Consider the following 57,671-nt stretch of genomic DNA (forward strand, 5'->3'; position numbering starts at 1 on the left):
GTGATCAATCAGGTGATAGAGCTTGATGATCTACGTAAATCCACCCAGCAAAAACATGATCAGGTACTTTCTGAGTCTAATGCACTTTCCAAAGAAATAGGCGCTTTAATGAAGGCGGGTAAGAAAGATGAGGCTGAGCAGGTAAAGCAAAAAACGGCCGATCTTAAAGTTGAGGGTAAAACTCTGGCTGAAAACCTGGCTCAATACGAAAAGGATTTAAAGGCTGTATTATATACTGTGCCTAACGTGCCTAATGAGCATGTGCCAGAAGGAAATGGTGAGAATGATAATATCACTATAGAAGAGCATGGTACTATACCTACACTGGCAGAAGGATCATTGCCGCATTGGGAGCTTATTAAACAATATGATATTATTGACTTTGAGCTTGGAAACAAAATTACTGGTGCAGGTTTTCCAGTATATAAAGGTAAAGGAGCAAGATTACAACGTGCTTTAGTGAACTACTTCCTGGATCAGGCGGTAAAGGCTGGTTATCAGGAAATTCAACCGCCAATTTTGATCAACGAAGACAGTGGTTACGGTACAGGTCAGCTGCCGGATAAGGATGGTCAGATGTATTTTGTAAGAGAGGAAAACTTTTACATGATACCTACCGCTGAGGTGCCTATTACTAATATGTACAGAGACGTAATAGTTTCTGCCGATGAATTGCCTATAAAAAATGTAGGGTTTACGCCATGCTTCAGAAGAGAGGCAGGGTCATGGGGGGCTCATGTAAGAGGGCTTAACAGATTACATCAGTTCGATAAGGTGGAAATAGTAGAGATTCACCATCCGGATAATTCTTATGCGGCTTTGGAGAGAATGTGTGGTCACGTAAAAAGTCTGTTAGAAAGTCTTAATCTACCTTATAGAGTGCTTAACCTTTGTGGAGGAGATCTTGGATTTACTTCTGCTCAAACTTTTGATATGGAAGTGTATTCTGCAGCACAAGAGAAATGGTTAGAGGTGAGTTCTGTAAGTAACTTTGAAACTTACCAGGCTAACCGCTTGAGATTAAGATCTAAAGGCGAGGATAATAAGACATTCCTATTACATACTTTAAATGGAAGTGCATTGGCATTGCCTAGAATTTTGGCTGCCATATTAGAAAATAATCAAACACCTGAAGGCATTAAAATTCCTGAAGTTTTAATCCCTTACACAGGTTTCGATATTATAAATTAAGCGAAAGCTTTCTTAGGGCGGTAAACTCTTTTACCATCTATCAATTTTTACTGGTAGGTTTTTCATTCTTGTTCTACATTTAGATTTTTAATAATCATAATGAACATGAAAAATCTACCAGTTTTTTTATTTCTGTCAATTATAATTTTATCCTGTTCCATGGAAAAGGAAGTGAAAGATAAGAGCCTTGCTTATCCCGAAACGGCTACTGTAGATACGGTAGATAATTATTTCGGTGTGGAGGTGAAAGATCCTTATAGGTGGCTAGAAGATGATCAATCTGAGGCTACCAAGCAATGGGTGAAGAAAGAAAATGAAGTAACATTCGGATACTTAAATAAGATTCCTTTTAGAGATAATATCAAAAGTAGATTAGAAGAACTGTTTGATTATGAGAGAGTTTCATCTCCTGCCAAGCATGGGGATTACTATTATTTCTACAAAAATGATGGTCTTCAAAATCAAAGTGTGCTTTATAGGAAAAAGGGAGAAGATGGTGAGCCGGAAGTTTTTTTAGATCCTAATAAGTTTACCGAAGATGGTACCATTTCTTTAGCAGGAACATCATTTACTAAAGATGGATCTCTGCTGGGCTACCTTATTTCTGAAGGTGGGTCTGATTGGAGAAAGGCTATTATCATTAACACTGAGACGAAAGAGCAGGTAGCAGATACCTTGGTAGATATCAAGTTTAGTGGTATTTCCTGGAAAGGCACTGAGGGGTTTTATTATAGCAGCTATGACAAGCCTAAAGAAGGTTCAGCCCTATCAGGAAAAACGCAGCATCATAAACTTTTTTATCATAAGCTGGGCACGCCTCAGGCAGAGGATAAGTTGATATTTGGAGGAGAAGAAACTCCTCACAGATATATAGGTGCATATCTTACCGAAGATGAGCGGTTTCTCGTGATAAGTGCAGCGGAAAGAACCAGTGGTAATGAATTATATATTAAAGATCTTAGTAAAGAAGGTAGCGATATAGTTGCTATAAAAGAAGGATATGAAAGTGAACAAGGTGTACTTTATAATGTAGGCGATAGGCTAATCATAAGCACCAATTTGAATGCTCCAAATGGCAAGCTCGTTGAAGTAAGTGCGGCCAATCCCGATGTAGATAATTGGAAGGATTTAATCCCTGAAACTGAAAATGTACTTTCGGCTGGTACTGCTGGTGGTAAAATATTTGCTAACTATATGGTAGATGCCAAGACAGAGATTAAGCAATATGATCTTGATGGCAATCTGGAGAGTGAAATAAAGCTTCCAGGCATTGGCAGCGCTTATGGCTTTAATGGAGAAGCTGAGGATAAAGAGATTTATTACACATTTACCTCTTTCACGTATCCTTCTACCATCTTTAAATATGATATAGCTTCAGGTAATTCAACCCTTTATGATCAGCCAAAGGTAGATTTCAATCCTGAAGATTATGAGACTAAGCAGGTCTTTGTTACCAGTAAAGATGGTACAAAGGTGCCTATGTTTATCGTTTATAAAAAAGGGTTGGAGCTCAACGGAAAAAATCCTACCTATTTATATGCTTACGGAGGTTTCAATGTGAGTCTTACACCATCTTTTAGCACTAGTAGAATTTTATGGTTAGAAAATGGTGGCGTTTATGCCCAGCCTAATCTACGTGGTGGGGGAGAATATGGCCAGGATTGGCATATTGCAGGTACGAAAATGAAGAAGCAAAATGTATTTGACGATTTTATCGCTGCAGGCGAATATCTGATAGAGAACAAATACACATCTCATGATTACCTGGCCATAGCTGGCGGTTCAAATGGAGGGTTGTTGGTAGGTGCTACCATGACTCAGAGACCTGATTTGGCCAAAGTAGCTTTTCCGGCTGTTGGGGTGATGGATATGTTGAGATACCATAAATTTACTGCAGGTGCTGGCTGGGCTTTTGATTATGGTACTTCTGAAGATAGCAAGGAGATGTTTGAGTATATCTATGGTTACAGTCCGGTGCATAATGTGAAAGATAGCGTACAATATCCTGCTACCATGGTCACTACAGCAGATCATGATGATAGAGTGGTGCCGGCGCATTCGTTCAAATTTGCCGCTGAATTGCAGAAACATCAATCTGGGGATAACCCCGTTTTAATACGCATTGAAACAGATGCTGGTCACGGTGCTGGAAAACCCACTTCAAAAATTATAGAAGAGGAGGCTGATAAATATGCCTTCGCCTGGTATAGTATGGGGTTTGTGCCTGATTTTGAGAAAAAAGACCTATAAACAAATGATTAGAGAAGGTAAAAAAGAAGACTTGCCCAGAGTGCTGGAGTTGATTAAAGAGCTGGCGGTATATGAAAAAGCTGGTGATGAAGTTTCAAATACTGTAGAGCTTATGGAAAAGGATGGTTTTGGTGATCATCCTGCCTATGGCTTATTCGTGGCGGAAGAGGAAGAAGGTATAGTGGGTATAGCTATTTATTATTATAGATATTCTACCTGGAAAGGAAGAAGGATTTACCTCGAAGACATAGTAGTAACTGACAGCCATAGAGGAAAGGGCATAGGCAAGCAGCTTTTTGATAGTGTAATTCAAAAAGGTAAAGCTGAGAAATGTAGTGGAATGGTATGGCAGGTTCTAGATTGGAACGAACCTGCTATAAATTTTTACAAAAAATACTACGGAGCCTCTCTGGATGCAGAGTGGATCAATTGCAGTATTAGTTTTGATTAAAATTTTATGAAAAAACTACATGCTCAAAAGGAATGTCCACCATATCGGCCATCTCTCTACCAAGATCTTCCATATCTTCATCGTCCGGATCATATTTCCATCGGATGGTGATCTTGTTGCCGAAGATATAGAACTTATTAAGCTCAAATAATATATCTAAAAGCATTTTGGTAGAGGAAGTATTCAGATATTCTAATTCCAATTCCATCACCGTAAGCGGCTGAGGGCTTTGGAAATAGGTTCTGAGCCAGCCCACGATCGCTTGATGAAATGGAGTGGTGTCTTCCATGAATGATCGGCCTTCTATAGATAACTTTCCTGACGAGTAGTCCAAATAAACCTTCGGACTGTCCTCTGAGGGTTCAAGGTATAAAGCATTCATAATGTAAATGTATAATTGATACGTTACAATTCCATCTAAATGTAAGTAATTAAATCATTTAAGTTGAATTATCTTACATTATGTTGGGAATAATTGGTAAAATTGCTACCCTGAAAACGAGGAAAGATGTAAGATATTATTACACTTCTTCCAATAATGTTCTGAAAGCCACGTGTTTATCTTTGTACTTATTATGTAATTGTTGAACTAGAGCTGGGGCATGGTTATCCAAATATTGTACAACTTTGTCCACACTTTTGGCGAAGTACTGAAAAGAGTAAGAAACACTTTGTCCTTCATCCTGGCCTAAAACCTTGTAAATTTTATAATCATCAAATAAACCAGTATTCATTACAGATGGTATATAGGACTGTTTCATCCAGTTTAGCCACTCCTTTTCCACATCAAGATCTATTCCTATAGTTACGTTGTAAAGAACCATGTTTGAATTATATAAAGTATTTTAATAGTTAAATTCTAGCGAATGAAATTGTGGTATTTCTTTTGCAGGAATAAAATTATGATTATTTTCATAGATTATGGCTTTATCAAATTATAAAAAAGGCCTTACATGTTGCTTTTTTCTAGGATTCGCATTTTTATTTTTAATCCTGTCAGGTTGTCATAAAACCAGTAATGAAAGCAATGAGCCTAAAGAAGAAGAGCCTCCTATTATTAAACCGGTTGATTTTGACCTCAAAAAAATCAAAGAAAGAGGATCTATTATTGCTATTGTAGATAACAGCTCCACCGGCTATTTTTTATATAGGGGAAGACCTATGGGGTATGAGTACGATCTCTTATCTCTGTTTGCCAAGGAAATTGGCGTTTCATTAGAAATTAAAGTTACCTCTAGTATAGACGAAGCTTTTGATATGCTCAATAAGGGGCAGGGTGATATTATTGCCTATTCTTTAGCTATTACTAAGACTAGAAAAGAGGTAGTGTCGTTTACAAAAAGTCACTATACCACCAAGCAGGTGCTGGTTCAGCGTAAGCCTAGAAACTGGCGTAGAATGAGCAGAGACGAGCTGGATAAAAAATTAATTAGGAACCAGGTTTCTCTAATTGGGAAGGAAATTCATGTTCGTAAGAGTTCTTCGTTTGTAGATAGATTACATAATCTTTCAGACGAGGTGGGTGGAGATATTCTGATTGTTGAGGATCAGGATAGTGCCGAAACAGAAGAACTGATTAGGAAAGTAGCCTATTCTGATATTGATTACACCATAGCGGACGAAACTACCGCGTTGGTAAATGCCTCTTATTATCCAATACTTGATGTTAGGACTTCGATAAGTTTCCCTCAGCAGATAGCCTGGGCGGTAAGAAAAAACTCAGAGGAACTTTTGCCTACTTTGAATACCTGGATTACCGGCGTTAAGAAGAAGCCCACTTTCAATATCATCTATAATAAATATTTTAGAAGCCCGAGAGCTTCATTAAGAAGAGCTAAGAGTGATTTTTCATCTATGGGAGGTGAAAAAATCAGTGTATATGATGACATTATTAAAGATGCCGCTGATACCATTGGCTGGGACTGGCAATTATTGGCAGCACAGATTTATCAGGAATCTCATTTCGATCCGAATGCAAAATCATGGGCCGGAGCTGTGGGCTTAATGCAAATAGTGCCGGAAACAGGAGAGAGATATGGTGTGGCTGATCTTTACAATCCTTCTCAAAACATCTACGCTGGGGTGGAATACCTTAAGTTTTTAGATGAGCTGTGGTCAAAAACTATTAAGGATCCTGAAGAAAGGGTCAAGTTCGTTTTGGCGAGTTATAATGTAGGATTAGGTCATGTGGTGGATGCCAGAGAACTGGCCAGAAAGTATAAAAAAGATCCGTTGAAATGGGAAGGCAATGTAGAGCACTTCTTATTAATGAAATCAAAACCTGAATATTTTAGAGATCCGGTGGTGAAATCTGGTTATTGCCGTGGGGAAGAACCGGTCAATTATGTGCGGGAAATCTTAAATAGGTACCAGCAATACAGGCAGTTGATTACTGCCTAATGTGGCAGCTGGTTTACAATGCTTTCAAAATCTAATTGCTCCCAATTTTCTTGAAGATTGGGAGTTTTCATTACCTCATCCATAATATTAGCTTGAATCCTTCCTGTCTTTTGAGCTTGAGAATAAGGTATTTGCTCATTAAATGTGACCATAGAATATAAAGGAATCCATTGATCAGGATATAGCTTATTAAGTCTGGCTTCTATCTTTTTTCTTAGAAGGAAATTGTCATCGGCTACCAGATCTCTCATTTCTATAAAATTATGAAGCGCCAGATCTGAAATCGCATCCGCATCATTCTTTCTTACTACACTAAACGAGGTAATAGTCCGCTCCCAGTCGTTATCAAACTCTTCTAATAGCTTATTCAGTATCCTGCAATCTTCAAATCCGCAGTTCATGCCCTGGCCATAAAAAGGAACTATGGCATGAGCAGCATCACCTATTAGAAGTGATTGATTTTTATGCCAGGGAAAGCATTTTACAGTAACCAGAGAAGAGGTCGGGTGCTCCTGAAAGTCTGATAATAATGATGGAATCAGGTCATGCGCATCTGGAAATGTAGTTTGGAAGAATTCTGTTATTTCTTTATCACTGGTTAAAGTGGCAAATGACTTCTCACCTTCATAAGGAAGGAACAGTGTTACAGTAAAGCTTCCGTCCAGATTTGGCAGGGCGATAAGCATGAAAGTGCCTCTCGGCCAAATATGTAACGCATTTTTTTCAATTTTGAAATCATTGGCATCTGTGGCTGGAATGGTTAGTTCTTTGTAGCCATGCTCAATATAATGCTGAGAATAATTGAATCTTGAAGTCTTTTGGATAACACCCCGTACTATAGAGTAGGCGCCATCAGCACCAATGATAGCGTCAGATTTTACTTCTTCGCCATCAGAAAAGGTTAATGTGTTTTCTTCCAGATCGATATGAGTACATCTTTTATTGAAGAATATTTTCACGCCATTTTCCTCAGCGGTATTAAGTAGGAGCTCATTCAAACCACCTCTGGATACTGAAAATATAGATTGGCCATCTTTGCCGTAGGGTTGAAAGGTAAGGTCGCCGGATTCATCGTGCATCATTCGCCCATTCATAGGGATGGCCAATTTCTTGGCTTCTTCTTCCAGACCTAACTCTCGCAGAGGAGCCCAGCCACGGTTGCTGAGAGCTAAATTAATGGAGCGGCCAGAATCAATGTTATTTTTTCTAAGGTCTAACCTGCTTTCAAATAGGGAAACTTTAAAGCCTCTTTTGGCTAAATAGATACCCATAAGGCTGCCTACCAATCCTGCGCCTACTATTGAAATGTTCTCCACTTTGCTCATTACCCTATTGCTTCTTTCAGAATTTCGTAAAATCTGTAAACGTCCTGATATGTATTATAAAGTGGTACTGGAGCTACTCTGATGGCATTTGGCTCACGCCAATCGGCTATTACACCAGCTTCTGTGAGCTTTTTAAATGCTTCTTTACCATTTCTTTTGGCCTCTAATGATAGCTGGCACCCGCGCTCCTCCGGTTTTGATGGGGTAATAATATCAATACCCTCAACGTCCTGAAGTAAATACTCCATAAAGCCGGTGAGTTTTAAGCTCTTGGTTCTTAAAGCATCCATGCCTACCTCTTCATATATTTCTAAAGAGGCAAGATGCACTGCGCTACTTAATATATTCACATTACTAAGCTGCCATCCATCTGCCCCTGGCATCGGCTTAAAGCCTTTTTCCATAAGGAATCTTTCGCCTTCATCATGACCCCACCAGCCCGACATACGCGGTGTGTCAGGGTTAAGGCCGTGTTTATCATTTACGAATATTCCACTAACACCTCCAGGGCCTGAGTTAAGATATTTATAGCTACACCATGCCGCGAAGTCTACGCCATCATCATGTAATGACAACGGCACATTGCCTACTGCATGTGCCAGGTCCAGCCCCATCATAGCACCAGCCTTGTGGGCTGCTGCGGTTATTTCTTTAATAGGGAAAAATTGGCCTGTGTAATATTGAATTCCACCTATTAAAACCAGGGCCAATGAATCACCATGCTGTTCTATGGCTGAAGTGAAGTCGTCAAGATCTAAAGTGGACTGTCCTTCTTTAGGGAATACTTCCACTAATGCTTCCTCATAATCAAAACCATGCAACTTAATCTGACTCTCCACCGCATATTGATCTGATGGAAAAGCGCCGCCCTCTATTAATATTTTGAATCGCTCTTTAGTAGGTCTGTAAAAAGAGGCCATGAGCAGGTGCAGATTGGTAGTAAGGCTGTTCATGGAAACCACCTCCGACGGATTTGCTCCCACAATCTTCGCTAATGCCTCTTTACTATATTTGTGATATTCAAACCATGGCCTTTTGTTAGAGTGAAAGTGGCCCTCCACTCCCAAAGTTGCCCATCCGTTCAGTTCTTCATTAACATATTTATTTACATTCTTAGGCTGTAAGCCCAAGCTATTTCCTGTAAAGTAAATGCTGTCTTTTCCGTTTACCTGTGGAATGTAGAATTTGTCTCTGTAATCTTTTAAAGGATCTTCCTGATCCATCTTTACTGCAAATTCTATTGATTTTTCATATACCATCGCCCCTATTTTAGTTCAAAATTACCCAAAAATTTCCATCTGCTCCCCTCGGAGAACACCTTCGTGTTTTAAAAGCCATTTCTTATTTTCTATTCCTCCGGCAAAGCCGACCATTTTACCATCTTTACCGATCACTCTATGACAAGGTATAATAATTGGGAGCTGGTTTTTGCCATTGGCAGTGCCTGCAGCTCTTATACATTTAATATCTCCAAGCCTTATAGCTAACTCAGAATATGAAATGGTTTCTCCAAAAGGAATTTTTGCCAGTTCTTTCCATACTCTCACCTGAAAATTAGTTCCATTTAATTCATAAGGTGTATGGAAGGTGGCAAGCTTGCCTTCAAAATAATCATTTAGCTCTTCTGTAAATTTTTTGATTACTTCAGAATTAGTGGTATAAACACCATTTTCAAGGTTGGGTTTAAAGGTGACTTTAGTAATGTGCGTTTCACTGGCAGAAATGCCCAAAGGCCCAATGGGAAAATGATGAATATATTCCAATCTAAACGAATTTTTTGTCAGCTTCCATTACGTGACCGCAATTATCACAAGTGCGTAATTCTTCTGAACCATAAAACTCTTTAAAGCGCGGTAAGAAGTCTTTTTCAATATTATTTAGCGGGAAATAGGTTTCATGAAGCTTGTGATTGCACTTCTCACAGTACCAAATAAGACCATCCGTGTACTCTCCTTTTCTTTTTCTCTCAATAACCAAACCTACTGAGCCCTCTGATCTTATAGGAGAATGGGGCACTTTTGCAGGGTGTAAGTAAATATCTCCTGCTTTGATGGGGATATCAACCGCGTGTCCATCTTCCTGTATTTTTACCGTAATATCTCCTTCCAGCTGGTAGAAAAGCTCTTCCGTTTCATTGTAGTGATAATCTTTACGCGCGTTGGGGCCGCCCACCACCATCACGATATAATCACCCGCATCGGCATAGATGTTTTTATTACCTACAGGTGGTTTTAAAAGATCTCGATTGTCTTCTATCCACTGTTTTAAGTTAAAGGGTCTTTTTATAGCCATTTTGTATCTATTTAATATATGATTAGCTCCTCTGTATAACTTCGTGCAGTTCTGGCGAGGGGGTTCAAAAGTATGCTGTTTTATGTTAAATTTAATGAAAATAAAAGCTAATAGAATAAGATGGATATAAATTTAAAAGGTAAGAGAGCGCTGGTTTGCGGCAGCACACAAGGTATAGGTAAAGCTACTGCTCTGGAGCTTGCTGAACTTGGCGCACACATTACTCTGATAGCGAGGGATGAAAATAAGTTGAAGGAAGTTTTAGATGAGCTGCCGCTAAAGGATGGGCAGAAACATCATTATATATGCGCTGATTTTGACCAACCAGATTATCTAAAGAGTACTATTAACGCCTATATGATAAAGGAGGGTGACGTGCACATATTAATTAATAATACTGGCGGACCTGCCGGAGGTAAAGCAATGGATGCACAGCTAACTGAATTTACTTCAGCGTTTAACCGTCATCTTATCTGTAACCAAATTCTGACGCAAGCCGTGGTATCTTCGATGAAAAGAATGGGATATGGAAGGATAGTAAATGTGATCTCCACCTCAGTAAAAGCTCCTATTCAGGGGCTAGGTGTCTCCAACACTATTAGAGGGGCGGTGGCTAACTGGTCGAAAACCCTGTCTATAGAGTTGGGAAGTTTTGGAATAACGGTAAATAATGTGCTTCCTGGAGCTACAGATACAGTTCGTTTGAGGTCTATCATCAGTAGCAAAGCTCAAAAAACCGGACAAAGTGAAGAGGACGTAGAAAAAGCGATGAAGTCTGAGATACCAGCCAACAGGTTCGCAGAAGCTTCTGAAACAGCCGCAGCCATAGCCTTCTTATGCAGCCCTGCCGCTGGGTATATCAATGGAATAAACCTTCCAGTCGATGGTGGTAGGTTAGGGTGTTTGTAAAAGGTAGTATGCCAGTTTATTCTCAAAAGAATGACTTTGTAAGTAAAATGATAAGTTAGCCTCTTAGGAATGAAGGAGGTTTTATACATTGGGTTGTAGACATCCATCCGATGGCTCCGAGCCATCGGATGAATAAACTTCATACCATGCATTTTACTGCCGGCAACATTTTTCATGTATTTAACCGTGGAAACGATAGACAAAACATCTTCTTTCAGGAGGAGAATTACTTGTTTTTTCTGCGTAAGATGAGAAAATACATTGAGCCATCAGTAGATATACTTGCTTACTGTCTGATGCCGAACCATTTTCACCTTTTAATCTATATTGAGGAATCCAAGTTTATTAGTTCTGCCGCTTTGAGTAAGGCGTTTGTAATTGTGCTACGTTCCTACACTCAGGCAATTAACAAAAGGTTTGAAAGGTCAGGGTCCTTGTTTCAACAAAAAACAAAGGCTAAGAATTTGTCATATAATGGCAATGAGGCCTCATTCATTTGCTTTCAGTACATACATCAAAATCCTTTGAAAGCGAGACTGGTTGAAAAAATGGAGGAATGGGAGTTTTCATCTTTTCGTGATTATGCCCAATTAAGAAAAGGAACTCTATGTAATAAAAGTAAAGCTGTATCATTGTTGGATATAAGTGCCGACCCCGATTTGTTTTACTCTAATTCATATAGCTTTCATCTATTGGATTAGTTCGGGGGCATTTACTTTCTTAGTGAAGAAATAATCATTAATCGTGATGTTTAAAATAAAAAACTATATCAATGGCCAGCTTGTAGAGCCGGAGTCTGGAGAATATTTGGATAACTATAATCCTGCGGAAGGAAAAGTTTATAGTTTGATACCCGATTCTGATGATAGAGATGTGCAGAAGGCTGTAGTGGCAGCTAATGCAGCTTTTGACGGGTGGTCATCAATGCCCGTGTTGAAGCGTTCTGCTATCTTACTGAAGATCGCGGACTTTATTGATCGGGATCATGAAAAGCTGGCAAGGGCTGAATCTGATGATAATGGCAAACCTCTTTCCCTGGCATCTAGAGTAGATATTCCTAGGGCGAGTAGTAATATGCGTTTCTACGCTACGGCTATCCAGCATTTTGCTTCGGAATCACATATGTCTGATGATCAGGCGCTCAACTATACTACACGCACGCCGGTAGGGGTTGCAGGTTGTATCTCTCCCTGGAATCTGCCGCTTTATTTATTTACCTGGAAGGTGGCTCCGGCCCTGGCAGCTGGAAATACTGTGGTGGCTAAGCCCTCGGAGATTACACCCATGACCGCGTATTTATTTTCCGAACTTTGTATAGAGGCCGGTTTGCCTGAAGGAGTACTGAATATAGTGCATGGCTTAGGGGCCAAAGCTGGTCAGGCCATTGTGGAGCATCCTGATATTCCATTGATTTCTTTCACAGGAGGCACAACTACTGGTAAGCACATTGCCGCGACAGCTGCACCGATGTTCAAGAAAATGTCATTGGAGCTAGGAGGTAAAAACCCCAATATCATTTTTGATGACTGCGATTTTGATCAGGCCTTGAAGGTGTCCATTCATTCTTCATTTGCTAACCAGGGACAGATATGCTTATGTGGTTCCAGGATATTTGTGCAGGAAGGCATATATGATAGGTTTGTTAGCCAATTTGTGGAAAGGGTGAAGACGCTAAAAGTGGGTGATCCTCATGATGAGACAAGCAAGGTTGGAGCTGTTGTTTCAAAGCAGCATAAGGATAAAATATTATCATATATCAAATTAGCTCAGGATGAAGGTGGAGAAATCCTTTGTGGAGGACATCAGGTGAAAGTAGAAGGCAGATGTGAAGAAGGATATTTTATTGCCCCAACGGTGATCGTAGGCTTAGATGCTACTTGCCGTACTAACCAGGAGGAGATATTCGGCCCTGTGGTTACTATTATACCTTTTAAGGCGGAAGATGAAGTCATAGCTCTGGCCAACAGTACGGCCTACGGACTTTCTGCAACTATTTGGACAGATAATCTCAAACGAGCGCACAGAGTCTCTCATCAGATAAAAAGTGGAATAGTATGGGTAAATACCTGGCTTTTTAGAGATTTAAGAACTCCATTTGGAGGAATGAAGCAATCTGGTGTTGGCAGAGAGGGTGGAGAAGAGGCTTTGAGGTTTTTCACTGAGTCTAAGAATATTTGTATTGCCTTGAAATGAAAAAAGGTTATATCAGAGCAGCATTTTTGAACAGCCGCTTATGATATAACCTCTTAATAATTTTCGCAGTTGCTAGATTAGAATTTTTCTACACCAGCAAAGAAGAAGCTTCCTTCTATTTCAGCGTTTTCGTCAGAGTCAGAACCATGGATAGCGTTAGCCTCGATAGATTCAGCGAAAATTGCTCTGATAGTTCCTTCAGCAGCTTCTTTAGGGTTAGTAGCACCGATAAGGGTTCTGAAATCTTCTACTGCGTTATCTTTTTCTAATATCATAGGTACAATAGCGCCTGATGACATATAAGTAGTTAGGTCATTGTAGAAAGGTCTTTCTTTATGTACTTCATAAAACTGACCAGCTCTTTCTTTTGTAAGTAAAGCCTTTTTCATAGCTATAATTTTGAAGCCAGCTTCCTCGATCATTTTAATGATTGCTCCTGTGTTTCCAGCCGCTACAGCGTCAGGCTTTATCATTGTAAAGGTTCTTTTCCCTGCCATAATATGTTTGATTTTATTGATTTTCCGCAAAGCTAAAAACAATCTGCTAATATATGCCCTCATGATTGTTAAAATCATGTTTTATGATAATCGAACTAGCTGCTTTTGCTTATGAAGTATTTTATTATCAATTTTGCCGTTTATTAAAAATTAAACTGGCCATAATAGGCGGGGATAAAAGGAATGCAGAATCTGGAAGCTTTTAAGACGCTAATCAGTACTCCTAAACGGGTGGTCATTACCATGCACCATAAACCCGATGCTGATGCGCTTGGCTCCTCTTTGGGGTTAGCAGAGTATTTGAAGATGAAGGGGCATGAGGTAACTGTGGTTTCGCCTACTGATTATGCTAACTTTTTAAGTTGGATGCACGGGAATGACGAGGTGCTGGTTTATAATGAAGGGAATGAGGATAAAACTCATGCCATAATAGATGAGGCTGATATGATCTTCTGCCTTGATTTTTCTAACCTAAGCAGAATAAACGAGCTGGGAGAGAAAGTAAGAGAGGCTACTTGTACTAAGGTGCTCATAGATCATCATTTGGAGCCTGAAGATTTTGCCGACTTCCAGCTTTGGACTACAGAGGCTGCTGCTACAGCAGAGTTGGTTTATGATCTAATCTGCATGCTAGGTGATAAGGAAATGATCAATAGAGACATTGCTGAAGCTCTGTATGCCGGAATCATGACCGATACAGGCAACTTCAAGCACTCAAACACCACCAAACATGTTTTTGTAGTGTGCGGAGAGCTGGCTGCCATAGGAGCAGACATTTCCAAGGTTGCCAAACTTGTTTATGATACCAATAGCCTTGATAAAGTTAAGTTTTTAGGTTTTGCCTTAAATGAAAGACTCAAGGTGGTGCAAGAATATCACACCGCATATTTTGCGATTTCCGCAGAAGACCTCAAGCAATTTAATTCTAAAACAGGAGATACCGAAGGCCTGGTAAACTATGCTCTTTCCATTGAAGGGATTAAGTTTGCAGCGCTGCTTATCGATAGAACTGAGGCCGTAAAGATGTCATTCAGATCTGTTGGTGATTTTTCTGTGAATGAATTTGCTCGTAAGAATTTTGAAGGAGGAGGGCATAAAAATGCCGCTGGGGGTAAATCTGACCTTACGCTGGAGGAAACGGTAGATAAATTTGAAAAACTATTAGACGAATATAAAAACCAATTAAGTAACCCAATAAAAACATACGCTTAGTAATGATTAATAGAATAAACATATTGTTGTTGTTGACTTTTGTAGTGCTAGTTCAAGCTTGTGGACAAAAGGAAAAGCAAACGTCATCTGGCTTAAAGTATACTCTTTTAAGAGAAGGTGACGGTGAGGCAATTAAAGATAGCTCATTCATGGTGCTTAATATGACCTACAAGGATAATAATGACTCTGTATGGATGACTACTGCCGAAAAAGGCATTCCTGCTGTTGTTCCTAAAAATGACTCTGTTTGGGCTGCAAGTGATGGCAGTATCGAGCAGATTTTCAATGACCTTCGTATTGGTGATAGTGTAACATTCGAAATTGCGACGGCTGATTTCTTTGCTAATAGCGTGAAATCTCCAGTTCCTCCAATGGTAGATAAAGAAGGTACATTAACTTTCAACATCGGTGTGGCTGATGCAATGAATCAGGAAGAGTTCATGGCTTGGAGAGAAGACATGATGAAAAAGCAGCAGCAAAAAATGGAAGCTGAGGCTGAAGAGCAGTTAGAGGCTGACAAGAAAACGATCGAAGAGTACCTTGCTGAAAATAATATTGAAGCTCAAAGTACTGAGTCTGGTCTTTACTATGTAATTACAGAAGAAGGAACAGGAGAGTCTCCACAAGACGGTGATATGGTAGAAGTAGCTTATGCTGGTCATGTACTGGATGGAGCTTACTTTGATACTAGCATTGAGTCTGTAGCTAAAGAGCAGGATATGTATAATGAAAATAGACCTGGTGGTTATGTTCCTTATGCTTTCCCATTAGGAAGAGGTAGAGTAATCAGAGGATGGGATGAAGGTGTGGCACTACTTAAAAAAGGAAGTAAAGCTACATTATACGTTCCTTCTGGTATGGCTTATGGCCCAAGAAAAAGAAGTGATGTAATCACTGAAAATTCTATCCTTGTTTTTGATGTAGAGCTTGTAGACTTTACTCCTGCAGGAGAGAAAAAATAAAACTTAAATTATTGAGCTATTGAGTAAGATGAAAATCTGCTTTGCTACAAATAATAAAAATAAACTTGAGGAGGTTCAACAAATGTTGCCTCCTCATTTTGAATTAGTATCTCTGGAGGAAATAGGCTGCACAGAAGAGCTTAGAGAAGACCAGAATACACTGGAAGGAAACTCCAGACAGAAAGCAGAATATGTATATAAAACCTTTGGTGTACCATGTTTTGCTGATGATACAGGGCTTGAAGTAGAAGCCATCAATGGTGAACCAGGCGTACTTTCTGCAAGATATGCTGGTAATGAAAGGAATAATGAGGCTAACATGGCACTGCTCCTTTCAAAACTTGATGGGCAGAGCAATAGAAAAGCTCAATTTAGAACCGTAATCACATTCATTACCCCTTCAGAAGATATTCAGTTTGAAGGTGTTGTGAAAGGTGAGATCATCAAAGAAAAAGCGGGAGATAGAGGTTTTGGATATGATCCTTTATTTATCCCTGAAGGCTATTCGGAAACATTTGCTCAAATGAGTATGAATGTGAAAAACGAAATCAGCCATAGAGCGAGAGCTTTTAATCAACTAGTAAAATATTTATCATCAAAAAAATCTTAGTGAAGTGAATCCTTTTATTATAGGCATTACAGGTGGAAGTGGGTCTGGTAAAACACTATTTTTAAATAGCTTATTGCACCAGTTTGATAGTAAAGATATATGCCTCATATCTCAGGATAATTATTACTTACCAAGAGAACAGCAGCCATTAGATGAGAATGGTGTGAAAAATTTTGACACCCCTGCTTCTATAGATGCGCATGCTTTTGCTGCTGATATTAGAAAGATTAAATCTGGAGAGTCTTTCGAAAGAGAAGAATATACCTTTAATAACCCGGCGGTTACTCCTAAGAAACTGAAGTTTAACGCTTCTCCTATTGTAGTGATTGAAGGCTTATTTGTGATGTATTACAAAGAGGTAAGGGACCTTTTAGACCTTAAGCTTTTTATATCTGCAAAGGACCACATCAAATTAAAAAGACGAATTATTCGTGATAAAATTGAAAGAGGATACGATCTTGACGATGTTTTATACAGATTCGAGAAACACGTGATGCCTACTTTTGAAAAGTACCTTGAGCCATTAAAAGATGATGCGGATTTGATAATTCCTAATAACAAGAATTTTGACAACGCTCTCGAAGTGCTCTCTGGTTTCTTCAAGACCAAACTTAATGACGCTCATACTTGATTTAATGGTGAATATCACTACATTTGTAGGCCTTTAAGATGCGTAATCATATAACTATACGGAAATTCAAGCACACCATTGGTCTTTGCATTGGTGTTTTAGCGGCTCTGGTAATCCTTACGTCAGAGACTTGCTACTATAGTTATATGGCCAGCTACAGCCTGGCTACATCAGGCAAGGATACCACTATAGATATTAAGCATGATAATAAAGATGATAGTAATGATCATGCTATACTCTCTATAAGTAAAGATGCGGTATCCTCAGTGGCCCACATGAACATTACTCAGGCCCTCCATTTTATTACTGAGATCTACTCTGGTAGCTCAGAAGATGTGGTAGAGATTCCTGAGAATATACCTGATTTTAATACTTACTTTAAGACTTTATTTCGGCTCATTATATCGCCGAATGCTCCCTAACGGATTACTCTAGTCCTATTATTTCAATATTTTCATATTGAACCATATCCCCTTTGCACAAAGGGAACATATAACTTTTTAATTAAGCTTACTTAACAACAAACAATTAATACAATGCGAAACAAAGGTGCGGTTATTGTTTTAACCATAGTAGTAACGTTGCTTTGTATCTATTACCTGTCGTTTACTTTCGTTTCTAGAAATATTCAGCAGGATGCGGTACAGTTTGCAACCGAGGAGTCAGGGGTGGTTGACCTGGGTAAAAAACAAGCCTATTTAGATTCAGTTTATAATATTCCTGTATACAATCTATTTGGAATAGAATATACTTACAAAGAAGTAAAAGATACAGAGCTTAGCTTAGGTCTTGACCTTCAAGGTGGTATGCACGTTACTCTTGAAGTATCTCCTATTGACATTATAAAAGGTCTTAGCGGAAATAGTAAAGATCCTGCTTTCCTTTCTGCTATTGAGAAAGCTCAACAAAAGCAAAAAGAGAGTACAGAGCAATTTGCTGACCTTTTCATAGAGTCTTATCATGAAACTACTGAGAAGCCTTTAGCAAACATATTTGCTACTGCTGCTAACAGAAGCAGAATTAGCCGTAGTGATAGCGATGACGCTGTTATGAAAGTTATTAAAGATGAGATTGATGATGCTATTGACAGATCATTTATCATCTTAAGAACTCGTTTAGATGAGTTTGGTACTTCTCAGCCTAACATCCAGAAATTAGAAGATCAAGGTAGAATCCAAATCGAAATACCTGGTGCTGATAACCCTGAGAGAGTTAGAAAATTATTACAAGGTGTTGCTAAGTTAGAGTTCTGGGAAGTAGCTCAGCCAACTGATATCAACAATGCCTTATTTGCCATTAACGACATGCTTGTTAACGAGCAAAAGGCAAAAGCTTCTTTAAAAGAAGATGGAACAGCTGCTACTGAAGAAGTTGCAGAGCAAGAAGAAGATTTAAGCTCAGCTTTATCTACTGAGGGAGATTCTACAGATGAGGCTTCAAGTCTAGATTCAGCGCTTTCAGGTGCTAACGATTCTACAGCTACAGAGGCAGATTCTCTTTCAAACAGAATGTCGCCATTATTTGAGTTAGCTACTGGTCCATTAACATATGATGTGAGAGATACTACAGTAATTGGTTCTATTCTTAGAAGGGCAGATGTTCAGGGATTACTTCCAAGATCAGTGAAGCCACTTTGGGCTGTAAAACCTTTTGTTGATGAGCAAACTGACCAAGAAATGCTTCAGTTGTATTTCGTTCAAGCCGGACGTGGTGGTGCTGCAAGACTTACAGGTGAAGTGATTACAGATGCACGTCAAGAACTTGACCAATACAGCAGGCCAGCTATAAGCATGCAGATGAATGCTTTAGGTACTAGAGTTTGGGCTAAAATGACGGCAGAAGCTTCTAGCAAAACACCTCAAGGTAGAATTGCTATCGTACTTGATAATTTAGTGTATTCTGCACCTTTCGTAAACGGTGAGATTCCTAATGGTAACTCTCAGATCACTGGTAGCTTCACTATGGATGAGGCTAAAGATTTGGCGAATATATTAAAAGCTGGTTCTCTTCCTGCTCCTACAAGAATTGTAGAGGAGGCTATCGTAGGACCAACTCTTGGAGAGGTGGCGCGTAATCAGGGTATCCTTTCTATGTTAGCTGGTCTTGCAGTGGTAGTGATCTTCATGATCGGATACTATGCTAAGGGTGGTTTAGTAGCTAACATTGCGCTGGTATTCAATATCTTCTTTATCCTAGGTATCTTGGCTCAGCTTCAGTCTGCGCTTACCTTACCAGGTATTGCAGGTATCGTACTTACCATTGGTATGTCGATAGATGCTAACGTACTTATCTTCGAAAGAATAAGAGAAGAAATGAGAAATGGCGTGAAGCTTAAAGCTGCTATTTCTGCGGGTTATAGTAAGGCATTTAGCTCTATTGTGGATGCTAACGTAACCACCGCTTTAACGGCGATCATTCTTTATGCTTTAGGACAAGGACCAATTAAAGGTTTCGCTATTACCTTAATGATAGGTATTGCTTGTTCATTCTTTACTGCGGTATTCATTACCAGAGTAATTGTAGAATGGTGGACTAAGAAGGGTGATGAGAGCAATATTTCTTTCCAAACTCCTTTCTCTAAAAACTTGCTTTCTAACTTCAATATCGATTTCATGGGTAAGAGAAGAATGGCTTACATGATCTCTTCTGTGATTATCGTTATAGGTATGGCTTTGGTTTTCATCAACGGATTAAACCTTGGTGTTGATTTCGAAGGAGGTAGATCTTATATCGTAGAGTTTAAAGATCCTATTGTAGCTACAGACATGAAAGTTTCGTTAAGCAATAGCTTAGGCGAAGGTGGTACAGAGGTGAAAAACTTTGGTAGCAATAACATAGTGAAAGTAACTACTTCTTATTTGGTAAATGATGAGTCTGATGAGGCTGATGCACAAGTGCAACAGGCTGTGATTTCAGGTATAGAGTCATTTACAGGTAAGTCATATGTAGCTGAAGGTTCTAGAGTAGATAGTGAGCATTTCACAATTTCAGGATCTTCTAAAGTGGGTGCTACCATTGCTGATGATATTAAAGACTCTTCTTTTGAGGCTGGTATTTTCGCCATCATCGCTATCTTTATCTATATCTTAATCAGATTTAGAAAGTGGCAGTTCAGTACAGGTGCTATCATCGCATTGGTTCATGATAGTTTATTTGTATTCTCTGCTTTCGGTATAGCTGGTGTGTTAGGTGTTAAATTTGAAATAGATCAGGTCTTCGTGGCAGCCCTACTTACTATTATAGGTTATTCCATAAACGATACCGTGGTAGTATTTGATAGAATTAGAGAGTACTTAAACTTGGGTACTGGCAGAGAAAGATTGAAGGTATTTAACTCGGCTATCAATAGTACTATGAACAGAACGATTATGACCTCATTCACTACTTTGATAGTGGTTCTTATCCTATTCATTTTCGGTGGAGAGGTATTAAGAGGATTCTCTTTCGCTCTATTAGTGGGTATCGTAGTAGGTACTTATTCTTCAATATTTATAGCTTCTCCGGTAGTTGTAGATCTTGATAAGAAAATGATAGAATAGAAATCAAAAAACTGGTTATAGTTTAATAACCAAAAAGTTAAGCAGTAATTATTCCTATAATTACTGCTTTTTTTATTATTTTCAGTTTATTAGGGTTTATAGGATTTTGTAATATATCACAAATTGATCTATGTAAGGTTTTTTAATAAAATTAACTTTTTTGACCTAAATTCTGATGTTTGCACTTTGTTTATAGGAAATATAAAAGCAATTATTGGTCATAAGTGGCTGGTTTTCAGTATTTAAAGAATTAAAATAAATCCAATGATATGGGTGAGTTAAATTTTATACCTGCATTAGATACACCCCATGATTTAATTTTTTTAGTACTTATTTTTTAGGAGGTTACGCCATATTAATAAAACTATATTATGGCTGAAAAACTTATTTTAAAAGAGAGTTATTGTGAGATCACATTAGATGAAGCTAATGTGATAAAAGCGAGGTGGATTGGATTTTTAAAGTTGGATCAAGTAAAGAAGGGGTGTGATATTATCTCTGGTTACATTAAAGACAACAAGCTGAAAGGTCACATTAGTGATCACAGAAGTTTAAAAATACTTTCTAAAGAGGTGCAGGAATACCTTGGAGCTGTATGGTTTCCTGAAGTTGAGCGTCTGGGACTGACCAAAATTGCGGTATTAGTTTCTGATGATGTATTTGCTAAAGCAACTGTTGACAAAGTGAACGAGACGGCCGTAGGTAATTTGGCGATTCATACTTTCAACGCAGAGCAGGATTGTAACGATTGGCTCAAAAGTTAATAAGTTATGCAGCGAACGCTTAACAAGTCCTTTTTCTGGGAAAAGAAGTTATTCGTGCAAAGAAGTCAAGATCTGGCAATAGCAGATCTTGACCCTTTGAACATGGATGAATTTTTCAAACTTCTTCCAGAATATAACCAACAAGGAGATGTGGATAAGCTTGTCTCAGGACTTTACAAGTATATTCCGTATCCAGATAAGCTGGCAAAGTTTAGCTATGAAGAGTCTATCGCTGCCATGCGAGATATAGGCATCCTATTAGGGTCTATTAAGAAGCATGGATTGGAGCCTGTAGAACAGGTGCCCGAGTTAGATTACATACTAGATGTTTTAAGTGAAAAAACCGACCTACCACCCAGGGACACTTTATTGCATTACTCCGTTTGGAATCCGGCCGGAGATAGAATGCGAACCTACACTCATTATACCGATGAGCGAGGGTTAATTGATAGTGTAAAAATGTCAATGGAGCCTGTTGTTAAAGGCATCCATTATTTGATAGAGTTACATCATACAGATATTGACTCTAAGGAATTTGCTTTAATCTGTCATATGGCAGATGCTTGTTTCAAGAAAATGGTTGAGGCCATTGTTCATGCCAGGCGAAATGTGGATACTACAGTGTTTTCAAAAGTACTGAGGTTTTATTATGATCCTATTCAGTTATACGGAAGGGATTACTTAGGGCCGGGCGCAGTGGAAATGCCGGTATTCATCTACGATCACCTATTGTGGGGTTCTGACTGTGGAGATGAGGAATATGATATTTTCCAGAATACATACCTTCCTTATATTTTGCCTCAGCTAAGAGATGTTTACTATAACTATAAGGGGCAGGAATCTCTGGCTTCTAAAGTGATGAGTAAGTTGATCAGCAAAGAAGTGTCAGTTAATGTGAAAGAGTCTGCTGAGGCACTAAGAAACATGTTTATGACTTTGTCTAGCTTTAGAATGCCTCATAAGCATATGGCTGAAGAGGCGTATCAAAAGCAAGATGACAGAAGTACTGGAAGTGGCGGATATAGCACCGGAATTTTAGGAGCTATCATTCAGCTGATGAGCAGAAAGAGACAAGAGTTAGAAGCTACTATGAGATTATCAGGCTTCTTAAACAATAAAAACTCTGCTAAGAGAAAAATGACAGGTTCTTAACTTTGTCATTACTAGATGGACGTAAAAGCCAGCTCATAATTATGAGCTGGCTTTTTTATTGGCACATGCTATCTCATAACATAACATTAATATCAAAAGCTGATTTTGCTTAGCTAAAAGGGGGATACTTGTAAAGTAATTAGCTATTAATGATTTACATGAGAAAAACCGTACTTACCCTCTTCTTTTTGAGCCTAATGTTCATGCTTAAAGCACAGAAATATCCTACCTCCAGCATTTTTGCTCATAATGATTATCACCGATCGGTTCCACTTTATATCGCTTACCAACAGCGAGTGGGCTTTATTGAGGCAGATGTTTTCTTAAGGGATGATCAGCTATTGGTGGCGCATAGTACTGATGAGATTCAGGCCAACCGCACCTTGGAAAGCCTTTATTTAAAACCTTTGAATGACATTATCTCCAGAAACAAAGGCTTGGCTTATCACGATTCGCAGCAAAAACTCATGCTATTTATAGACTTGAAAAATGATGGTTACAATGCATTGAAAGCAATAGTGGCAGAGGTGGAAAAATATCCAATCCTTATTAATTGCCCTACTTTTGGTATAGCGGTCAGTGGTGATATGCCTTCAACTGAGGTTTGGGATGAATTTCCAAAATTTATTGAATTCGATGGTCGTACACACCTGCAATATACCCCGGAGCAGCTGGAAAGAGTACCTATGATCAGCATGGGATTAGGTAATCTTACCCAATGGAACGGTAAAGGAGTGCTTACTAAAGAAGATGAAAGTAAGGTGAAGGCGATCATTGATCAGGTTCATAAGCTCGGTAAGCCCATTAGGTTTTGGGGTACACCTGATTTCACTAATGCCTGGATAGAATTTAGAAAGCTAGGAGTAGATATTCTCAATACAGATAAAGTACAGGAGGCGGCCGAGTTTCTTAACGGTGCTGAGAAGAATTACTACCAAAATACGGAGCGACATAGTGTTTATGAGCCTCAGCATGCTTTCAAGAGAAAGAACCCTAAAAATGTGATTCTTTTGATTGGCGATGGCACTGGCCTTTCCCAATGGTATGCTGGTTATACAGCAAATGGTGGTGCGCTTAATGTGTTTCAGATTAAAAGTTTGGGCTATGCCGTAACCAATGCCAGTGATAGCTACATCACTGATAGTGCTGCCGGGGCCACTGCCATGGCTACCGGTAAGAAAACCAATAACCGATATATTGGCATGGATGCTGATGGACACAGGTTGACATCTATTACGGAGATATTGAAGGATGAAGGTTTTAATACCGCCATAATATCCAGTGGCGATATTACCGATGCCACACCGGCGTCGTTCTACGCCCATCAAAAGGAGAGAAGTTTAAGTGAGGCTATTGCTTTAGACTTTTTAAAAAGTAAAAATGATATTTTAATAGGTGGTGGCTATGATCACTTTATTAAAAGAAGCGACGAGAAGAATTTAAAAAAGGAACTGGAAAAGGCTGGTTATTTTGTTTCTGATAATTTTCAGGCTATGGATGGTAGCCATCAAAAAATGGTGATTTTGGATGAAGCTGCTAAAGCCTCTATGCAAAATGGACGTGGTGATTTTTTAACTCAGGCCCTAACGAAATCTATCCAAGCACTACAGAAGACTAGTCAACCTTTCTTTATTATGGAAGAATCAGCTCAGGTAGATTGGGGAGGGCATAGTAATGATCTGCCTTATGTAGTGCAAGAAGTCCTCGACCTGGATAAGACCATCGGTGAGGCCATGAAGTTTGTAGATCAAAATCAGGAAACTCTGCTAATTATCACGGCAGACCACGAAACCGGAGGCCTTTCTTTAGTTGGTGGAGACCTGCAACAAGGTGCTGTCAGATCACACTTTTCCACAAACGATCATACAGGAGTAATGGTGCCAGTTTTCGCTTACGGACCGGGAGCGGAAAACTTTCAGGGTGTTTATGCTAATACGGAAATTTTCACAAAGATTTTAGGGGTGTTGAAATTGTCTTCCCAGTAGGCTTAACACCCATTTCGTTAAGGAGGATCTTGCATTGTTTTATATTTGAAATTTATTCAAAATCTTTTAGTTTGTAGAACTAATATGCCCGTCATAAACAGGCGTTCAATACTGCAGATATTTGTCATATATAATGAAAATTTTCAAGAACCTATTCGCTAAGAAATTGCCTTCATCTTTCTCTTATGAGGAATTCTGGGAATGGTTTAAAACAGAGGACAAGAACTTCTTCAGAGTTGTGAAGTCTGGTAAAAACATTGAAAGTGGTTTTTTTCAAAAGCTGGATCCAATGCTGGATAAAGTGCATGCAGGGTTCTTTTATTTGACCGGAATGATTGATGAAAACATGGCAGAGTTGATCATTACCGCTGATGGTGATCTGAAGAATATGGCTTTTGTTGAAGACTTAATTACTGCTGCTCCTCCTATTGAAGGTTGGCGATTTACGGCTCACAAACCTGAGCTGGACATCAAAGATGTTAATATCCAAATGGATGGGGTAAAGTTTAATTCAGATACCCTGGCCTTTAAACCACATGTTGAAGAGAGCTATCCCGATGCTATTAAACTAGCTATTTATCATAAGGACTCTGTTAAAGCTGATAAGCAAGTCATTATCAATGGATCTTATATTTATCTGGATAATTGTTTGGGTGAAATAAGGTCAATTACGGCTATCGATTATGTGGAAGTTGAGGGCTGGCCTGACAATGAAGAGGGGCTGGTTCCAATAAATAAAATTAAGGATTATATCATCTGGCGTGAGAAGGAGTTTGTGGAAAAGTATGAGGGTGTAAAATATAATACAGAACATGATTCTTACGCTTCGTATGAAGCACAATTTGAGGATGGAACCCCACTGATCGCAACCATTAATACTGATCTTTTAGCTTGGGATGCCAAGGCTTCACATCCTTGGATTTGTATTTTCACCATAGTTTATGATGGTAAGGAAAATAATGGATTTCCTACTCAGGATGATTTTGAAGCTATGGATAAGATAGAACTTGAAATCACAGATGTCTTAAAAGATTATTTAGGTTATCTTAATGTAGGTAGGCAAACAGGGGGCGATAGAAGAGATATTTATTTTTCATGTAAAGACTTTCGTGAGCCTTCCAGGGTGATGGAGCGAATAGAGAAAAAATTTGGTGATCAGTTTAAGTTTGAGCTTGATATATTTAAAGACAAATACTGGTCCATTCATGAAAGATTTACCAATCCTATTTAATTCATATTTCGGGTGAGTTGGCAGAATGGAAAGGTCATCTTCTAGAGCAAGTGGCGGGGATGAAAGAAGCCTTGAAGAAGTTAGAGGATGAGAGGGTTGTTTCCTATAACCAGTCTTAACTATTTCTCGTAATAAGGTAAATACCTCAGAGATGGCTAGTGGCGATGGATTACTATTAACTTAAACCAACTACTACTATGTCTTCTAAAATTCAAATTCTTTCCTTTATTCTCACTTTATTATTATTCACAGCCTGCCAATCTGATAATGCTAAGGCTCCACATGCGCTAAAGCAGGGTATGAACAAGGTAACGATCCTTTATCCTAATGGAGAAGGAAAAACCTTCGATTTTGATTATTACAAAGCCAGTCATATGCCCATGGTTGCAGGTTTTTTAGGTGATAATTTGAAGTTTTATGAAATAGATAAAGGATTGGCCGGTAGGACACCTGGCGATGCTGTTCCATACCTGGCTGTAGGATATTTTTATATAAGCGATATCTCGGAATACAATAAAGCTATTGCCGCCAATAGAGATGCAATAGTTAATGATTTTAAGAATTACACTAATATTCAGCCAGTTATACAGATCGGGGAGATTCAGGAGTTGGTGGAGTAATGATGACAGAATTAAGGAATCTTCTGGAGAGAAGTATAATAGAAGATACTTCATTGGTGATTACATTTGATAGTCAAATTCAAGGGTTAACTCTCAGAATTATTGATTCCAGAGCAATGGTTTTTTACGGAATAGACTCGAAAGGTAAAGCTGGCTTTACTATTTACATGTCTATTCGTAATGGCTCGAAAAAAAGGAGAAGATAATTAATAGATTGAATTCAAATCATTTGCTTCATGATTTTAAGTTATATAAAGGCAGAAGAATAAATGAATATCTAAAAGATTTTAGTGATAATATCCAGCTCCTTGTGGAAGGCATTGAGGGTTTGTTTGGTATTTTTAATGAAACGTCTGAGCCTTACCAATGGACTGTATTCGGGATGGGTGGCGCCTTTAAAATTGAAGAAAGTTTATAATCGAAGTCGAGCAATGAAAATAATATTTTCTATAATATTATTCTTAACTATTTATCATTCGATCAAAGCACAAAACACGACCTATGAAACTATTCCCCTTCCAGAGGCTGAATATGCGGTATATTTATATGACTCGAATTTATTAACCGATAGGCTCACATATCAATATGCAAATAAATGGGATATTGATAATGATGGCACAATGGATTCAATCTCCTTCATAGGAAATGGAGGAGCACATGTTTATTTTCATCTTGAGGTTAAAACAAGTTCAGATAATATATGGACAAGATTTCCAACCTTCTATATTGATATGCCATATTTATTTAAAGAAATGACGGATATAACTCAATTTCTTGTGATGGATTTTGATAATGATGGTGTTGATGAAATTTATTTAGATATTGACAATCCGTTTGGTTCTATTCCTGAAATTTTGCAAAAAGAAGGAATAACTTCAAATCAGCTACTGATTGAATTTGAAGATGGCAAAATTAGGGTTAAGAATTTCTAAAAGGAATTATTTAATTACCCACAACCCAACTCAGCCATGCATTAAGAACACTCAACTTTTACCAACTTTCCGCTTCACCATGCCATAAAGTGCAATGCCACCCCAGGCTACGTTGATAAAAGTGGCTGCCCAGGCATAGTAATAAATAGTGTTGATCACCAATAATATGCAGCCTACAAAATTGAAAGTGTGGTAAATCATGTCATCACCCTGCCACTTACCTCTTACCAGATTGAAATACGCATAAAGAAAGAAAAATGCGCTCAGCCAGCCCAGTGCCTCGAAAAATATCTCTTCCATGAGCGCAAATTAAATTATTTTAGCACAATCCAGCGGTTTAATGTGTTGGACGGGGTTTCTAAAATTACCTTGGCAAATTTCGATGATTCAATTTTTTGCTTTTGCTCCGCGCTAAGCGATATTTTTGCCTTTCCAGTAGAGATTTCTACTTCGCCAATGGGTTGGTATTCATCTTTGCCGCCGGTTTTGTGATCATTTGAAAAAGCGATTTTTAATTGCCCATTTCCATCAGAATTTATCACGTGCCAGCTGAGGTTGAGTTGGCCATTGTCATATTCAGCTTTTAGTTGGTCAGCGCTAACGGCCCGGATAAATGAAGTGCCGTCTATTTCTTTTTTCGTTTCCGCAGGTAGTTCAATATTAAGAAAAGTCAATATAGACGGCGTAATGTCAATGATGGCCATATTGCCTTCTTGAAACCTGGTATTAACCTCTTTTTGGTTAGTCGCAAGCCAGGTGTGTCGCTCTCTATCAGACTGACCTCCATGGTGTTTGCCTGTCTCAGGGTCTCGGCCGTGGTCGGTTGTTACCACTATCATCCAGTCTTCGTTATAGTCCTTTTCCCTCTTTTTGATGGCCTCGTAAATGGCACCAACCTTTTTGTCTGCTTTAATGATCTCATTGTCAAATAATTCGCTATCACCCAAAGCATGCCCAATGTCGTCAGTATGTTCCAGATAAACCCAGGATAGATCGGGGGCTTCGCTGGCTATGTAACTTGCCGTTTCTGCACTCACCAGGCTGTCTATTTTGCCGATATAATTGTAGCGTGGATCATGGGGGAAACGAACAGTATCTTTTTCAAATCCATCAAAAGCATAATCAATTTTAAAATTGCCCGCGTCTTGCTGGCCTTCGCCCACTAAAATGGTTCTGTTATCTAGCCAGGAAGAAAAAATTGCCGTCTTGAGTTCTGGTTTTACTGTTTCAGCAATTCTGAAGATATTCCAGTAGTTATAGTTTGGCTCCTGGTTGTAGTTATTCCAAACATTATGCTTGTTAGCCCAGGTGCCGGTAAGTAAGTCTATGTAGCCTGGTGCTGAGATGGTTGGGGTTTCATTGTAAGTGCCTTTTTCACCACCTACGTGAATATCTGCGAAGCCACCATCTTTAGCTATGGCATCCAGATGGGGTGTGTTGACACGCTTGAGAACATCGGTGGGGATTCCATCTAAAATAATAAAAACAGCCTTTTTTGTTTTACTGTTAGTGGTCTCTTCTTGTTGTTGTGGCTTCTCTTTCGGCTGACAACCGAGGGCCAACAGTGATAAAGCGAATAGGTAAATTTTTCTCATGGTTTTTAAATAAAAAAAGCTGTCTCGTTACTCCATAGTGAGACGAGACAGCCAAGTTGAAAAAATATATTATTTATCCCACCAAACTGGTGAATTAATATTGTCACCACCCATTCTTTGAGAGGCCTCTGTATAATTGGAGCCGTTTACAGATTGCTCAAGTGACGGGTACATGATTCTAACAGGTACTTTGTCATTATTAATATTGCCAGAGCCAGCTTGTATAAATGAAGGCATTCCTGTTCTTCTCCAGTCAGACCAGGCCTCACCCAGAGTATGGTAAAGCGCCAGCCATTTTTGAGTGTAGAATTGCTCCTGATCGTTGGCGTCATAAGACACTGTGTTTGTTAAGAAATCAGCTGGCATGGCTAGGCCCCATTGTGTGAAAGAGGCTTCAACGGCTTTATTGTAATAGTCTTCCGCTGAGCCTGAAATCAAGTTTTTCTCAGCAGCTTCGGCCAGTATAAAGTTTACTTCACTGTAGGTAAGGAATATGGCCTTTATTTTTGCAGGGTTATTCAGATAAGAAGAATCGCGAGATGAAAAATCCGCTGGTCTTCCTATATCTCCCAAAGTCTGACCTGGATCCACACCTTTATACTCAAATGATCCGTTGTCATTCATTTTCAGGTCCACCCATTCTACTAGTCTTGGATCGTTATTTTCCTTCAATGCATCTACCAGGTGAGATGTAGGCATAGCAATGAAGTAGCCATATGGTCTGCTTCGGCCAATAGAGTATGGAGATAAGTCAGGCATGGAGCCGGAATAGCTGTAAATGGCATCGTCACCAGTGCTTTCAAAAACAGGGTAGGTAGCGGCATTCGTTACTATTTCGTTCATTTCAGATGAAACATCCTGCACATTTGATAAACGTAATAACAGTCTCAGCCTTAATGAGTTGGCTAGCTTTTTCCATTTATTCATGTTTCCACCATAAAGAATATCTCCATTGATGCTCTCACCAGTAACAATCAAGGCATTTGCTTTTTCGAGCTTATCTAAAATGCCATTATAAATGGTTTTTTGAGTATCGTATTTCGGAGTAATGTTTCCTGTTTCAGCCATATTAGCTTCTGTGTATGGCACATCACCGTAAGCGTCTGTGATCAAACTAAAAGAATAAGCCTCTAAGATTAAAGCTGCAGCTTGGTAGTTAGGCATGTCATTTTCAATGGCATAATCCTCTATCTCTTTCAGATCCTGCAAGTAATCATAAATACCCCAGAAGCTACCGTTACTGTTCCATCTGTAAATGTCCAGATCATTGTACTCATAGTTTGCGGCATATTGAGATATGATGTCTCCAAAACCATAGCTGTTGTTTACTGAAAAGTCAGCCAGATTAAATATTACTGTGGGTAACAGATAGTCTGGAGTAGCTTCTATTGGTTCATTGTTATTCGTGTTTATCTCTTCAAAGTCATTAGTGCAACTAAAAGCGGCACAGGCAATGACAGCGGCTATTATTATCTTTTTCATGATTATAAATTTTATTCTTAGGTTCAATTAGGCTGTGTTAAACCTTAGAAATTGATGTTGACTTTAAAACCGTATGATCTGGTAGAAGGTAGTTGTGTTACTTCCATTCCTGGAATCAGGGTGCCTCCGTTAAGAGCCTGTGCTTCAGGGTCTATGTTAGGTACATCTGTCCATAAGGCAAGGTTGCTTCCTATTAATGAGATGGTAGCTCCCTGCAAGCCTACTTTGTTCACCAAGGATTGAGGTAAAGTGTAGCCCAGGCTTAGTTCTCTTAACTTAATATAAGAGGCATCAAAGCTATTTGCTTCCGCATTATTCCTTGGGTAAATACTGCCATAGTAATAGGTTTCAGCGGTAACTCTGGTGGTATTCGGGCTAAAGCTACCATCTTCATTTTGTACTACACCTTCACCAATAATTCCGTCTTCACGGCCAGGAAGAGATGATTTTAAAATACCGCTTTCTGTGCCAATGGCATGCGTGTAAGAGTAAATAATACCTCCCTGACGGATGTCAAGTAAAGCGTTTAGGCTCAGTTGCTTAAATCTTATTCCAGAAGAAAGTCCCAGCATAAAGTCAGGATTATAGTTACCTACTTTCTTTCTTGGTCCGCTAAGAGGCAGGCCATTATTATCATATACAATTTGGCCATCAGGTGCATGCACATAGGTGTTACCATAAATGTCACCCATTCTTTCTCCTGGTCTGGCTTCTACTGTAACGCCATCAGGTCCTTGAGCGATGATATAAGACTCCAGGTTGTTGTATAATGAAACTACTTCGCCGCGGTTTCTGGTATAATTGGCCTGAATGCTCCACTCGAAGTTGTCAGTCTTTATGGGTAAAGCGCCAAGCACAACTTCTACACCATGATTTTTGATTTCACCGGCATTAGCAAACAATTGGTTGTAGCCAGAAGCCCCTGAAACGGCAAAGGAGATGATCTGGTCGGTACTTACAGTCTTGTAAAGACTCACTTCTGTAGTGATCCTTTTGTTAAAGAAATATGCCTCCAAACCTACTTCGTATGAATCTGTAGTCTCCGGTTTCAAGTTCATGTTAGGCAGTGCGTTAGGAGTAGTTAGTGTATTAGGCAAGGTGCCAAAAGGGTAGGTCTTGATCAGCTGATAAGGATCTGTGTCTTTACCCACTCGGGCCACATTCATTCTTAACTTTAGATAATCTAAAGGATCCCAAATGTCATACATTTCTGTAGGCACTATGCTCAGAGCTGCTGCCGGATAGAAGTAAGAGTTGTTATCTTCAGGCAATGTGCTGCTCCAGTCATTTCTGGCGGTTACGTCCAGGTAAATGAAATCTTTATAGCCAATGTTGGCAAATGCATACAAGCTATTTACTCTCTTCTCACCTTCATAGCGATATAAGTCAGGCATCACATTAATGTTACCCAGGGTGTAAATACCGGCTACGCTTAATCCATTTCCCTGGATAGTGCTTTCCTTTGTACTCTGTCTAAGCTGGTTTCCTCCTACTGATACTTTGGTGGTAAATTCACCAAAACGGGTGTCATAAGTCAATAAGAAATCTGCGTTACTCTCTTGAAAATCAATAGTTTGCTCACGGTACATGCCTTCCGTAAAATAAACCGTTCCCTTAGGTCTTCTAGACCATCTGAAGTCAGACGAATTATCTAGGCCGTAACGAACCATTAATGATAATTCTGGTGTGATGTTAAATGCTGAGCTTACATTACCAAATAATCTGTCTTTGTCAAAGGCATTGATGTTTTCATGTGCAATGAGGAATGGGTTATCGGCCCATGTAAAGATATTGCGTTGTACTTTATCTTCTTCCAGCCAGTAGTTTCTCAGCCAGTCAAGATCTACGTTAGTGTAGTTCCATAACAAAGCATACATCAGCCCCTGGCCACCATAGCCAGATACAGGTAAGTTGTCGCTTTTGCTTTTAACATAAGTACCATTCATGTTAATAGTCCAGCTTTTGGCAGGTTTGTATGATGTACTGATGTTGATATTATCTCTTTTGAGATCGGAGTTTGGAACAATACCTGTGTTAGAAGATTTACCATATGACATTCTGATGTTACCCTTGTCGTTACTACCTGCAATGGATATGTTGGTATTACTAGCCACACCTGTTTCAAAAAAGTCATTCAGATCATATCTATGGATAAATGGTTCTGCTTCTCCACTGTCGAAACCCGGGCTTCCGTCTTGAAGAATCAGTAGCTCATCATCTAATTTTGGTCCGAAGTTGGTGCCATAGTCAGGTGCATAGCTTAAGCCCCAGCCACCGCCATATTGCTTCTGTATGTCTGGTAGAACCAATGGATTACTGAAGGTTAAAGAAGTAGATACGTTTACCCCTAAGCCTTTCTTTCCTTTTCCTGATTTAGTGGTTATTACAATAACACCATTGGCAGCTCTTGAACCATAGAGCGCAGTAGCTGCTGCTCCTTTTAAAACACTCATGGACTCTATGTCTTCAGGGTTAATTTCCGCTGCGCCGTTACCGTAGTCTGTTGGCATGTTTGCCTGGTCTGTGGTGCCACCACCTACTCCATAAATGTTGTTATTTATAGGTGTGCCATCCACAATAAATAAAGGTGAATTTTTATTGATGTTGAGAGAGTTTTCTCCTCTTATGATTACTCTGGCAGAGCTAGCAAGACCATTGTTGGATCCTGTAACTTGTACACCTGCCAGCTTACCAGAAAGGGCATTTACCATATTTCCAGTTCTCACCTGGCTGAGTTCCTCGCCAGATACCTGCTGTACAGAATAGCCCAATGCCTTTTTATCTCTTTCAATACCCAGTGCAGTAACTACCACCTCAGAAAGTTGAGCTACATCTTCTTGTAAAGTAATAGAGAAGCTGGCTTTACTTCCCACAGGTATCATCTGAGTCTTATATCCTATAAATGATATGCTTAATGAGTCTGATTCATTGGCTCTTAATCTGAATTTCCCCTCTAAATCAGTGATAGATCCGGTGGTGGAATTCACAACCATAACAGAAGCTCCGATTATAGGCTCTCCTGTGGTACTTTGCACTACTCCCTCAATCTGAGATTGGGCTAAAGAAGGCGTAATAAATAGCGCATTGACCATTAAGATCAATGCTGCATTTAGCAGCCATCTTTGGAATTTAGGTAGATTTCTTTTCATGGAATATACGTTTGTGATTGAGCCTCAAATGTATATTTCACAGTTTACCTGAATCGTGGCCATGCATTAAGTATTAATTAATTTAACCAGTGTTTAATTAATTAATTGTTAATTCAAAAAATTGAATGATTGTACAATAAAAATTTTACTAACTTTCCGCCATGGCGAAACAGTCAATTGCAGAGATTAGAAAGAAGGAGATTCTAAGCACATTTTATGAGGTGGCCAAGGTGGAAGGACTAGAGAATACTTCCTTTGCCAAGATTGCCCAAAAGCTGGAAATACAACCCAGCCTAATTGTGCATTACTTTAAAAATAGAGATGAATTAATTCTTGCTCTCATCCAGTATAACCTGGATCAATACAAGCAGATATTCTCTATTGCTCATGCAGATGACCTTTCGCATCAGGAGCATTTAAATAAAGTGCTGGATAAGCTCTTTTCTTTAGATTGGAATGAGCTATATGACGATGGCGTTTATTATAGCTGTTATACATTGATATTTCGTCATCCTGAAATAAAAGGCAAGTTTAAAGACCTTCATCTCGAGCTTAGGTCCGGTTTGAAGACCATATTAGAGCAGTGTACAAAAGCAGGCTTTCTGGCCATTGAAGATCCGGCCACAGTGGCGCATCAAGTATATAATTTATTAGATGGCACGTATTATTTTGTAAGCATGCTGGATGTAAAAGCCGACCAGGAGAAATATCTTCAACAAAGTAAAACACTGGCTAAAAAACTGATCGGTCTGCATTAAAATATAATTCCTTTGGTTTGAAAAAGAGGCTGTTTCACTCATGTGAGCAGCCTCATTCATTTGTATTTATTCTTATTTCACTATAAAAGTGGGTTTTAAGCAGTCTTTAACATTATTTAACCCTAATAAAGAGGCTTATTCTTTACCATACACTACATTTCAACGTTTAATAGTTAAGCTCAAGGTGTTTTTAAAATGACAATGCTTATGGGCTTAATATGTGGAATTTAAATGCAATAGATTATGAATATCCAGGCAATATCTCCAGCGGAAGCTACTGATGAGTTAAGGGAAGTGTATAATACGCTGGAAAGAAACAGGGGTAAAGTAGCTAACCTGTATGAGGCACAAAGCCTTAACCCTGAAACTATGATGAGGAACATTGATTTTAACATCGAATTAATGTTTGGTGGGTCTCCTTTGAAAAGGTACCAGAAAGAAATGCTGGCCGTAATAGTTTCAGTTTATACGGATTGTGATTATTCTTTGGCGCATCATTCAGAAGCGTTAGCGCATTACTGGAAGGAAGAGGGGCGAATCCAATCTTTGGTAAATGATTATAAAACCGCTGAAATAGGCAGAGCTAACAGGGCTTTATGTAGTTATGCAGAAGCACTCACCTTGAATGCCAATAAATCTGTAATAGATCAGATCGTTAACCGAATGAAAGAACTGAAAATTGAAGACCGTGAAATTCTGGATGCGGCAATGATTATCAGTTATATAAACTTTCAGGTGAGGTTGGTGAAAGGCCTGAGCGTAGAGCTGGAAGCTGACGGAGGCGTAGGGTATTGGTACGACTAAAAATATAAAACTATCCGATGGCCAGGCCACCGGATAGTTAATACTATTATAACATAGTCTTTTTGGTAATCAGCTTGCCAGAGGCATCAAAAGTAAGTTGAATTGCATGAGCAGTCATATCTTCTTCTTGCTCTTCTACATCATCACTTTCTTCAGATTCATCTTCTGTGTATAGATAATCTGGCTGAAGCGTTACTATATAAAGGCTTTCTTTTTTAGCTGTAGTTCTTTTCTCAGCAGCTACTATGCTGGTTTCAATAAAATCATCAGAAATTTTCTCAGAGATTGCTTCTGGAAGATCGCTTTCTTCAATGAGCTGAGAGGTGTATAACCATGCACCTTTAGCATCATAAGCTACCATGTGCTCAGCTTCTTCCATATAAAAGGAAGCTACAAATTCTTTGTTTTCGGTTTCTTCCCAGCTTACTTGCTCAGCATTTTTAAATTTAGTCTTAAAATCTTTCTGAGCGTTAGCAGGAACTTTAGGTGATTGAGCGCTTGCCCAAATTGTGCCTAGCACAAATATGAGGGTAAGTAGATGTTTCATGTTCTTCTTTTTCTTTTTGTGGTTTACTTCAGAGTCTTTCTTTTCCTCGCATATTACTGCGTGGTCGTTTGTCTGTATTTCATCATTGCCATTTTCTATAGACGAATACATTTGTTTTACTCTTTTCATGAGCCTGAATTTCACGTATGACGCAGGGGCCATATTGAAGTCACCTAACATTTAAAAAATTATTTTTAGTGACTATTCTTCATAATGGCGTCTAATCGAAATAATATAATTTATTCCTATGTCAGATTTTGAAGAGTATAAGCTGAAAGCCTATCATATCAAGAATAATATCAACATTAATGATTGCAGGCAGAGGCTGGTAGATATGGAAATCAGCGGTAGTAAGAGTGAGGTTTTCTATCAATACGATGAAAAGAAATACGTCTATATGTTTAATTATGGCGTAATGGTTTTTTATAATTTTCGTGCCGAAGAAATTAATCAGGAACTGGAACGTCTTTTCCCGGAAGTGGACAAAAATGATTTGTTAAAAGATGATTTTGCCCTCCTTTTAAATCCGGATAATGACATGACCATCCGTTTTAACCATCTTTCGCTATCCTCTATCAATGAAGGGGCTATAAAAATAGTGATGCTTAACCTGGCTCAAAGTCTGGCGCTCTTATATTATGATCAGGTATCTCAAGATCTTTTAAGTCAGATTAAAGTTTTTGCTAATACTATGGAAGAAGAGGGAAAGCTGGAAATTAGAACTAAGAATATTCAAAAGTTTATAGGTAAAGCGCTTAACACGCAAAACAAGATTGCTGAGAACCTTTACATTCTGGATTCTCCTCCCGTAACGTGGGAGAATGAGTATCTGGATGGTGTGAACAAGGTTCTGTCCCGTCACTTTGATAGTGGTCCCAGATACAGAGCGATTGAAAATACCTTTAAAATAGTGGAGGCTAACCTGCAGGCTTTTATGGATCTATCCCATCATAAAGAAAGTAGCAAGCTAGAGTGGATCATTATCATCCTTATCCTGGTGGAGATATTAGATACGTTCATCACTAAAATGATCTAATCGTCCTGCTTTTGGCGCTGCTTTAAGTATAGTTTGTTAATCTTTTCTTTGGCTCTTTTTAGGCGCATTTTTACGGCACTTTCTGAAAGACCCAAAGTAAGCTGAATATCCTTAATATGATGTTTCTCCTTGTATTTCATAAGTAGTAGGAGCTTTTCCTCGGGGGAGATTTCTTCTAAAAGTTCATTAAGAATTTTTACAGAAATCTCTTCCGGCACCTCATCTACACCATCTACAAGGTCAGATATTTCATCGGCCATTTTTTCAGTAATTACTTGGGCCACACTCTTCTTATTTTTTCGGAGCTGGTCTATGCAGGTATTATGAATGATAGAGAAGAGCCAGGTAGAGAATTTGGCCTGACCTTTAAAATCATGCACTTTAAGGAATAGCTTAATTAGTATTTCCTGACAAAGATCTTCGGCCTGGTCGTCGTCCTGCACATAACTTTTACATTTTTTTAAAATATAGTTTTCGTGCCTTTCCACTAAAAGTGTAAAGTATTGCCCGCCAGCGCCCTGCTGCAGATATAGTATTATCTCTTCGTCAGAAAGTTTTTTATTAATCATATTATTCCTTGTGACTTTTTATTACCGCTGCGTCATATGATGAACATATAAATACCCATCTGTAATCACTGTCATTAGTGCGCTAAATATAGAGTTTTCAGAAGAGTTTATCTGTAGATATTATTAATGATTTTGTGTAGAAAATGTTGTTGAAACTAAAAGAGAAAATATTAGATCTGGACATTAAAGCGCAGCCTGATGATGTTACGTGTGGACCTACTTGTCTTCATGGAGTGTATCAGTTTTACAATGATGAAATACCCTTAAAGCAGGTAATTCAGGAGGTGAAGCAGCTGTCATCAGGTGGCACTTTAGCGGTAGTGTTGGCTAACCATGCCTTGCGCAGAGGTTATAAAGCCACTATTTATACTTATAACCTGAGCACCTTTGATATCTCTTGGTTTAAGGACCAGGTAGATCTAAAAGAAAAACTAAGGGCACAGCTGAAAGTGAAGTCTGGTGATTTGCGATTGCAGGTAGCTACGGAGGAGTACCTTCAGTTTTTAGAAAGTGGTGGGCAGATTAGGTTTGAAGAACTTACACCTACACTCATTAAATCATTTTTAACTAAAGGAATGCCTATTCTCACAGGTCTAAGTGCTACTTATCTGTATGAAAGCCCTAGAGAAACTGGTGATATTGTAATCAGGTATGATGATGTGCTCGGTGAACCCACGGGCCATTTTGTGATCATAAACGGTTTTAATCAAGAGGATAGAGTGGCCTTTATAGCTGATCCTCTGGAAGCTAACCCTATAAGTGGGAAGCAATATTATAAAGTAAGTCTACAAAAATTAATTAACTCAATACTGCTTGGCGTAATGACATATGATGCCAACCTTTTAATTATTTATCCTAAGTAAACCATGTCTAAACTAATTATAACAGAAGCACCTGAAAAATGGAACCTTAAGTTCAATGGAGTAGATCTAATATCTCCTTCTGAGTACTTCAGCCAGCCAAAATATCAGGAGTCTAAAAAATTTAAAATTATCAACCTTTGCAGGTCTCACCAATACCAGAGCTTAGGATATTATGTTTCGCTACTTGCTGAAGCCCGTGGGCATAAAGTAATACCTGAAATAGCCACGCTTCAGGATTTTAGATTTCCTTCGCTCATAAAAGATGATGCGGAAGAGTTTGATGTGCTTATTCAAAACAGCTTAAAAAAGGTAGAGGATAATAAAACTACCATAAACATCTTCTTTGGTCAGGTAGAAAATCCTGCCTACGCAAATTTGGGTGTTTTACTTTTTAACCTTTTTCAAATACCTATAATTCAGGCCGTTTTTGTGAAAAAGGAGAAAAAATGGCAGTTGCAGAGCTTAAAACCTCTCCACTTAAAAGAGCTGGGTAAGGAAGATTATTTGAAATTGGAAGAGGCGCTGAGCTTCTATTTCACAGGTAAAAAGATAGTGAGAAAAAAATATAGCCGTAAAAAGTACGACCTCGCTATTTTAATGAGCCCGGAAGATGCTACTCCTCCGTCAAATGCCAAGGCACTACAAAAGTTTATAGCCGCCGCCGATAAGCTAGGCTTTAATACAGAGTGCATTACTAAAAACGATTTTGGTAAGCTAGTGCAGTTTGATGCTCTTTTTATCAGGGAGACTACTAACGTAAACCACTACACTTACCGTTTTGCCAAAAAGGCTGAAGCAGAAGGATTGGTGGTTATGGATGACTCTAACAGTATTCTGAAATGCACTAACAAAGTGTATTTGCATGAGCTTTTGGTGGCCAACAAAATAGCTGTTCCTAAGTCTCATATTGTGAGAAAGGATGATCATCATGTGCCGGCAGATTTTAACTATCCGCTGGTAATAAAGCAGCCTGATGGGTCTTTTTCAAAAGGGGTGAAGAAGGTGGTAGATGAAAAGCAGCTTAAAGAGACATTAAAAAGCCTTTTTCAAAAGTCAGAATTGTTGATCATTCAGGAGTTTGTACCTACATCATATGACTGGCGCGTGGGTGTAGTAAATGGCAAAGCCTTGTACGTATGTAAATACTATATGGCCCAGAACCACTGGCAGATTGTAGACTGGAAGAAGAACGGTGAGCATAGAGAAGGTAAAAGTGAAACCCTGGCAGTAGAAGATGTTCCAAAGGCGCTGATAGATACTGCTCTTAAAGCTACTGCTCTTATTGGTAACGGACTTTACGGTGTAGATGTAAAGGAAATAGACGGTAAATTCTACGTGATTGAAATCAATGATAACCCCAATATTGATGCTGGGGTGGAAGATAAAATAATTAAAAATGGCCTTTACACTACTATAATGGAAACGTTCGTAGAAAGGCTCCAAAAACGATGAGTAACAGATTACACTTGTTCCAGGCCTATGGTATAGAGCTGGAATATATGATAGTAGATAAAAAATCATTAGCCGTAAGGCCATTAACTGACTTATTATTTAAGAAAGTTACTGGAGAATATACCGGAGATGTAGATCGTGGCATGGTGAGCTGGTGTAATGAGCTGGTGCTTCATGTGGTGGAGCTAAAGTGTACTAAGCCAGAAGCCCATATGTCGGAGCTGGCAGATCAGTTTCATAAAAACGTGGAAGAGTTAAACGAACTATTAGATTCGTTTGGAGCTATGCTATTGCCTACTGCTGCTCACCCGCTAATGAACCCTGAGAAGAGTACCTTTTTATGGCCTCATGATAATAATGATATTTATGCGGCTTATAACAGGATATTTAACTGTCACGGGCATGGCTGGTCTAACCTGCAAAGTACTCACTTGAACTTGCCGTTTTATGATGATGAAGAATTTGCCAGACTACATGCCGCAGTGCGACTTATCTTGCCAATTCTTCCTGCTTTGGCAGCTAGCTCGCCAATTTTGGGTGGTAAAGAAACAGGCTTTTTAGACAAGCGATTAGACTATTATCAAAAAAACCAGAAGGTTATTCCTTCCATTACAGGTAAGGTGATACCAGAGCGCGCTTTCAGTAAAAGGCAGTACCATAAAATGATCTATGATAGAATAGCTCATGATATAGCTCCGCATGACCCTGAGAATATTTTACAGCCTGTATGGCTAAACTCAAGAGGAGCAATAGCCCGTTTTGATCGTGGATCTATTGAGATACGACTATTAGATATTCAGGAATGCCCTCAGGCTGACTTGGCTATAGTTAACCTTATAGTATTGCTGCTGAAGCTTTTAGTAGAAGAGAAAATTTGCTCACACCACGAGCAGCAGCAGTGGGAGGCGCAGCCATTGAATGATATTTTCCAGGCTACAATTCGTAAGGCAGAGAGTGCTGTGATTGATAATGCCGATTATTTGAAGGTGTTTGGTATTGAAGATAAATCTATTACTGCGAAGAAGCTATGGGCTCATTTGATTAAAGAAGCTCAGAATTATTACCCTGAAGAAGTAGAAGCATGGATGCCTCAGCTCAAGGTAATTATGGAGCAGGGTACACTGGCCACCAGGATTTTGAATTCTGTAAGTGGTGAGTATTCTGAAGATAATATAAAGCTGATATACAGGGAGTTATCAGATTGCTTAAAATATAACGAAATGTTTCAGGTATGGGTAAAAGAACAATTGTAATCTCTTGCGAGCATGCTGGAAATTATATTCCAAAGGACTATAGATTTCTTTTTAATGGTAGGGAAGAAGTGCTTCAAAGTCATAGAGGCTGGGACCCAGGTGCTTTGCTTATAGCAAAATATCTTTCCAGGCAACTTGGTGCGCCATTCTTCTTTCAAAAGATATCCAGGCTACTGTTGGAGACTAATCGATCACTCCATAGCAAGGAGTTATTTTCTATGTATGTGCAGACTTTAGGTATTAACGTGAGAAAGTACTTGCTGGAGAAATATTATCATCCATACCGAAATATGGTGGAGGAAAAGATTGCCAAAGAAATAGAAGCAGGGCATGAGGTGCTACATCTGTCTGTTCATACCTTCACGCCAGAGTTAAACGGCGTGGTGCGTACAGTGGATGTAGGCATTTTGTTTGATGAAAATCAATTGCCTGAGTCTGAGTTCTCAAAAGCCTTTAGAGATAAGCTAGAAAGCAGATTGCCTGATTATAACATCATGCTTAACATTCCATACAATGGCGCTGATGATGGTTTTACTACCTATCTCCGTACTAAATTTTCACCCAGCGATTATCTGGGTATAGAGTTGGAGGTGAATCAAAAGTATGTAAATACCCCAGACTTGCGGATTATTAAGGAAGGTATGGTGTGGAGCTTAAAGCAGGAAAGCCCATTATCAATCAACATTTTGATATAAAAAAAGAGGCTGCCGGATCGCATGGCAGCCTCTATAACTGATCAACCTATTTTGACAGTTTAATCTTTTAGAATTTTAATGGACTGAGTTTTCTCACCCATAGAAATTCTTATGATGTAAAGTCCGGCAGGTATTTTCTCTGTAGAGAACTCTACCGTATGCTTTCCTTCACTCACTTTTTCAATAGTCATAAAGTCAGCCACTTCACCAATTTGGTTATAGATAACCAAAGATGCTGAGCCTGCCTCAGGGGTGCTGAATTCGATAATACCTGTGTCATGTACCGGGTTTGGATATGCTTTCAATCCAAATTGAGCAACTTCAGAATCACTACTATTCAGATTTATGCGGGCCGCACTGGAGCATGGGCCTAGATCTTGCCATGCATCAGGCCATGCCCAATCATCAGCTCCACCCGGAGTATATGGCCCACCTATGCTACACCAGCCACCTACTTTACACTGATAGGTATTGCCGTTGTTCTGTACTATGTCTCCAGTTTGGTAAGTAGAGCCGTTTACATATTGAGGTGCATTACAGTTTCCTCCGCCACCGTTGCTTTCTACAGTAATATTAGTACTGCCAGATGTCGCTGAATAACTACCGGAAATGGCTTTAGCACTTATGGTGTAGCTGCCAGCGGCTACTCCAGACCACGTAATGCTATATGGTGCTGAACTATCCTCACCTAGCTTGCTGCCACCATTATAAAACTCAACTTTTGTAATCGAGCCACTGCTGATAGATGCACTAGCAGATATCGTGATATTATCTCCGGCAGTAAATGTTTGTCCTGCTCCAGGAGCGGTAAGACTTACATTAATTGTAGGATCTTCATTGCCTCCGCCGTTGCCGCCTCCGCAATCACCAATCACTTTCCAAACTTGCCACTCAGATGAGTTAGATGCTGGGTTCTCGTTTTGAGTCCACCATCTGGCTTCGTATTCTACGCCATTGTATGAAACATGAGCGCCTCCGGTATATGCGGTAGAAGCATTCCATGCAGGTACATCACATGATCCTGGTGTTGATACAGTAATGGAAACCTGAGCCGTGCTCGTTAGATTATCATTGTCAGTGGCGGTAGCAGTGATCACATATGTTCCCTCAGCGGCAGCTGTCCAGCTGGCCGAGTAAGTAGAACCTGATCCTGATGCGGTTATATTTTGTCCCCCCACATTAAACACTACGCTGGTGATATTGCCATCGCTATCACTGGCTGATGCAGTAAGAGAAATAGTGCTTCCTGTATCAAAAGAGGCATTGTTTGAAGGACTCGTTATGCTCACCGAGGGTGCATCAGGATTGTTGTTACAATCGCCTAACTCTTCATCTATGGCAGATAATAAAGAGGTTTGGTCCTGTGTATCCTGAGAGATTTCCCAGATCATGATTCCAGAAGCTCTGTCTAAAGCAAGTTGAGTTTTAGATTTTATGGTCGGAATACCGTTGTAATAAGTGCCCTCAAATACATCCTGATTTGGATTGGCACCTGCTGCGATCAGTACATTATAGGCTCTCCATGTAGGTCTTCCATAAAAAGGAACTCCTAAAACTGCTTTTGATGCAGGCAAACCTCTGCCTAACCAATAATCAAGAGCAGTTACGGCATAGCTATAAGGCGAATGTGAAGCTCCGTCACCTCCGTCATAAGCCATTATGTTTAGGAAGTCTATGTCATCAAAAACTCCGCTAAGAATACCATCAGCATTCCAGCCACTAGCCACTACTGCCGCGGTAAGTATCTTGCCATTGCTATGAAGGGCAGCGCCAAGTTCTTGCATCATTAACTCATAATTTTGCGGCTCGTTGCCTTCTCTTGGGTATTCCCAATCCATGTCTACCCCATCCAGATTGTACTGGCTTACGAAGCTCATTAAGCTGTTTACAAAATTTGTTCTGGTAGATGCGTTTGAAGCTAAAGCGCCAAAGTTGCTGTCGTTACCATCGTTCCATCCGCCTACAGCAATAAGCACCTTTGTGCCGACATTGTGCGCTGATGTTACTATTTGCTGAAGTTTTTGTGGGTTCTCTATCCCTTGTAAGCTACCATCTGCATTAGGCAATATGAATGAGTAATTGATGTGCGTTAGCTTTTCATATTGAATGCTTGCCGCTGTACCTGACCAACTTGGCATATAGCCTACTACTCTGAAGTTGGCATTAGGGCAATCTTCACCACCGCCGCCATTATCATCAGCTTCTACAGTTATTGACACGCTAGATGAAGTTGAAGTAGCGTTGTCATTGTCAGTAGCTCTTGCAGTCAAGGTATAACTGCCCGCCGCCGGGCTACTCCAGTTATAAGAGAAAGGAGATGAACTATCCTGACCTATTTTTGATCCGTTAGCGTAAAACTCAACCAATGTTACAGTGCCATCACTATCCGAAGCGTTTGCAGTAATGCTCACACTTTGTCCTGCAGTATAAGTCGCATTATTTTGAGGTGTAGAGATAGAAACTGATGGAGCATTGTTTCCAGGATTGGTTATTCCATCGGCAAACACCTCATTTACAGTGTTTATTAATGGAGAGCTCACATTTGACCATCTCTTTAGCTTGGTGCCGAAGTTTGTAGCTGAACCTGAGAATTCAAGATCGCCAAATACGGTCCATATAATGGTTCCTGCTAAATTATTGTTTTTGATGAATTCAGATTTTATAGCAATAGACTCTTCGTCATCATAGCTCAAGAAATACTTTCCATTAGTCATATAAGGAACCTTAGCCTGATTATCCCAATGTCTGGTCCAGCCACTACCACTTCCTGTTTTTTGCTTAATAAAGAAGTAGTTAGGTGTTCCATCATAAACATCAAGAGGCCAATTAGTATAATCAGAAGCTGTGCTGATCGGGCCATCAGGCTGAACGGTAACACTGCTTTTTACCGTAGGTGCGTTCAGATCCGCATTTCCTGTAGTCACTACTCCTCTGCCATAAAATGGAATACCAAAGTTGATCTTATTGGAAGGAACACCCATAGCCATCATGGCATTATAAGTAGACTGCCAGTTGAAATCAGGGGCCTCGGCGCCATCATATGGATAAACAGGAGCATTGTGTCCTGCAATGTCAGACCAGCCACCATTAAAGTCATAGGTCATCATGTTGAAATAATCCATAGTAGCTGCCAGCTGAGGCCAGTTAAAGCCTTGTAGCTTCGCAGGATCTGCGGCCATAGCAGCTGTGATAAGCTTGTCAGGTCCTATAGCAGCTCTTATTTCCTGAACTAAAGTCAGAAAGTTGCCATAATCAGCCTCACTGCCAGTGAAGTTCATTCCTGAAAATGGTCCTGGATATTCCCAGTCAAGATCAATACCATCAAATCCAGTGTTAATTAAGTTAACACAGTCTTGAATAAATCGAGCTCTTTTAGCTGGATCAGCAGCCATTTCTGGAAAGTGCTTACACATACTCCAGCCGCCAATTGAGGCTACTACTTTCACGCCGTTTGCATGAGCCATATCTAAAAGCCCTGCCGCTCCACCTTCTTTATGAAGTGGTAGAGGTAAGCTTCCACTCAGTCCCCAGTTAGTATTGGTCCATGTGGTGCCTCCAACTTCTACCTGAAAGCCTTGAGCCTCAGCTCTTTGCTTTACATCTTCATTTACCCATTGTATCGGATCGATCTCACCGAAAAGGATGTGCAAATCCCAACTGCTGTAAATGTCAGTGTAAAAAATATCTCCAGGCTGCTGTACCGAGCCATTCTGATAGATGTTCTTGTTTCTCAGGTCTCCGCTGTGAAGAGATCCGTCCTGAGCTACACCAAAGAATGAATAATTGAGAATAGTGTACTTTGAGTAGTCAATATTCATGTGGGTTAATGCGCCTTGAGCAGGTAATCCTGCATTCGCGGCTTTCCAGGCGTCCCAGTTAGTGATGTAACCGATTACCTGCTTGTTGTGATCAGATGTGTTGGCACTTCCTCCGGTGTTCACCTGTGCAGGTGAAAGATGAGGAATAACCATCCACATAAGAAAAGAGAGCATACTAAAAGCCAACTTAGATGCTTTTTCTTTCTGTAAAAAATTAAACATTAAATTAGGGTTTGATTGAACATAAAGGCCAGCTCATTATGCATGGGCAGAGCCTGTACAACCAAAAGGTAATCATTTGAAATATCTGGCTAAAATTATTTAGCTAAACGACATCATTTCAAAGCTAAATGGATGAATCTGATAGATGATGCCTTCTGTACAATTGATCTTTTTTATTAAAATCCTGTGATTTACATTTGGCCAAAATAACAAACACATGCAAGTAGACCTAAGAAGCGACACCGTTACCAAGCCCACAGCTGCCATGAAGGAAGCCATGATCAATGCAGAGGTAGGAGATGATGTGTACGGAGAAGACCCCACTGTAAATGAACTTGAAAAGTATGCGGCTAACTACTTAGGTATGGAGGCTGCCATTTTCTGTCCTTCAGGCACTATGACCAACCAGATCGGGATTAATGTGCTCTCTCAGCCATATGAAGAAGTGATTTGTTATGAGGGCTCGCACATCTACAAATATGAAGGTGGAGGCGTAGCAGGTACCAGCGGATTGTCTATGAAATTACTAAAGGGAGATCGAGGTAGGCTTTCGCTCAATGATATCAAGGAGGCAATTAATCCAGATGATATTCATGCGCCAATAACGTCAATTGTTTCTTTGGAAAACACAGTAAATAAAGGTGGAGGTAGCTATTATTCACTGTCAGAAATAAAAGCAATAGGCCAGTTGTGTCGGGAGCATGGTTTAAAATTCCACCTGGATGGTGCTCGTTTATTTAATGCCTTGGTAGAGACAGGTGACGATCCCAAGGAATATGGCAAGCATTTCGATACCATATCCATCTGCCTGAGTAAGGGTTTGGGAGCTCCTGTTGGTTCTTTGTTGGTTGGTAAAGCAGATCACATTAAAAAAGCGAGAAGAGTAAGAAAGTTTATGGGTGGCGGTATGAGGCAAGCCGGCTTTATTGCCGCAGCAGGTTTGTATGCTTTGCAAAATAATATCGACCGATTAAAAGAAGATCACAAAAAGGCCCGTATTCTTGGGCAAACTTTGGCGTCACTTTCTTATGTAGAAGAGGTACTTCCGGTAGATACGAACATAGTAATATTTAAGCTGGCAGAGGGAATCTCTACAGCTCAATATTTAGACGCACTAAAGCAGCACCAGATTCTTGCCGGGCCTTTCGGACCCAGAGAAATTAGGTTTGTTACACACCTGGATTATAATGATCAGATGCTTGAATACACAGTAGAGGCTATTAAGAAAATTTCCTTTTAAACGGTTCTTTTTTTATGAACCACATAGTAAATAATAGCTGCAAGGAAGTTAGCTATTAAGGCTAGTACCGTCCAAAGTACTTTGGAGGTTTCATCTAGGTAGCGATTTACCACCCATACGTCGTATATTACCCATATTGCACATATGAGGCCAACTAAATACAATATTCCGCTCATCGGCTTTCAAGTTTTGGTTAGGTTAGTTTCTGCGATAATTATTCCTAACAATACTAACGAAATTAAGTTGAAACTTATTTGTTAGTAAATGTTAATAAAGGTTTCTGTCAGTTAATATAAGCATAAAATTATTAGAAATAACTAAAGATAGATTGGTTGCTATTTTTAGCATCCTATCAAGTATTTACTTTTATCTTTAGCTATGTATCTGATAATCTGAATGATAATAATTGTTAAAATCACTACGAGTATGTAATTAAGAAACCACATTATTGGATTTGTGGGTTTTTCGTAAGTAAAAAACATTACAAAAATTTTTCTTAAAACAATGATCACGTAGTAGTGCACGAAGTAAATTCCAAAGCTGATCTTGGCTAGAAAATCCAGGAACTGCGGCATTTTACCTTCATAGCGCTTTAGTAAATGCACACATACAAAACACAGTACTATTTTTTGGAAGAAGATGACCTCGGTAACGTAGGGTATTTCAAAACAAGTGATGACCAGTAGTGCTCCACCTACCAGGTAAACCAAAGGCCATATTTTGTCCATTAGGTCCGCAATTTCATCTTTATATCTGCTATAGAACATGCCCAACAAATACACTGAAAAGAAGTGGACAAACATTCTAAATGTATCATTAATCTGGGTAATATCATCTCTGGAGTAGAAAGCTGATATGATCATAAAAACGGGTAGCAGCCAGTATATCCATTTTGTTTTATCTAGATAAACCAATAGAGGAGATATGGCAAAGAAAAGAATAATCATAGGTATGAACCAGAAGGGCAAAAGATGGCTTCCGGTAAGATACATATAAGCTACTTTGTGAAATATGCCCCAACTGGCATATTCAGGGTGATTTTCAATAATATAAGCGGGTGTGTCTTTTAAGCGAAGTAAAATAGCTGGTATGGAAATGAGAATATAAGGAATAACAATACCCTTAATTTTCCGCCTCCAGTAGGTTTTTACATCATATTTAAAAGCCAGGTGCTGAAATAAAAACCCAGAAACAAATACGAAGAAAATGGTGGAATTGAGAAATATCGCACTCATTATCCTGTAAAAGGTGTTATCCATATCTTCCATGAGTATATGGCTGGAGACAATGAGCAAAATAGCAATGCCACGAAAATCGTGTATATAAGAGAGAAAAAGAGCTTTTTTCTCTATAGAAGGGGTTCTCATAAAAGCCTAACTTAAAACGAACTTTAAATTAACGGAATACTTCTGTAAATCAAACACAACCTTCTTCCTAAGCTGTATTTTTTTGTTATAGCAAAGCATATTCTTCTTTTTAAGGCTTGATAAATGGGATTATACAGGGGCGTAAATGAAGTTGAGTTAACAGAACATAGTTTACTGTTGATGACTTGCTCCGTTTTTACAACAAAAAACAAACAAACGCCCTTAAATTAAGTTCATTATTTTAGCCAACTTTGAGTTACTAAGTTAGTACCAGATAGACCCAGAATATATGTTTGATTTTAATCTACCGCTACCTGAAAGAATGAGACCCGTTACGCTTGATGATCTTATAGGTCAGGAGCATTTAGTGGGACAGGGCGGTATTTTAAGAAAAACGATCAAGTCTGGTGTCATTCCTTCTATGATCCTTTGGGGCCCTCCAGGAGTAGGTAAAACCACTATCGCTAATATTATCGCCAATGAAATTAAGTCTCCCTTTTACACATTAAGTGCCGTAAGCTCAGGAGTAAAGGATGTACGAGAAGTCATTGAAAAGGCAAAACGTCAGTCTAAGGCTATTTTATTTATAGATGAGATTCACAGGTTTAATAAATCACAGCAGGATGCCTTATTGGGCGCAGTAGAAAAAGGTACGATCACTTTAATAGGTGCCACCACAGAAAACCCTTCATTTGAAGTAAACTCCGCTTTGCTCAGCAGAAGTCAGGTGTATACTTTAAGATCGCTTAATGAAGATGATTTACTGAAGCTTATTCAGCATGCTTTGTATAAAGATGAAAAGCTCAAGAAGAAAAAGGTTGAGTTAAAGGAACATAAAGCCCTGCTGAATATTTCTGGTGGTGACGCCCGAAAGCTACTGAATCTTCTGGAGTTGGTGGTAGATTCTATCCCTGGTGAAGAAATAGAAATCACAGACCAACAGGTGATGGATATAGCCCAGCAAAGAGTGGCTATTTATGATAAAAGTGGAGAGCAGCATTATGATATTATTTCAGCTTTTATAAAATCTCTGAGAGGTAGTGATCCCAACGCTGCGGTTTATTACCTGGCCAGAATGATAGAGGGAGGCGAGGATGTGAAATTCATTGCCCGCAGGCTTTTAATTATGGCATCTGAAGATATCGGAAACGCGAACCCTACAGCGCTTGTTATCGCCAACAATGCGTTTCAGGCAGTGAATGTAATTGGCTATCCGGAAGCTGAAATTATACTTTCTCAATGTGCTACCTACCTGGCTTGTTCACCTAAAAGTAACGCCAGTTATATGGCTATAAAACGAGCAAAGTCCTTGGTTAGAGAAACAGGAGATCTGGCAGTGCCAATGCCCATTAGAAATGCGCCAACCAAGCTAATGAAAGACTCAGGATATGGTAAAGGCTACAAGTATGCCCATGACTTTCCGAATAACTTTGCCAGCATGGAATTCTTGCCAGATGAGATAAAGAATACTGTTCTATACAATCCAGGTCAAAATGCTCGGGAAGAGGAGCTAAGAAAGAGACTTAGAGCTCTGTGGAAGGAAAAATATGGATATTAATCGGCTGGAAGGCCTTTTTCAAGATTAATGAAGCGCAAACGTTTTCATTATTACTCTCTTGTAATATAATAATAGTTAAAAAGCATAAGATTTTCAAGGTTTAAAATTTAGTCAAAATATAATTCTGATATTTTGATATAAACGGAATAATATTATTAATTAATTACACTTAACAATATATTATTCTTAACCTAAACCTGAAACCTATGTTAAAACCCGTACTTACATTAAGTGCCCTAATATTATTTTGCTGTAATATAATGGCACAAGAATCTGTCACTGTTTCTGGAAAAGTGGTTTCCGGAGCTGACGACAAGCCTATCCCAGGTGTCAATATCATCCTTGAAGGTACCGCCGATGGTACGCTCACCGGCATGGATGGTTCCTATTCTATTGAAGTGCCTTCTGATGGCAAACTGATATTCTCTTTTATCGGATATAATACTCAGGAGATCAGTGTAAAAGGCCAAACTAAAATTAATATTACCATGACGGAAGCAGTCTCTCAGCTATCTGAAGTAGTTGTGGTAGGTTCCAGGTCTCAAGGAAGGACTAAGCTTGAGACTCCAGCTCCGGTAGATATCATTAGCATTGATGAATTAAGTACCAATATGCCTCAAATGGGGCTGGCTGAAATGTTGGTGGCTACGGCGCCATCCTTTAGTGCGGTGAGGTCTCAGGGGTCGGACCTTTCTTCACATGTAGATCCACCAACATTAAGAGGTTTAGCACCCAACCAAATGCTGGTGCTAGTAAATGGAAAGAGAAGGCATACGTCCGCACTTCTTAATGCGTCTCAAACTGGTAGTATGGCTAACGCTGTAGATATGAGCTTTATACCGGCTGCGTCCATTGAAAGGGTGGAAATTTTAAGAGACGGTGCGGCAGCGCAGTATGGCTCAGATGCTATCGCTGGTGTAATGAACGTGGTTTTGAAAAAGGGAACAGGTAAATTATCTGGAAGCTTCACCGCCGGAGGTTATCCTAACATGGCTCCAGACTTTAGTGGTACAGACCTCACGCCTGAAGAACTGGCTCTTTCCAGAGAAACGGAGCCGGATGGTTTCAGTTATCAGTTTCAGGCCAGCTATGGTTTTCAGTTTAACAATGACGGATATCTAAACATTACAGGAACAATCCGGCAGGACAAACGGACGATCAGACCTACAGTTCTGTCATTGGAAAGGGCCCCACTATACGATCAAACTTACCTAAACAACGAAAGAACTGATATCAACGGAGTGCCAATTATCACTAATCCGGAGTTAATTCACGCGCTGGCTGCTGGTAATTCTGCCTTGGCTGATGAGTTGAGAACCGTGGAAGGACTAATGGGTGCCAGAGGTATAGAGCAGCTAGATGTGGCTACTTATGCTGGTCAGCCGGCAATTAATCTTGGGTCCATGGCCTATAATTTTGGGTTGCCCATAGGTGAGAACCTGGAGTTTTATTCTTTCGGGGATATCGGATTTAAATATGTAGAGGGTTTCAGCTGCTTTTACCGCAGAGCCGCCCAGTTAGATAGGTCCAATTATGATCTTTATCCTAATGGTTTTAGACCACAGATGTACTCAAACCAGGTAAATGTTTATTTGTCAAATGGTGTCACTGGTAAATTAGGTGATTTTAATTTTGATGTGAGTAATACGTTTGGAAGTAATTCCATGAACATCGGAATGTTCAATACTTATAACGCCAGCTTGGGCTCCAACTCACCGGTAGATATGGATTTGGGTAAGCATTCTTTCTATCAAAATACTACCAATATTGATCTGAGTAGGTACACTGATGATGTGCTCCAGGGGTTCAATATTGCCGGTGGTGTTGAAATGCGAATAGAGAATTATCAGATTCAGGCAGGTCAGGAGGAAAGCTGGACAGCAGGTAGTTTTGGCATTAAAACAGCCAGTGAAAATGATCAACAGCTCATCGGCCCTGATGGTTTCCCTATTGAAGATTTGGGCGGTAATCCACTTGTTGATGGTTCAGGAAATCCTGTTACTTTACCTTATGCAGGTTACAGCAAGACTATTGTTAAAAATTACGCTTTAAACTGTCAGTGTTTTAGAGGTTTTGGACCTGAAAATGAAGGGAACGAATTTAGAAGTGTAATTGCCGCATACCTTGATTTAGAGTTGGACCTCACTCCTCAATGGATGATAGGAACTGCAGCCCGTGCTGAGAATTATTCTGATTTTGGAAGTGTGATCACCGGAAAGATAGCGTCACGTTATTCTATCACTGATAACTTTGCTTTAAGAGGTTCGTATAGTACCGGTTTTAGAGCTCCCTCTCTGCAGGAACTCAACTACTCTCATACCTATACTTTTTTCGTGAACCTTGTCCCATATGATGGTACAGTTTATCCAAATAACAGCACAGCTGCCAGGGTATTAGGTATTGAGCCCCTGCAGGAAGAAAGGTCCACTAATATCAGCTTTGGTTTTGCCGCCAAACTGTTTGATAAAATAGAGCTTACAGTGGATGCTTATAAGATTGATATAGAGGATAGGATTTTCCAGACTAGCGATTTCTCAACTACCGAAGCGCCCATTCTAGAGCCCGTAATAGGTGCAGGTTTAGGTAGTTTTAGAATAAATGGTGGAAATGTAAGCACAAAAGGACTGGAAATAGTTGCGAACTATCAGACAAACGTCGGTCCCGGTGTTTTAGGATTAACACTATCAGGTACCTTCAGAGAAAATAAGTTTGAAGGAGCCAGTGTGCCCGACTTAAATGTGGTAATTTCTGATGAAGAACTCATAGAAATGTACGTAGACCGCGAATCTGTAGGGCAGTTTGAAACAGGTACGCCAAGCACCAATCTTGTTGGTTCTGCTACTTATGGCATTGGGAAATTTTCATTCCTAATAAGAGGTCACTATTTCGGAGAAGTGATAACCCGAGATGGTCAAATGCGAACACTTTTAAATGGTGAAACGGGTTATGCTGATCAAACATTCTCACCTGAGACTACAGTTGATTTTGGAGCTACATACCAAATATTACCTCAGCTAAGTCTTACCGTAGGCGGTAATAACATCTTTAATAGCTATCCGGATATCTTAAGGTATGAAAAAAGAACCTTTTATATCTATTCTAACTATCAGCAAGGCTCTGCAGGGGCGTATTATTTTGGCAGGTTAAGTTTCAACTTCTAAAATCATCATATCATGAAAATAAATTCACTTACTCTTATTATATTTACTGTAGCTACTACAATTGTTTTCTCTTCATGCGAACATGAAAGGCTTGAGCCTGTCACGACTACCGCAGATGGTGGAGGTACAATTTCTTCTTTCCTTGCCTATAACATTGATAGTGTGGGCGGGCAGAGTACTAACATCTACGGCAGAGTAGTTTTTTATAAAGACAACGCGAATAACACGCTGGTTCAGTTGGCATTGTATAATACTATGTCGGGTTCGGAATACCCGGTAAGCATTGTATCAGGTGCTAAAGGATCTGAAACAGAAGAGATATTATCCCTCTATGATATAAAAGGTGACACTGGTGAGTTTGGTGAATCCAAATTCTACGTTATCGGAGACCCCGATTACTTCAGTAGTATCTCAGCAATGGACGCTCACATTAACGTCTACTTATCTGAAGATAAAAATACTATTGCGGCATCTGGTGATTTCGGTGTAAATAATGACCCGGTAGAGTCTGAATAACTTTTGTTTTTATTTCTTAACTAAAAAGCATACCATGAATTCCATCAACCGTAGAACTTGGCTTCGTAGTAGTATATTAACTGTAGGCGGCGCTGCTGTATTGCCTCACCTGGCCTGGGGAGAAACAGCAAAAGCTCCCATTACTTTAGATAACTTTGGACGAGCCTCTTATAGTCCATTCTTCAAAGAATATATCCCTCGCCAGCTGGAGGAGGTAGCATTAAAAGCAAAGTTAAATGCTAATGAAAACCCTTATGGACCATCACCTAAAGCTATAGAGGCTTTCAGAGATATGGCCACCAAAGGTAATAGGTATGCCTGGAAGGAATTGTTTGATCTTATCGACAAAATTGCAGCTAAGGAAGGTGTTTCCTCCAAGCACATCATCATGGGGCCTGGATCCTCAGATTTGCTTGAAAAAGTAGGCATGGTGTTCTTCTTTGAGAAAGGAGGAAACGTAGTTTCGGCAGATCCTTCCTATATGTCATTGATGAAAGTGGCTGAAGCAACAGGTGCCGAATGGAAGCCTGTGCCTCTGAAGGATGACTGGTCGCATGATCTGGAAGCGATGGAAAAAGCTATAGATAGCAATACTAAATTGGTGTATATCTGTAATCCTAATAATCCCACCGGGACCTTAACTGATGCTCAGGAGTTATATGATTTTTGTTCTCGAGTTTCTGAAAAAGTGCCTGTATTTGTAGATGAAGCTTATCTCGAGTTTATGCCGGAGAAGGATCAGAAAAGTATGGTTTCTCTGGTGAGTAAAGGTAAGGACGTCATTGTAGCTAGAACCTTTTCTAAAATTCATGGTATGGCCGGAATTAGAGTAGGTTATGTTGTAGGGCAGCCTGAAACTTTGAATAGAATCAATAAAATCACCCGTGGAGGTATGGGGATAACTCTACCTTCAGTATATGCAGCCAAAGCAAGTATGGATGATGTTGAGTTTCAGACCAAAACAAGGAAACTTAATAACGAGGCAAAGGAATATGTTTATGCCAGCCTGAAAAAGCAGGGGTTTGAATACGTGCCATCATACACTAATTTCATGATATTTCCTTTGGCTATGGATGGTCAGGCCTATTTAGATAAAATGTACGCCCAAGGAGTAGGAGTAAGATCATTTGAGATTTTAGGTAAATCCTGGTGTCGTGTAAGTATGGGCACTATGGATGAAATGAAGCTCTTCACAGAAGCTCTGCAGCAAGTAGCCGGATAATTCTTCTTATAGCACCGGCCTATTGAGTCGGTGCTTCTTTTTCTTACTTTTTACTTTATTTTGAATGGGATTAGCTTTACAGAAAACTATCACTCTTGTCCTTTTTATTGGAATCGGCTTTGCCTTAAAAGCTAAGTTTGGTAACAAGGATCAGGTAAATGGAATTAAAAATATCATACTTACTATTGCCTTGCCTGCTACCATATTTGTGGCTCTAATGGGGGTGAAAATCGAACTGTCATTGCTATTCCTTCCAGTTTTGGCATTAGCTTTTAATTTTATCATGTTTCTGCTAACACCATTGATTCTCAAGGCTTTTCAGATATCAAAAGATTCCTCATTTGGGAGAACACTCATAATGTTATTGCCTTCTTTGGCTCCCGGTTTATCATGTTTTCCATTTATCCTGGAATACCTGGGTGAAGAATCTCTGGCCAATGCCGCCCTGGCCGATGTGGGGAATAAGCTTTTCGTACTTATTGTGCTTTATATTGTGGCTATGAACTGGTATTATAAAAGGAATACCGAGGATCATTCCAGTTCAAAAGGTAAGATCAAAAGTCTTCTCCTCTCTTTATTGAAGGAGCCCATAAATATGGTGATGATCTTAGCTATAGTTTTACTGAGCTTTAATCTTCATCTTGAAAATTTACCGGTCTTTCTTTCAGATGCCTTTATTAGAATGGGAGCTTTAATGACACCTTTAGTGCTCATGTTCATAGGTCTCGCCGTCAAGGTTAAAAAAGATGGAGTAGCTGTAGTGCTATCCGTTTTATGTTGTAGGGCAGGTGTTTCGTTATTATTAAGCGCAGGTTTAATTGCCGCCCTTGGTTTAGGAGGTAATGCGGCACTATTGGCTATTGTTTTTCCTCTAAGTTCTTGCAGCTTTTGGCCATTCGCTCACATGTCAGCCTTTTCTGCCAGAGAGGAGATCAAGCACGTCTCTGATAGCGAGAAAACCTTTGATTCGGAGCTCGCAGTGCTTGTCTTAGCTTGCTCACTGCCGTTTAGCACCATATTAATTTTAACTGTTCTGTCATCTGGTGTAGTCTTCACCCATATGCACTTTCTTATAATTTCAGCGGTAGGATTATTAGCACTAGGAATTATTCCACAGCTGATCAAAAAAATCTTTTTTTCAGGCAGTCAGGAGGATTCCAGTAAGGAGGAAAAATTAGAGCATAGAATGGTGGAGCATGCTGAGTGAACCCGCCAAATTTATAATATTAAAGGGATAGTTCATTTTTACCTTAGTGTATTATAGTTTAATTTGCACTACATCGTTTAAATGTATGTATGCAAAAACCAGCGTTAATTTTTGAGAGTTCGCCATGGTTCCTTTTGTTGTGTGTGTTAGCAGGTTTTGTATATGCATATTTGCTATATCAGAAAAAAGGTCCCTGGTCAGTCAATGCCAAGAGATTATTATTTGCTCTCAGGTTGATAGTGGTGTCTGTTCTTGCAGCATTGCTTGTCTCCCCAATACTGAAGCAGATTACAAATAATATTGAAGAACCTACCATTGTGGTAGCCATCGATGATTCCCATTCCATAGCTGAAGTAAGTGATAGCGTATCTCTAGATCGAATAAAAAGCAGCATTTTCGAAGAGGCTGACCAGCTTAAGGAAGATTTCAATATTGAATATCGCAGCCTTTCGGGCGAAACGTCTGACGAGCCGCTCTCATCACTGTCATTTCAAGCCCAGAGTACAGATTTGAATAAGTTTTTAGGTCAGATTAGGAATGACTATGAGGGTAGAAATTCTTGGTGGAGTAATGCTGATTTCGGATGGTATTTATAATCAGGGAATCTCCCCTACATTCTCAGATTATAACTTTCAGATTTATACCATTGGCGTGGGTGACACAGTGCCTAAATCCGATATTTCTATATCTACGCTTCAATACAATAAGATATCTTATCAAGGAAATCAATTCCCGCTTGTAGTTCAAATAGACCAAAAGAATTTTGATAATCGGGAGGTTAATGTTTCGGTGGAGAGAAACGGCAAGCTTTTAAAGCAGGAGAGGATCACTTTAGGAAGAACAGGTGAGCCCAGAGACGTTGAATTTTTGATAGATGCTGAAAATAGTGGTTATCAACAATATGAGGTGAAAGTAACTGAGCTCGAAGGTGAGTTTAACTCTAATAATAATATAAAACAGGCTTATGTAGAAGTGATTGAAGGAAGGGAGCAGATTGCTTTAATTGCTTCAGCGCCTCACCCAGATATAAAAGCCATTAAGGCGGCCATTGAAACTAACGTTAACTATTCCATTGATGAATATATACTTAGTAATTCTAAGCAGGTGCAGGCCTTGAATGCAAGTACTAAGAAATATGATTTGGTGATATTCCACCAGCTGCCTGATAATAAGGGGCTAGTTAATGCTTTTCAGGAAAATGCAATTAAATCAGGTAGCTCAATACTCTCCATATATGGCAGCAACTCCAATGTCAGCCGATTTAATAGCAGTAATGGTGTGCTATCTATTGATGTCATTCCAAATGAATTTGATCAGGTAACGGCCTCCTTTAACCAGGGTTTTACAAGTTTTCAATTGTCTGATGAGTTGCAACAGGCCTTTAGGACCTGGCCTCCTATTACAGTGCCTTTCGGCAAAATTAGACCTGAGCAAGGCACAGAAAGTTTGCTATATCAGCAGGTAGGAAATATAGTTACCTCCAAACCACTTATAGCCGTTCAGGTAAGTGCATCCTCCAAAAGAGGTCTTATTTTGGGAGACGGTATATGGAAATGGCGAATGTTTGATTATGCTAACAATGAAAATAATGAGTTATTCAATGAGCTAGTTACCAAGCTTGTACAGTACTTGTCTTCCAAAGAGGATAAAAGGAAGTTTAAAGTTTACCCGGTTAAAAACGAATTTCTTACAAATGAAAAAGTGATTTTCGATGCTGAGGTATACAATGAACTCTTCGAAAGAGTATATGGCAACAAGATTGACTTAAAGCTTACTAATGAAGAAGGGCAGACTTTTAGTTATTCATATGTTACCAATCCTCAGAATACCAAATATTCTATAAGCGGACTGAAGGAAGGCATTTACAATTACATTGGATCTACCACAATAGAGGGGACCCGCAGAGAGGTGAAAGGTGAGTTTTTTGTGAGAGAATTGCAGCTTGAAGATATCAATCTCACTGCAGATTTTAATTTACTTAGAAAGCTCTCTGATAAATCTCAGGGTAGAT

General features: G+C 39.4%; 50 protein-coding genes (2 of these 50 running past the window's edge). 35 read left to right on the forward strand and 15 right to left on the reverse strand.

The features are described 5' to 3' along the window. From serS to LVD16_RS06245, 3 genes are all read left to right on the forward strand, one after another. Nucleotides 1-1,191, forward strand: the 3' portion of a protein-coding gene (gene serS, locus LVD16_RS06235) for a serine--tRNA ligase (protein ID WP_233773061.1). It extends 84 nt beyond the left edge of the window; only the last 1,191 of its 1,275 coding nucleotides appear in the window; its start codon lies beyond the left edge, outside the window; it ends in the stop codon at nt 1,189-1,191. Between the two features lie 159 nt (nt 1,192-1,350). Further along, nucleotides 1,351-3,441: a prolyl oligopeptidase family serine peptidase gene (locus LVD16_RS06240; RefSeq protein ID WP_233773062.1), complete on the forward strand. Its 2,091-nt coding sequence runs from the start codon at nt 1,351-1,353 to the stop codon at nt 3,439-3,441. A 4-nt stretch (nt 3,442-3,445) separates the two neighbouring features. Then, nucleotides 3,446-3,892: a GNAT family N-acetyltransferase gene (locus LVD16_RS06245; protein ID WP_233773063.1), complete on the forward strand. Its 447-nt coding sequence runs from the start codon at nt 3,446-3,448 to the stop codon at nt 3,890-3,892. Nucleotides 3,893-3,896: 4 nt separating this feature from the next. Here LVD16_RS06245 and LVD16_RS06250 read toward each other — a convergent pair whose 3' ends face one another. Both LVD16_RS06250 and LVD16_RS06255 read right to left on the reverse strand, forming a co-directional pair. Then, nucleotides 3,897-4,274, reverse strand: a complete 378-nt coding sequence (locus tag LVD16_RS06250) for a DUF1987 domain-containing protein (protein ID WP_233773064.1) — start codon at nt 4,272-4,274, stop codon at nt 3,897-3,899. A 139-nt stretch (nt 4,275-4,413) separates the two neighbouring features. After that, complete coding sequence (locus LVD16_RS06255; RefSeq protein WP_233773065.1) at nt 4,414-4,716, reverse strand: DUF4286 family protein; 303 nt, start codon at nt 4,714-4,716, stop codon at nt 4,414-4,416. 97 nt (nt 4,717-4,813) lie between these two features. On the opposite strand from LVD16_RS06255, the gene LVD16_RS27805 reads away from it, so the two are divergent. After that, entirely contained in the window at nt 4,814-6,292 is a 1,479-nt protein-coding gene (locus LVD16_RS27805) for an MltF family protein (RefSeq protein WP_305038998.1), read from the forward strand. On the opposite strand, the gene LVD16_RS06270 is transcribed toward LVD16_RS27805, so the two are convergent. Genes LVD16_RS06270 through LVD16_RS06285 form a run of 4 tightly spaced genes read right to left on the reverse strand, consistent with a single transcriptional unit; the run spans nt 6,289 to nt 9,909 of the window. Next, a complete protein-coding gene (locus tag LVD16_RS06270; protein ID WP_233773066.1) occupies nt 6,289-7,617 on the reverse strand; it encodes an FAD-dependent oxidoreductase in 1,329 nt (442 codons plus the stop codon). The two genes, LVD16_RS27805 and LVD16_RS06270, sit on opposite strands and share 4 nt — an antisense overlap. After that, complete coding sequence (gene kynU, locus LVD16_RS06275) at nt 7,617-8,876, reverse strand: kynureninase (protein WP_233773067.1); 1,260 nt, start codon at nt 8,874-8,876, stop codon at nt 7,617-7,619. The genes LVD16_RS06270 and kynU overlap by 1 nt, the downstream gene beginning before the upstream one ends. A gap of 21 nt (nt 8,877-8,897) precedes the next feature. After that, nucleotides 8,898-9,380 (reverse strand): methylated-DNA--[protein]-cysteine S-methyltransferase, encoded by a 483-nt coding sequence (locus LVD16_RS06280; RefSeq protein ID WP_233773068.1) that lies wholly within the window; start codon nt 9,378-9,380, stop codon nt 8,898-8,900. 1 nt (nt 9,381) lies between these two features. After that, on the reverse strand, nt 9,382-9,909 hold the full coding sequence (locus LVD16_RS06285; protein ID WP_233773069.1) for a 3-hydroxyanthranilate 3,4-dioxygenase: 528 nt from the start codon (nt 9,907-9,909) through the stop codon (nt 9,382-9,384). A gap of 120 nt (nt 9,910-10,029) precedes the next feature. On the opposite strand from LVD16_RS06285, the gene LVD16_RS06290 reads away from it, so the two are divergent. The 3 genes from LVD16_RS06290 (at nt 10,030) to LVD16_RS06300 (ending at nt 13,011) form a co-directional block, all read left to right on the forward strand. Further along, complete coding sequence (locus LVD16_RS06290; protein WP_233773070.1) at nt 10,030-10,818, forward strand: SDR family oxidoreductase; 789 nt, start codon at nt 10,030-10,032, stop codon at nt 10,816-10,818. A 146-nt stretch (nt 10,819-10,964) separates the two neighbouring features. Beyond that, nucleotides 10,965-11,519, forward strand: a complete 555-nt coding sequence (locus LVD16_RS06295; RefSeq protein ID WP_233773071.1) for a transposase — start codon at nt 10,965-10,967, stop codon at nt 11,517-11,519. 46 nt (nt 11,520-11,565) lie between these two features. Beyond that, the gene (locus LVD16_RS06300; RefSeq protein WP_233773072.1) at nt 11,566-13,011 is read left to right on the forward strand and encodes an aldehyde dehydrogenase; all 1,446 of its coding nucleotides are present in this window, start codon (nt 11,566-11,568) and stop codon (nt 13,009-13,011) included. Between the two features lie 77 nt (nt 13,012-13,088). Here LVD16_RS06300 and LVD16_RS06305 read toward each other — a convergent pair whose 3' ends face one another. Then, nucleotides 13,089-13,508: a nucleoside-diphosphate kinase gene (locus LVD16_RS06305; RefSeq protein WP_233773073.1), complete on the reverse strand. Its 420-nt coding sequence runs from the start codon at nt 13,506-13,508 to the stop codon at nt 13,089-13,091. 183 nt (nt 13,509-13,691) lie between these two features. On the opposite strand from LVD16_RS06305, the gene LVD16_RS06310 reads away from it, so the two are divergent. From LVD16_RS06310 to LVD16_RS06370, 13 genes are all read left to right on the forward strand, one after another. After that, a complete protein-coding gene (locus tag LVD16_RS06310) occupies nt 13,692-14,720 on the forward strand; it encodes a DHH family phosphoesterase (RefSeq protein ID WP_233773074.1) in 1,029 nt (342 codons plus the stop codon). Nucleotides 14,721-14,722: 2 nt separating this feature from the next. After that, nucleotides 14,723-15,682 (forward strand): FKBP-type peptidyl-prolyl cis-trans isomerase, encoded by a 960-nt coding sequence (locus tag LVD16_RS06315; RefSeq protein ID WP_233773075.1) that lies wholly within the window; start codon nt 14,723-14,725, stop codon nt 15,680-15,682. A 28-nt stretch (nt 15,683-15,710) separates the two neighbouring features. Next, nucleotides 15,711-16,292 carry a non-canonical purine NTP diphosphatase gene (locus LVD16_RS06320; protein ID WP_233774578.1) on the forward strand — a complete coding sequence of 194 codons (582 nt, stop codon included), beginning with the start codon at nt 15,711-15,713 and terminating at the stop codon, nt 16,290-16,292. Nucleotides 16,293-16,296: 4 nt separating this feature from the next. Then, nucleotides 16,297-16,923 (forward strand): uridine kinase family protein, encoded by a 627-nt coding sequence (locus LVD16_RS06325; RefSeq protein ID WP_233773076.1) that lies wholly within the window; start codon nt 16,297-16,299, stop codon nt 16,921-16,923. 38 nt (nt 16,924-16,961) lie between these two features. Then, on the forward strand, nt 16,962-17,345 hold the full coding sequence (locus tag LVD16_RS06330; protein WP_233773077.1) for a hypothetical protein: 384 nt from the start codon (nt 16,962-16,964) through the stop codon (nt 17,343-17,345). Nucleotides 17,346-17,459: 114 nt separating this feature from the next. After that, complete coding sequence (gene secDF, locus LVD16_RS06335; RefSeq protein ID WP_233773078.1) at nt 17,460-20,462, forward strand: protein translocase subunit SecDF; 3,003 nt, start codon at nt 17,460-17,462, stop codon at nt 20,460-20,462. Nucleotides 20,463-20,833: 371 nt separating this feature from the next. Next, on the forward strand, nt 20,834-21,226 hold the full coding sequence (locus LVD16_RS06340) for a hypothetical protein (RefSeq protein ID WP_233773079.1): 393 nt from the start codon (nt 20,834-20,836) through the stop codon (nt 21,224-21,226). 6 nt (nt 21,227-21,232) lie between these two features. Next, nucleotides 21,233-22,378: a monodechloroaminopyrrolnitrin synthase PrnB family protein gene (locus tag LVD16_RS06345; RefSeq protein ID WP_233773080.1), complete on the forward strand. Its 1,146-nt coding sequence runs from the start codon at nt 21,233-21,235 to the stop codon at nt 22,376-22,378. A 158-nt stretch (nt 22,379-22,536) separates the two neighbouring features. Then, complete coding sequence (locus LVD16_RS06350; RefSeq protein ID WP_233773081.1) at nt 22,537-24,363, forward strand: alkaline phosphatase; 1,827 nt, start codon at nt 22,537-22,539, stop codon at nt 24,361-24,363. Nucleotides 24,364-24,496: 133 nt separating this feature from the next. Next, on the forward strand, nt 24,497-25,594 hold the full coding sequence (locus LVD16_RS06355) for a DUF695 domain-containing protein (RefSeq protein ID WP_233773082.1): 1,098 nt from the start codon (nt 24,497-24,499) through the stop codon (nt 25,592-25,594). 197 nt (nt 25,595-25,791) lie between these two features. Next, the gene (locus LVD16_RS06360; RefSeq protein WP_233773083.1) at nt 25,792-26,214 is read left to right on the forward strand and encodes an EthD family reductase; all 423 of its coding nucleotides are present in this window, start codon (nt 25,792-25,794) and stop codon (nt 26,212-26,214) included. Between the two features lie 214 nt (nt 26,215-26,428). Then, on the forward strand, nt 26,429-26,632 hold the full coding sequence (locus tag LVD16_RS06365; RefSeq protein WP_233773084.1) for a hypothetical protein: 204 nt from the start codon (nt 26,429-26,431) through the stop codon (nt 26,630-26,632). 13 nt (nt 26,633-26,645) lie between these two features. Further along, complete coding sequence (locus tag LVD16_RS06370) at nt 26,646-27,146, forward strand: FG-GAP repeat domain-containing protein (protein WP_233773085.1); 501 nt, start codon at nt 26,646-26,648, stop codon at nt 27,144-27,146. Between the two features lie 51 nt (nt 27,147-27,197). On the opposite strand, the gene LVD16_RS06375 is transcribed toward LVD16_RS06370, so the two are convergent. The 4 genes from LVD16_RS06375 to LVD16_RS06390 form a co-directional block, all read right to left on the reverse strand. Continuing rightward, nucleotides 27,198-27,446, reverse strand: coding sequence for a CBU_0592 family membrane protein (locus LVD16_RS06375; RefSeq protein WP_233773086.1), 249 nt, complete (start codon nt 27,444-27,446; stop codon nt 27,198-27,200). Nucleotides 27,447-27,460: 14 nt separating this feature from the next. Further along, nucleotides 27,461-28,741, reverse strand: coding sequence for an alkaline phosphatase family protein (locus LVD16_RS06380; protein WP_233773087.1), 1,281 nt, complete (start codon nt 28,739-28,741; stop codon nt 27,461-27,463). Between the two features lie 69 nt (nt 28,742-28,810). Beyond that, nucleotides 28,811-30,223, reverse strand: coding sequence for a SusD/RagB family nutrient-binding outer membrane lipoprotein (locus LVD16_RS06385; protein ID WP_233773088.1), 1,413 nt, complete (start codon nt 30,221-30,223; stop codon nt 28,811-28,813). 44 nt (nt 30,224-30,267) lie between these two features. Beyond that, a complete protein-coding gene (locus LVD16_RS06390) occupies nt 30,268-33,372 on the reverse strand; it encodes a SusC/RagA family TonB-linked outer membrane protein (RefSeq protein WP_233773089.1) in 3,105 nt (1,034 codons plus the stop codon). Between the two features lie 161 nt (nt 33,373-33,533). Between LVD16_RS06390 and LVD16_RS06395 the strand changes: the two genes are divergently transcribed. Both LVD16_RS06395 and LVD16_RS06400 read left to right on the forward strand, forming a co-directional pair. After that, the gene (locus tag LVD16_RS06395; protein WP_233773090.1) at nt 33,534-34,130 is read left to right on the forward strand and encodes a TetR family transcriptional regulator; all 597 of its coding nucleotides are present in this window, start codon (nt 33,534-33,536) and stop codon (nt 34,128-34,130) included. Between the two features lie 243 nt (nt 34,131-34,373). After that, on the forward strand, nt 34,374-34,934 hold the full coding sequence (locus LVD16_RS06400) for a peroxidase-related enzyme (protein ID WP_233773091.1): 561 nt from the start codon (nt 34,374-34,376) through the stop codon (nt 34,932-34,934). 46 nt (nt 34,935-34,980) lie between these two features. Here LVD16_RS06400 and LVD16_RS06405 read toward each other — a convergent pair whose 3' ends face one another. After that, the gene (locus LVD16_RS06405) at nt 34,981-35,610 is read right to left on the reverse strand and encodes a hypothetical protein (RefSeq protein ID WP_233773092.1); all 630 of its coding nucleotides are present in this window, start codon (nt 35,608-35,610) and stop codon (nt 34,981-34,983) included. A gap of 118 nt (nt 35,611-35,728) precedes the next feature. On the opposite strand from LVD16_RS06405, the gene LVD16_RS06410 reads away from it, so the two are divergent. Beyond that, nucleotides 35,729-36,517, forward strand: a complete 789-nt coding sequence (locus tag LVD16_RS06410) for an RMD1 family protein (protein ID WP_233773093.1) — start codon at nt 35,729-35,731, stop codon at nt 36,515-36,517. Here LVD16_RS06410 and LVD16_RS06415 read toward each other — a convergent pair. Continuing rightward, entirely contained in the window at nt 36,514-37,086 is a 573-nt protein-coding gene (locus LVD16_RS06415; RefSeq protein ID WP_233773094.1) for an RNA polymerase sigma factor, read from the reverse strand. The two genes, LVD16_RS06410 and LVD16_RS06415, sit on opposite strands and share 4 nt — an antisense overlap. 143 nt (nt 37,087-37,229) lie before the next feature. On the opposite strand from LVD16_RS06415, the gene LVD16_RS06420 reads away from it, so the two are divergent. Genes LVD16_RS06420 through LVD16_RS06435 form a run of 4 tightly spaced genes read left to right on the forward strand, consistent with a single transcriptional unit; the run spans nt 37,230 to nt 41,349 of the window. After that, nucleotides 37,230-37,949 carry a peptidase-C39 like family protein gene (locus tag LVD16_RS06420; protein ID WP_233773095.1) on the forward strand — a complete coding sequence of 240 codons (720 nt, stop codon included), beginning with the start codon at nt 37,230-37,232 and terminating at the stop codon, nt 37,947-37,949. 3 nt (nt 37,950-37,952) lie between these two features. After that, on the forward strand, nt 37,953-39,401 hold the full coding sequence (locus LVD16_RS06425; protein ID WP_233773096.1) for a RimK family ATP-grasp domain-containing protein: 1,449 nt from the start codon (nt 37,953-37,955) through the stop codon (nt 39,399-39,401). Further along, nucleotides 39,398-40,654 carry a carboxylate-amine ligase gene (locus tag LVD16_RS06430; RefSeq protein ID WP_233773097.1) on the forward strand — a complete coding sequence of 419 codons (1,257 nt, stop codon included), beginning with the start codon at nt 39,398-39,400 and terminating at the stop codon, nt 40,652-40,654. The genes LVD16_RS06425 and LVD16_RS06430 overlap by 4 nt, the downstream gene beginning before the upstream one ends. Beyond that, nucleotides 40,633-41,349, forward strand: a complete 717-nt coding sequence (locus tag LVD16_RS06435) for an N-formylglutamate amidohydrolase (RefSeq protein WP_233773098.1) — start codon at nt 40,633-40,635, stop codon at nt 41,347-41,349. Before LVD16_RS06430 ends, LVD16_RS06435 begins: the two co-directional genes overlap by 22 nt. Nucleotides 41,350-41,408: 59 nt before the next feature. On the opposite strand, the gene LVD16_RS06440 is transcribed toward LVD16_RS06435, so the two are convergent. Next, complete coding sequence (locus LVD16_RS06440; protein ID WP_233773099.1) at nt 41,409-45,389, reverse strand: glycosyl hydrolase family 18 protein; 3,981 nt, start codon at nt 45,387-45,389, stop codon at nt 41,409-41,411. 217 nt (nt 45,390-45,606) lie between these two features. Between LVD16_RS06440 and LVD16_RS06445 the strand changes: the two genes are divergently transcribed. Beyond that, on the forward strand, nt 45,607-46,629 hold the full coding sequence (locus LVD16_RS06445) for a threonine aldolase family protein (RefSeq protein WP_233773100.1): 1,023 nt from the start codon (nt 45,607-45,609) through the stop codon (nt 46,627-46,629). Between the two features lie 341 nt (nt 46,630-46,970). Here LVD16_RS06445 and LVD16_RS06450 read toward each other — a convergent pair whose 3' ends face one another. Next, nucleotides 46,971-47,996, reverse strand: a complete 1,026-nt coding sequence (locus LVD16_RS06450; protein ID WP_233773101.1) for an acyltransferase family protein — start codon at nt 47,994-47,996, stop codon at nt 46,971-46,973. Nucleotides 47,997-48,285: 289 nt separating this feature from the next. On the opposite strand from LVD16_RS06450, the gene LVD16_RS06455 reads away from it, so the two are divergent. The 7 genes from LVD16_RS06455 to LVD16_RS06485 all read left to right on the forward strand — a co-directional run. Continuing rightward, nucleotides 48,286-49,554 carry a replication-associated recombination protein A gene (locus tag LVD16_RS06455; protein WP_233773102.1) on the forward strand — a complete coding sequence of 423 codons (1,269 nt, stop codon included), beginning with the start codon at nt 48,286-48,288 and terminating at the stop codon, nt 49,552-49,554. 260 nt (nt 49,555-49,814) lie between these two features. Then, complete coding sequence (locus tag LVD16_RS06460; RefSeq protein ID WP_233773103.1) at nt 49,815-52,715, forward strand: TonB-dependent receptor; 2,901 nt, start codon at nt 49,815-49,817, stop codon at nt 52,713-52,715. 12 nt (nt 52,716-52,727) lie between these two features. After that, nucleotides 52,728-53,231 (forward strand): hypothetical protein, encoded by a 504-nt coding sequence (locus tag LVD16_RS06465; protein WP_233773104.1) that lies wholly within the window; start codon nt 52,728-52,730, stop codon nt 53,229-53,231. Between the two features lie 34 nt (nt 53,232-53,265). After that, entirely contained in the window at nt 53,266-54,453 is a 1,188-nt protein-coding gene (locus LVD16_RS06470) for a pyridoxal phosphate-dependent aminotransferase (RefSeq protein ID WP_233773105.1), read from the forward strand. Nucleotides 54,454-54,517: 64 nt separating this feature from the next. Beyond that, nucleotides 54,518-55,660 carry an AEC family transporter gene (locus tag LVD16_RS06475; protein WP_233773106.1) on the forward strand — a complete coding sequence of 381 codons (1,143 nt, stop codon included), beginning with the start codon at nt 54,518-54,520 and terminating at the stop codon, nt 55,658-55,660. Between the two features lie 89 nt (nt 55,661-55,749). Then, nucleotides 55,750-56,256, forward strand: a complete 507-nt coding sequence (locus tag LVD16_RS06480) for a hypothetical protein (RefSeq protein WP_233773107.1) — start codon at nt 55,750-55,752, stop codon at nt 56,254-56,256. Beyond that, nucleotides 56,204-57,671, forward strand: partial view of a hypothetical protein gene (locus LVD16_RS06485; protein WP_233773108.1) — the 5' portion only. 179 nt of this gene lie beyond the right edge of the window; the window shows 1,468 of its 1,647 coding nt (coding positions 1-1,468); its start codon is at nt 56,204-56,206; its stop codon lies off the right edge, out of view. The genes LVD16_RS06480 and LVD16_RS06485 overlap by 53 nt, the downstream gene beginning before the upstream one ends.

This window comes from Fulvivirga ligni (assembly GCF_021389935.1).
In the GTDB taxonomy this organism is placed as follows: Bacteria; Bacteroidota; Bacteroidia; order Cytophagales; family Cyclobacteriaceae; genus Fulvivirga; species Fulvivirga ligni.

Bases quoted from the DNA above. Each gene is read 5' to 3' on its own strand.
- LVD16_RS06465 (WP_233773104.1), top strand. From the start codon at position 52,728: ATGAAAATAAATTCACTTACTCTTATTATATTTACTGTAGCTACTACA.
- LVD16_RS06295 (WP_233773071.1), top strand. From the start codon at position 10,965: ATGCATTTTACTGCCGGCAACATTTTTCATGTATTTAACCGTGGAAAC.
- LVD16_RS06440 (WP_233773099.1), bottom strand. From the start codon at position 45,389: ATGTTTAATTTTTTACAGAAAGAAAAAGCATCTAAGTTGGCTTTTAGT.
- secDF (WP_233773078.1), top strand. From the start codon at position 17,460: ATGCGAAACAAAGGTGCGGTTATTGTTTTAACCATAGTAGTAACGTTG.
- LVD16_RS06375 (WP_233773086.1), bottom strand. From the start codon at position 27,446: ATGGAAGAGATATTTTTCGAGGCACTGGGCTGGCTGAGCGCATTTTTC.
- LVD16_RS06480 (WP_233773107.1), top strand. From the start codon at position 55,750: ATGCAAAAACCAGCGTTAATTTTTGAGAGTTCGCCATGGTTCCTTTTG.
- LVD16_RS06380 (WP_233773087.1), bottom strand. From the start codon at position 28,741: ATGAGAAAAATTTACCTATTCGCTTTATCACTGTTGGCCCTCGGTTGT.
- kynU (WP_233773067.1), bottom strand. From the start codon at position 8,876: ATGGTATATGAAAAATCAATAGAATTTGCAGTAAAGATGGATCAGGAA.
- LVD16_RS06395 (WP_233773090.1), top strand. From the start codon at position 33,534: ATGGCGAAACAGTCAATTGCAGAGATTAGAAAGAAGGAGATTCTAAGC.
- LVD16_RS06385 (WP_233773088.1), bottom strand. From the start codon at position 30,223: ATGAAAAAGATAATAATAGCCGCTGTCATTGCCTGTGCCGCTTTTAGT.
- LVD16_RS06450 (WP_233773101.1), bottom strand. From the start codon at position 47,996: ATGAGAACCCCTTCTATAGAGAAAAAAGCTCTTTTTCTCTCTTATATA.
- LVD16_RS06350 (WP_233773081.1), top strand. From the start codon at position 22,537: ATGAGAAAAACCGTACTTACCCTCTTCTTTTTGAGCCTAATGTTCATG.
- LVD16_RS06345 (WP_233773080.1), top strand. From the start codon at position 21,233: ATGCAGCGAACGCTTAACAAGTCCTTTTTCTGGGAAAAGAAGTTATTC.
- LVD16_RS06360 (WP_233773083.1), top strand. From the start codon at position 25,792: ATGTCTTCTAAAATTCAAATTCTTTCCTTTATTCTCACTTTATTATTA.
- LVD16_RS06340 (WP_233773079.1), top strand. From the start codon at position 20,834: ATGGCTGAAAAACTTATTTTAAAAGAGAGTTATTGTGAGATCACATTA.
- LVD16_RS06430 (WP_233773097.1), top strand. From the start codon at position 39,398: ATGAGTAACAGATTACACTTGTTCCAGGCCTATGGTATAGAGCTGGAA.
- LVD16_RS06320 (WP_233774578.1), top strand. From the start codon at position 15,711: ATGAAAATCTGCTTTGCTACAAATAATAAAAATAAACTTGAGGAGGTT.
- LVD16_RS06425 (WP_233773096.1), top strand. From the start codon at position 37,953: ATGTCTAAACTAATTATAACAGAAGCACCTGAAAAATGGAACCTTAAG.
- LVD16_RS06435 (WP_233773098.1), top strand. From the start codon at position 40,633: ATGGGTAAAAGAACAATTGTAATCTCTTGCGAGCATGCTGGAAATTAT.
- LVD16_RS06255 (WP_233773065.1), bottom strand. From the start codon at position 4,716: ATGGTTCTTTACAACGTAACTATAGGAATAGATCTTGATGTGGAAAAG.
- LVD16_RS06250 (WP_233773064.1), bottom strand. From the start codon at position 4,274: ATGAATGCTTTATACCTTGAACCCTCAGAGGACAGTCCGAAGGTTTAT.
- LVD16_RS06330 (WP_233773077.1), top strand. From the start codon at position 16,962: ATGCGTAATCATATAACTATACGGAAATTCAAGCACACCATTGGTCTT.
- LVD16_RS06415 (WP_233773094.1), bottom strand. From the start codon at position 37,086: ATGATTAATAAAAAACTTTCTGACGAAGAGATAATACTATATCTGCAG.
- LVD16_RS06470 (WP_233773105.1), top strand. From the start codon at position 53,266: ATGAATTCCATCAACCGTAGAACTTGGCTTCGTAGTAGTATATTAACT.
- LVD16_RS06240 (WP_233773062.1), top strand. From the start codon at position 1,351: ATGGAAAAGGAAGTGAAAGATAAGAGCCTTGCTTATCCCGAAACGGCT.
- LVD16_RS06455 (WP_233773102.1), top strand. From the start codon at position 48,286: ATGTTTGATTTTAATCTACCGCTACCTGAAAGAATGAGACCCGTTACG.
- LVD16_RS06305 (WP_233773073.1), bottom strand. From the start codon at position 13,508: ATGGCAGGGAAAAGAACCTTTACAATGATAAAGCCTGACGCTGTAGCG.
- LVD16_RS06405 (WP_233773092.1), bottom strand. From the start codon at position 35,610: ATGAAAAGAGTAAAACAAATGTATTCGTCTATAGAAAATGGCAATGAT.
- LVD16_RS06370 (WP_233773085.1), top strand. From the start codon at position 26,646: ATGAAAATAATATTTTCTATAATATTATTCTTAACTATTTATCATTCG.
- LVD16_RS06310 (WP_233773074.1), top strand. From the start codon at position 13,692: ATGCAGAATCTGGAAGCTTTTAAGACGCTAATCAGTACTCCTAAACGG.
- LVD16_RS06475 (WP_233773106.1), top strand. From the start codon at position 54,518: ATGGGATTAGCTTTACAGAAAACTATCACTCTTGTCCTTTTTATTGGA.
- LVD16_RS06300 (WP_233773072.1), top strand. From the start codon at position 11,566: ATGTTTAAAATAAAAAACTATATCAATGGCCAGCTTGTAGAGCCGGAG.
- LVD16_RS27805 (WP_305038998.1), top strand. From the start codon at position 4,814: ATGGCTTTATCAAATTATAAAAAAGGCCTTACATGTTGCTTTTTTCTA.
- LVD16_RS06245 (WP_233773063.1), top strand. From the start codon at position 3,446: ATGATTAGAGAAGGTAAAAAAGAAGACTTGCCCAGAGTGCTGGAGTTG.
- LVD16_RS06445 (WP_233773100.1), top strand. From the start codon at position 45,607: ATGCAAGTAGACCTAAGAAGCGACACCGTTACCAAGCCCACAGCTGCC.
- LVD16_RS06285 (WP_233773069.1), bottom strand. From the start codon at position 9,909: ATGGCTATAAAAAGACCCTTTAACTTAAAACAGTGGATAGAAGACAAT.
- LVD16_RS06270 (WP_233773066.1), bottom strand. From the start codon at position 7,617: ATGAGCAAAGTGGAGAACATTTCAATAGTAGGCGCAGGATTGGTAGGC.
- LVD16_RS06355 (WP_233773082.1), top strand. From the start codon at position 24,497: ATGAAAATTTTCAAGAACCTATTCGCTAAGAAATTGCCTTCATCTTTC.
- LVD16_RS06460 (WP_233773103.1), top strand. From the start codon at position 49,815: ATGGCACAAGAATCTGTCACTGTTTCTGGAAAAGTGGTTTCCGGAGCT.
- LVD16_RS06315 (WP_233773075.1), top strand. From the start codon at position 14,723: ATGATTAATAGAATAAACATATTGTTGTTGTTGACTTTTGTAGTGCTA.
- LVD16_RS06400 (WP_233773091.1), top strand. From the start codon at position 34,374: ATGAATATCCAGGCAATATCTCCAGCGGAAGCTACTGATGAGTTAAGG.
- LVD16_RS06410 (WP_233773093.1), top strand. From the start codon at position 35,729: ATGTCAGATTTTGAAGAGTATAAGCTGAAAGCCTATCATATCAAGAAT.
- LVD16_RS06390 (WP_233773089.1), bottom strand. From the start codon at position 33,372: ATGAAAAGAAATCTACCTAAATTCCAAAGATGGCTGCTAAATGCAGCA.
- LVD16_RS06290 (WP_233773070.1), top strand. From the start codon at position 10,030: ATGGATATAAATTTAAAAGGTAAGAGAGCGCTGGTTTGCGGCAGCACA.
- LVD16_RS06420 (WP_233773095.1), top strand. From the start codon at position 37,230: ATGTTGTTGAAACTAAAAGAGAAAATATTAGATCTGGACATTAAAGCG.